Below are 46,607 nucleotides of genomic sequence, written 5' to 3'. Positions count from 1 at the left end.
GTCATGGCAGGCAAGCCAGCGCCCACAGTTTGACTGATGGGGGTCAGGTGAATGTCAGTGGCTGGGCTGGCGTCATGCAGGCAAGCCAGCTCCCACAGTTTGACTGATGGGGGTCAGGTGAATATCAGTGGCTGGGCTGGCGTCATCGCAGGCAAGCCAACTCCCACAGTTTGACTGATGGGGGTAAGGTGAATATCAGTGGCTGGACTGACGTCATCGCAGGCAAGCCAGCTCCCACAGTTTGACTGATGGGGGTCAGGTGAATGTCAGTGGCTGGGCTGGCGTCATGCAGGCAAGCCAGCTCCCACAGTTTGACGGATGGGGGTCAGGTGAATCTCAGTGGCTGGACTGACGTCATCGCAGGCAAGCCAGCTCCCACAGTTTGACCGATGAGGGTCAGGTGAATGTCAGTGGCTGGGCTGGCGTCATGCAGGCAAGTCGGCTCCCCCAGTTGATCGGAGGGCATCGAGCAGTTGGGGGGAACCTGTCGGCGATTCTGGCCTCCTAGTTAGCACCACGGCCGGTGATTCAAACGGCCGTTTCCAGGTTATTGCCCTCGCAAACGACCTAACGCATTTGCGCCCTTGAGCGCCTGCCAGCGCTCGGGTAATGTCACTAGACCCACAGGACAGAGCACGCCCATGACTTCCAAGCTGGAACAACTCAAGCAATTCACCACCGTCGTAGCCGATACCGGCGATTTTTCCACTCTCGCCAAGCTCAAGCCACAAGACGCTACCACCAACCCTTCCCTGCTGCTCAAGGCTGCGTCGATCCCTGGCTATGCCAAGCTGCTGGATGAGTGCGTGCAGGACTGCAACGGCGATGTGGGCCTGGCCAGTGACCGCTTTGCGGTGGCGGTGGGTCAAGAAATTCTCAAAGTAGTGCCGGGCCGTATTTCCACTGAGGTGGATGCGCGTCTGTCATTTGACGAGGCCGCCATTCTCAAGCGTGCGCATCGTCTGATCGACCTGTACGACAAAGCCGGCGTTAGCCGCGATCGCGTGCTGATCAAGATCGCCTCCACCTGGGAAGGCATCCGTGCCGCCGAGAAGCTGGAAAAAGAAGGCATCCAGACCAACCTGACGCTGCTGTTCTCCTTCGCCCAGGCCGTTGCCTGTGCGGAAGCGGGTGTGTTTCTGATTTCGCCGTTCGTGGGCCGTATCTACGACTGGTACAAGAAGGCCAACGGCAACGACTACACCGGTTCCGATGACCCGGGCGTGCAGTCGGTGACGCGCATCTATAACTACTACAAGGCTAACGGCTACAAAACAGTAGTGATGGGTGCGAGCTTCCGTAACCTCAGCCAGATCGAGGAACTGGCCGGTTGTGATCGCCTGACCATCAGCCCGGACCTGTTGGAGAAGCTGGCAGCCGATGAAGGCAAGCTGGAGCGCAAATTGGCGCCAGGCCATGCCGGTGAGGCCCGTGTGCATATGACTGAAGCGCAGTTCCGTTGGGAGTCCAACGAGGACGCGATGGCGACTGAGAAGCTGGCGGAGGGGATTCGTCAGTTTGCTCGGGACCAGGAGAAACTGGAGGCGTTGTTGTCGGCCAAGCTGTAAAGGCAGATAGCGGCAAAAAGGGCGGCACCTGTGAGGGTGTCGCCCTTTTTTGTGCGTCGGTGTCACCGCCGTCCAGTGTGGGAGCTGGCTTGCCTGCGATAGCGGTGGGCCAGCCAACACTTCATCGACTGACACTGCGTAATCGCAGGCAAGCCAGCTCCCACATTGGACTGTGTGTGTTTGGGCAGGGAGGCCGTCAGTGCCGCTCGAGGGCGTTGACGAGGTCGTGGAAGGCTTCGCGGTTGGACTCATTCAAGCCCATCAGGATTTTGTGCGCTTCCAGCACCTTGACCCGCACCACTTCCTCGGACTGGTCCTGGGACGGCAGGTCGGTGAGGCATTCCGGGCACGGGATGGGGCGGTCAACGATGTTGAACACCTGGTCAAAGCCCATGGATTGCAACAGACGGGTGATGTCTTCGTGGGTGGTGACCACGGTCGGCAACAGGCCGACCTTCTGCCGCGACAGAATGGACAATTTGGCCAACAGGCCCAGGGTGGTGCTATCGATGCTGCGCGTTTCGGTCAGGTCGATCACGATCGCCGAGAAGTTCAGCGCAGTGAAGATCCGCTCGATCGTCGCATCCAGGGCCGAACACAAGGTCAGGCGCACTTCACCGACAAACTTCAGGACGAAGGTCCCGTCTTGCTCGGCGAATTGGATTCTTCCGGTACTCATCAAAGATTCCTGCTCAACACCAATAGGGCGATATCATCCGGCATCTCCCCTAGCGTGGCCAATCCAAAAACCTGCCGCAGGCCATCCAGGCTGCCGCCCGCCGACTTGACCTTTTGGGGCAAGGCGGCTTCTTTCTCTTTGAGTGTAGGCTCTGGAAGAAGGTCCAGAATACCGTCGGACATCAGCGTCAGGCTGAAGGTCGGCGGCAGTTCCAGGATGTGGTCTTCGTAGGTGGCTTCGTTAAACAAGCCTACGGGCAGGCCACGCCCTTCCAGGTAGCGCACACTGTCAGGAGTGTACAAAACAGGCATCGGCAGGTGGCCGCCAATGCTGTAGGTCAAAAGACCGGTTTCTTCGTCGATCACGCCGCCGACCATCGTCACGTGCTTGCCCAGCTTGCAGCTGATCAGGCCCCGGTTGATGTGGCCCAGCACCTCGGAGGGGGTGAACTCCGGCAAGGTGCCGTTGCGCTTGGACTCGAACAACAGCCGTGTGGTCATGAACTTCAACAACACGGTAACAAAGGCAGAAGACGCGCCGTGGCCGGAAACGTCGGCCAGGTAGAACGCCACGCGGCGCTCATCGACACGGAAATAGTCGACAAAATCACCCGACAGGTACAACGACGGGATGATCTGGTGGGCAAACTTGAACTCGTCAATCGTCCAGGGGCTGACCGGCAGCATGTTCATCTGCACCTGGCGACCGGCGTTCTGGTCTTCCTGCAGCAGGTTCAGGCTGGCTTCGAGCTCGCGGTTGGCGGTCTCGAGCTTTTCGCGGTAGCGCTGGTTTTCCAGGAGCAGGCGTGCACGGTCGAGGGCGCGGCGCACCGAGTGCTCCAGCACGGCCAGGTCTTCCAGGGGCTTGATCAGGTAATCGGCAGCGCCCAGGCGCAGGGCTTCGACGGCGTCGTTCATGACCCCGGCACCGGACACGACAATCACCGGCGTTTGCGGGGCAAGGTCGGTCACCTGGCGAATCAGCTCCAGGCCGCCCATCTGGGGCATGCGCAGGTCGCAGATCACAAGGTCGGGCTTGTCGCGCTCGAATACCTGGAGACCCTGTTGGCCATTACTGGCCTGCAGGACGCTGAAGCCACTGTCTTCCAAGTAGGCCGCGAGGCTCGCGCGCACTACTTCGTCGTCATCGATAATCAGCAGCGTGGCACTGGTTTTTTGCATGTGGGCAAACGGCGCCAGAATTAGGTTGGCGTAGGCGGCTCGGCAATGGCCGGGCTCACGTACTGGATTCGCTTTCTAGCCTCTCTGCCCTACAAAGCATTGGGATTTGGCCCATGCACAACGGTAAAGCAGAGGTGCCCTTCTAAGGCGCAGACGGTACTCCCATCCGTGAGGGGTTTCAAGCTCATGCCGATGGTCGCCGGGCGTCTTTACACCGCAAATCACCGGGAGTTATAAGAACCCTCACAACCACAACGCAAAGTAAGGATGGATGCTGTGAGCGAACACGAGCGCGACTACGCCGAAAAACGCGATTTCATCCGCATGCGAATAGATGCCGATGTGTCTTTGATCCATGCCGGGCAGGAGATTGCCGGCACCTGCGTGGACCTCTCCAGTTCCGGCATGCAGGTGCAGGCACCTCGCCAGTTCACTGTGGGCGACCTGCTGACCGTGCGCATTGATTCAGAGCACGCCGCGCTCAGGGGTCTTGAGGCGGATACCCAGGTGGTGTGGGCCAAAGCGGTAGGCGATGACCAGCATCTGGGCCTCAAGATTCTGAAAATGCGCTAACGCAACATCCAGCCCCTGCGCAAAGGTGACGCGGTGCGTCACGGGATGCATTCCCACGCGGAGCGTGGGGAACGATCAGCGCGCACAAAAAAGGCGACCTTACAAAGGTCGCCTTTTTCATTTCAAAACGTCACAGCTTAAAAGTCGTCAACGACCTTGCCGTCCTTGACCTTGAACTCGCGGTTCTGCAGGTAAGCGTTACGAATGAAGGTGTACTTGTCGCCGCTGATCAGCTTCTCGCTGTCGAGCAGGCTGGCGCGCACGTCAACGACGTTGAGGCCGAAGGTGCTGTTACGCCAGCCGATATCGTTCATGTAGCGGTACGGTTGGGTGTAGCTGTCGACGTATTTGGACGGCGCATCACGCAAGGTGCTTGGGCCCAGCAACGGGATCATCACGTACGGGCCACTGCCCACGCCCCAGTAGCCGAGGGTCTGGCCGAAGTCTTCGTCGCTGCGCTGCAGCCCCATTTTGGTGCCGACGTCAATAAAGCCCAGTACGCCAAATGTGGTGTTGACCAACAGGCGGGCGGTGTCGACGCCTGCATTGTGCGGCTTGAGTTGCAGCACGTTGTTGGCCAGGTTGCCGACATCACCGATGTTGCGGAAGAAGTTGTGAACGCCGTCCTGCACAAATTGTGGGGTGACGAACTGATAGCCTTGGGCGATTGGCTTGAGGGCATAAGTGTCAACGGTATCGTTGAAGGTGAAGATGGGGCGGTTGACACTTTCCCACGGGTCATCTTCCGAGGCCGCTTGGGCAGCGAAAGGTGCCAACAGGATGGTGGCACACACCGATAGCTGAGCGAAGTACTGGCTCCAGCGCATAGCTTTTGCTCCTTGAATGGTCTGTCATGGGCGCTATGCCCTGAATAAGGCTGTCAGTATATGACGGAAGTGTCGATTTAGGCAGCTACCTAGAATCGTCTTAGGGAAAATGCACAAAATTCCTACAAATACCGACAGTGTCATCCCCTTGTCATGCCGCCCCGATAGCGTGGCAGCTATTTCAGGGACGCTCAGATGCCACACGCCGAGATTGCCGTCGCCGCCGCCCCCTCATTGACCGCCGTGTTATTTGGCCTGAGTGGCTGCCTGGTGGATTTTGGTTCCCTGGCGCGCACCGACTCACCTTGCGCCGACGCCGAGGCCACGCCAGGCGCATTGAAAATCCTGCGCAGTCTCAAAGAACAAGGCGTGCCCTGCGCCTGGCTGGACGAACTGCCTCCCGCCGTGACCGCGCCACTCTGCGCCGGCCTGCCTGGCTGGCTCAAGGCCGCCTCGCCCTCCTCCATTCGCTGGCCTGCGCCCCACGCCTGCTGGCAAGCGCTGATGGAGTTGAACATCGAACGTCTGGAAGGCTGCGTACTGGTCAGCGGCGAGCCGCGTCTGCTGCAATCGGGCCTGAATGCCGGTTTGTGGACCATCGGCCTGGCCTCCTGCGGTTCGCTCTGCGGCCTGTCGCCCCGGCAATGGCAGGCGCTGACCGAGCAGCAACGCGAACACAAGCGCGGCAAGGCCACGGTGGCGCTCTATGGCCTGGGCGTGCACTCGGTGATCGACCATCTCGGCGAACTCGGCACCTGCCTGGCCGACATCCGCCTGCGCCAGCTCAAGGGCGAGAAGCCCTGATCGAGATCATACACAGTTGGCCCCAGTGGATTAATCTACAGGTCAGCCCGTAGACCTTTCGCCGTGCGCCGTGGTCTATGCCAGTGCCTATCGATAAAAGGAAAGAACGTCATGCCTGATCGCGAGAAGTTACAACAGCAGGCCGATATTGTGCGTGAGCAACTGGAGAACCATCCCGAGTTGCCCGCCGAGAAACGTCAAGCATTGGAAGAGTTGATCGCCAAGTTCGAAGTCCAGTTGAAAATGGAACCGGCCACCCAGACGCCCAGCATCGCTGACGATGTGAACCGGGCAGTGGAAGGTTTTGAACTGGACCATCCAGGCATTGCCGGGACGTTGCGCAATATCGTGCTGACCCTTGGCAATATCGGCATCTAACACGAGCCCAAGCCAAACACAAAACCAAATGTGGGAGCTGGCTTGCCGGCGATAGCGGTGTATCAGTCACTTGATGAAGGACTGAAAGATCGCAATCGCAGGCAACCCAGCTCCCACAGTTTTTTGTATGAAGGCTTACTGACGCGCCAGCCGCACGTTCAGGAACTGGGTATTTTCAGTGCTGCGATACGGATTGATATCCAACCCACCCCGACGCACATACCGTGCATACACGGTCAACTTCTCCGGCTTGAGCAAGCGCTGCAAGTCCAGGAAGATCCGCTCCACACACTGTTCATGAAAGTCCGAATGCTGGCGAAAGCTGACGATATATTCCAGCAGGCTGGCGTGATCCAGCGCCGCACCACGGTATTCCACCACTACGCTGCCCCAGTCAGGCTGGCTGGTCACCGGGCAGTTGGATTTGAGCAGGTGGCTGTGCACGCTCTCCTCCACCACGCGCGAATCATCGCAACGCAGCAGTTCCGGGCGTGGGTGTTCGTAGCTGCTGACGTTGATATCCAGGCCGTCAATGCACACGCCCGGCAACGCCATCACGCCTTCTGCCTCGATGTCGGCCAGGCTGCGAATGCGCACGCTCACTGGCTTGCCGGCCGCAGAGCTGAGGTCGGTGCGCAAGGTGGCTTCAAGGCTTTGCGTATCGGCAAACGCGGTCTGGTTCAGCGAGTTGAGGTACAGCTTGAACGACTTGGACTCGATGATGTTCGGCGAGTCGGCCGGAATGCTGAACTCACCGATGGCCACCACCGGCTTGCCCGAGGGCAACAACCAGGACAGTTCGAAGCAGTTCCAGAAGTCCACGCCCTTGTAAGGCAGGGTCTCGGCGCTCAGGCCCAGCTCGGCCCACTTGGCGGCGCGTGGAATCGGAAACAGCAACGAAGGCGTATAGGTGCTGATGTATTCACTGGACTTGCCCAGCGGCGAATGTTCGGCTGCGGGATGCATGGCGGAAACCTGGCTAAATAAACCGCGCCAGTCTACCAGCCTTTGCTCGCCCCCTTAACAAACGCCTCACTCAACGGTCAGTTTGCCGACCATGCCCGCCTGGTAATGCCCGGGCAGGTTGCAGGCGAACTCAAGGCCTGTGGCCTGCTTGAACGTCCAGGTCAGCTCGGCCGTCTTGCCCGGCTCCACCAACACACTGTTGGGATCGTCGTGCTTCATGCCGCCCATGTCGCCGTGGCCCATGGCGCTGTGATCCATCTTGCCCATGCCGGTGGCGGTGAGCATGCCACTGGCTTGCATCTGCAACATCTCTTTCTGGTGGGCGGCATGCATGGCCGCGTTACCCAGGTTGAACTCATGCAGCAGCTGGCCTTTGTTGACCAGCAGAAAGCGCACGGTTTCACCGGCTTTTACGTCCAGGGACTTGGGCTCAAAGGCAATGTCCCGCAGCGTGACTTCAACGGTGCGCGTGGCTTTATCCGCCGGGGCCGGCTGGCCGAACGCGTAGGTGTGAGTCGCATCTGCCAGGGCATTGAAACTCAACGCCAGCAGGCAGCCTGCCAATAACAGAGGTGTACGCAACGCCATCTTTCACTCTCCAAAATAGGTATCCAGCTTGGGCAACACTTTAAGATGGCCTCGCTGCCAGCCAGCTGACTGCTAGATTACAACTTTGTCAGCTTGCGCCCATCCCCTGACGAGCACGGTATAAAGCCCAATGTTTTTTGTAGGAGCGAGCTTGCTCGCGAAGGGCTTAAGCACAACGCGTCAAGCCTGACAGCCCGCGTTACCGTTGGCGTTTTTCGCGAGCAAGCTCGCTCCTACATAGCCCCTATCAAGAGCCCGATATGAAACTGCTGATCGTCGAAGACCAACCCAAAACCGGTCACTACCTACGCCAGGGCCTGGCCGAAGCAGGCTTTACCACCGAACTGGTGGCCGACGGCACCAGTGGCCAGCACTTGGCGCTGACGGGCGACTATGACTTATTGATCCTCGATGTGATGCTGCCCGGCCGCGATGGCTGGCAAATCCTGCAGGCGGTGCGCAGTGCCGGCCTGGACATCCCGGTGCTGTTCCTCACCGCTCGCGATGCCGTAGAAGACCGAGTACATGGTCTGGAGCTGGGCGCCGACGATTACCTGGTCAAGCCCTTCGCCTTTTCCGAACTGCTGGCGCGGGTGCGCACCTTGTTGCGCCGTGGCAGCAGCACGCCGCAGGAGACCACGCTGCAACTGGCCGACCTGAGCCTGGACTTGATCCGCCGCCGCGTCGAGCGCAGCGGCCAGCGCATCGACCTCACCGCCAAGGAGTTCGCCCTGCTGGAGCTGCTGCTACGCCGCCAGGGCGAAGTGCTGCCCAAGACGCTGATCGCCTCCCAGGTGTGGGACATGAATTTCGACAGCGACACCAACATCATCGAAGTCGCCATTCGCCGCCTGCGCCTGAAAGTCGACGACAATTTCCCCAATAAGCTGATCCACACCGTGCGCGGCATGGGTTACGTGCTGGAGGAACGGTTCACGTGATCAAGCGCCTGTCCCTGACCAGCCGCCTGGCGCTGCTGTTTGCCGCCTGCACGGCGATGGTCTCGTTGATCGCCGGAGTGTTGTTCAACCGGGCCAGCGAGGCGCACTTCATGGAGCTGGACCAGCAACAGCTCGAAAGCAAACTGGTGGCCCTGCGCAGCACCTTGCAGGGTGTCGCCTCACCGAAAGACCTCGCCCGGCGAACCCCTCAACTGCGCGCCGAACTCGATCACCAGCCCGACCTCGCCTTGCGCATCACCGGGGCGGGGCAACGTTGGCTGGACGGCGCACCACACCTTCCCTTGCCCCAAGCACCCGGCCTGCACAGCCTGCAATACGCAGGCACCGACTATCGCGTATTCATCGCGCCCTTGACGCCCAGCCAACTGGATTCGCCACAACTGACCCTGATCCTCGACATCACCCACCACCAGCACTTTCTGCAACGCATGCAACGCTTGATCTGGCTGACCGTCGGCCTCTCGGCCCTGGCCACTGCCTTGCTCGGCGCCTGGGCTGCACGCAGTGGCTTGCGACCACTGCGGCGCATGGGCGAAGTGGCTGCCAGCGTCTCCGCCCACTCCCTGACGCAACGCTTACCCCAAGCGCAAATGCCGGTGGAGCTGGCGGAGCTCGCCCAGGCCGTCAACGCCATGCTGGCCCGCCTCGATGATGCGTTCCAGCGCCTGTCCGCCTTCAGCGCAGATATCGCCCACGAACTGCGCACGCCGCTGTCCAACCTGCTGACCCAGACCCAGGTCATCCTCACCCAGCCGCGCCCGCTGGAGGATTACCGCGAGGCGCTGCACAGCAACCTGGAAGAGCTGCAATGGATGGCGCAACTGGTCAACGACATGCTTTACCTGGCCAAAGCTGACCACGGCTTGCTGATGCCCAGCCGAGAAGCTCTGGATTTGGGCGATGAGGTCGACGCACTGTTGGAGTTCTTTACCCTGCTGGCGGAGGACGCACAGGTGACGCTGGTGCGCGAAGGCACCGCCCAGACGATGGGCGATCGCGGTATGTTGCGTCGGGCCTTGTCGAATCTGCTGGATAACGCGCTGCGGTTTACCCCACCGGGCGGTGAAGTGCGGGTGCGGATCGAGAGTGGCGTGACACTGACGGTTGAGAACAGCGGGGAAGGCATTCCTGCGTCGTTACTGCCGAGGCTGTTTGACCGGTTCTACCGAGCCGACCCGTCGAGGCGCGCAGGCAGCAGTGAACATGCGGGGCTGGGGTTGGCGATTACCCAGTCGATTGTACGCGCGCATGGCGGGAGGATTTATTGTGAGTCGCAGGCGGGCTGGACAAGGTTTGTGATCAAGTTGCCCAATGGCGACTGCTGATCGTTCCCACGCTCTGCATGGGAATGCATTCAGGGACGCTCTGCGTCCCAACAGCGGACGCGGAGCGTCCGGTGAGGCGTTCCCACGCAGAGCGTGGGAACGAGCAGGTTACGAATACCTGAGGGCGTGCGCCGGCTCAATCTTCGCCGCCCGATACGCTGGGTAAATCGTCGCCAAGAAGCTCAACACAAACCCCGCCGAGCAAATCAGCAACACATCCCCACCTTGCAGCTCCGAAGGCAGGTTGCTGACAAAGTACACATCCGAGCTGAAGATATGCTGCCCGCTCACCCGCTCCAGCCAGCCCACCAGCTCACTCACGTTCAGCGCCGCAATCACCCCCAGCACGCCGCCGATCAAGGTGCCGACCACGCCAATCACGGTACCCTGCACCATGAAGATCGCCATAATCTGCCGAGGTGTGGCGCCGATGGTACGCAGGATGGCGATGTCCGCGCCCTTGTCGTTCACCACCATGATCAAGGTGGCGATGATGTTGAACGCGGCCACGGCGACGATCATCAGCAGCAGCAGGCCGATCATGGTCTTTTCCATTTTCATCGCGCTGAACAGGCTGCCCTGGGTGTGGGTCCAGTCATCCGCCTTGTAAGCCGCGCCCAGGCTGGCGGCGATATCTGCCGAGACTTTGGGCGCTGCATACAGGTCCTTCACCGCCAGGCGCACGCTTTGCACCTGGTTGGGCTGCCAATGCTGGATTTCAGCGGCATCGGCCATGTGGATCAGGGCCATGGAGCCATCCAGTTCGGCGCCGACCTTGAAGATGCCCACCACATTCAGGCGCTGCATGCGCGGGGTGATACCGCCCGGGGCGCTGCTGAGCTCCGGCACGATCAGGGTCAGCTTGTCGCCCACGTTCAGGCGAAAACGCCGCGCAGTGATATCACCGACCACCACACCGAACTCGCCAGGTTTGAGGTCGTCGAGTTTGCCGCGCACGATGTGCTGGGCCACGATCGACACCTTGCCTTCCTGGGCCGGGTCGACGCCGCTGATCTCGATGGGCTGCATCGCGCCCTTATAGGAAAACATGCCATCCATCTGGGTGAAGGGCACAGCGGCGGTGACTTGCGGATTCTTCATCGCGGCCGCTGCCACCGGCTGCCAATCATCAATCGGCTTTACGCCGACGATGGTGGCGTGGGGCACCATGCCGAGGATGCGTGAGCTCATTTCACGCTGAAAGCCGTTCATCACCGAAAGCACTACGATCATCGCCAGTACGCCCAGGGCGAGGCCGATCATCGAGGTCATCGAGATAAACGAGACAAAACGGTTACGGCGCTTGGCGCGGGTATAGCGCGTGCCGATGAAAATCGATAACGGTCTGAACATTCGCGGGCACCGTTGGAAAAATGAAAAAGCCCGGCCTCAAAAAACCGGGCTTGCAACAGGTCAGATAGCGACCAGATGACCTTCCTGCAAATGCAGTACGCGGTCCATCTGCCGGGCCATGCTCATGTCATGGGTCACCACCAGGAACGCGGTGCGCATCTGGGTGCTCAGCTCCAGCATCAAGTCCTTGATGCCCTGGGCGGTGTGGGAGTCGAGGTTGCCGGTCGGCTCGTCGAGCATCACCAGGCCAGGGTTGTTCACCAGGGCGCGGGCAATCGCCACACGCTGGCGCTCACCACCGGACAGTTCGGCCGGCTTGTGCTCCAGGCGATGGCCGAGGCCCACACGCTCCAGCAAGGCCGTGGCCCGTTGGCGCGCTTCGGGAATCGCGGTCTTGCCGATCAACAGCGGCATGCACACGTTTTCCAGGGCGGTGAATTCCGGCAGCAAGTGATGGAACTGGTACACAAAGCCCAACGAGCGGTTACGCAGTTGGCCACGGGCCTTTTCATTCAAGGCCGAGAGTTCTTCACCGGCCAGCCATACGCTGCCCTGGGACGGCGTATCGAGGCCGCCCAGCAGGTTGAGCAACGTACTCTTGCCGGAACCGGAACTGCCGACGATCGCCACACGCTCGCCAGGGTGCAGTTCAAGCTGCAGGTTGGACAGCACCACCACCGACTCCGGGCCTTCCTCGTAGGATTTGCCCAGGTTGCGGCAGCTCAGGATTGCTTTTTCACTCATGCCCGATTCACTCATAACGTAATGCCTGTGCTGGCTGGGTACGTGCCGCGCGCCAGGCTGGATACAGGGTGGCAAGGAAGCTCAGGACCAACGCAGCGCCGCCCACCATCAGCACGTCCTGGGTTTGCACCTGGGACGGCAAGTAATCGATGAAGTAGACGTCGGCGTTGAGAAACTTGTGGCCGATCACCTTTTCAAGCAGGGCGATGGCGGCGCTGACGTTCAGCGCGGCCAAAATGCCCACCGCCGTGCCGATCAAGGTGCCAACCACGCCGATCACGGTGCCCTGCACCATGAAGATCGCCATGATCTGCCCCGGCGTGGCGCCCAACGTACGCAGGATGGCGATGTCGCCCTTCTTGTCGTTCACCACCATCACCAGCGTGGAGATGATGTTGAAGGCCGCCACGGCGACGATCAGCAACAACAACAGGCCGATCATGGCTTTTTCCATGCGGATGGCCTGGTACAGGTTGCCGTGGGTGCGGGTCCAGTCGCGAGCGTAGTACTCGGTTTCACCCAGGTGCTGGGCAATTTCCCAGGCGCCGCGCGGCGCATCGAACAGGTCGTTGAATTTCAGGCGCAGGCCCTGCACCTGGTCGGGCTGCCAGCGATGCAGGCGGGCCAGGTCGGTGAGATTGGTCAGACCGATGTAACCGTCGATCTCGCCAGCGCCGACGTGGAAGGTGCCCACCACGGTAAAGCGCTTCATGCGCGGGAACATGCCGGCCGGGGTCACGGTGACTTCCGGGGCGACGAAGGTCAGCTTGTCGCCAACCCCCACGCCCAGCTTGGCCGCGGCCTTGTCACCGATGACGATGCCAAAGCTGCCCGGCGACAGCTCGTCGAGCTTACCTTGCAGCATGAACTTGTCGATGATCGAGACGTTGCGCTCCTGGGCCGGGTCGATGCCGTTGAGCAGGATCTTCTGCACTTTGCCGTCATTGGTCAGCAACCCCTGCATCTGGGTAAACGGCGCTACCGCCACCACCTTGGGGTTCTGCTGGACCTTGGCGGCCAGGCTTTGCCAGTCGTTGATGGGCGCATCGCCCTCGATGGTCGCGTGGGGCACCATGCCCAGCACGCGGGTGCGCATCTCATGATCGAAGCCATTCATCACTGACAGCACCACGATCATCACGACCACGCCCAGGGCGAGACCGATCATCGAGGTCAAGGAAATGAACGACACAAAATGATTGCGACGCTTTGCACGGGTATAACGCGTGCCGATAAATACGAAGAGAGGTCTGAACATGTCGGGGCTTGTTCGGAGGAAAAGAAGACGTCCCGGTGGCGGGGTCTGGTCAGCAGCTTTACACTCAGACCATTACCGTTACCTGGGGTTCGCCATGTCGACATCAGATGAAGAAGAGCGCCGCGAATACTACCGTATCGACGACATGATCGCACTTCAAATCAAACCCCTGTCGGGCCCCGACGCGGCGAGCAAGGAAGTGTTGCTGGATGATTCACCTCTGTTCAATCTGCTCAGCGAGCTGCACTTGAGCGAATTCGAAGCCCAGCACCTGCTGCGCCAGATCAGCGAGAAAGACCGTAGCCTGGCGGCCTTCCTCAAAGTGCAGAACAAACGCCTGGATCTGCTCAGCCAGGTCATGGCTCGCGGTTTGCTGAACGAGGTGGGTGCGCCGCAACCGGTGATCCTCTCCGAGGGCGGCATCGACTTCCAGCACCCGACACCGCTGGCCGCCGACACTCACCTGGCGGTCAAGCTTGTGCTGATGCCCCAGGCGCTCGGCCTGTTGCTGCGCGCGCGGGTGACCCATTGCGACCCCAAGGGCGACGGCTTTGATGTGGGCACGGAGTTCGAGTCCATGACCGATGCCCAACGCCAACTGCTGGCGCGCTATATCCTGCAGAAACAGGCCCAGGAACGCCGCCTGGCGCGAGAACAAAGCGAAGACCTCTGAATGCGTATTCACGACGCCAGCCATCCTGGCGAAAAGGAGCAACTGTGACCCTGATTTACGGCCACCGCGGTGCCAAAGGCGAAGCACCGGAAAATACCCTGACCAGTTTTCAGGAATGTCTCAAACACGGCGTACGTCGTTGCGAACTGGACCTGCACCTGTCCATGGACGGCGAGCTGATGGTCATCCACGACCCGACCCTCAAGCGCACCACCGACCGGCGCGGCAAGGTCGTCGAGTACTCGGCGGCTGATTTGGTCAAGATGGACGCGCGCAAAGGCGGCCCAGGCTGGGTAAGCCCCTGCCCGATTCCACGCCTGGAGGAGTTGTTCGAACAGTGCGACTTCGATCACTGGCAACTGGAAGTCAAAAGCGCCTCGCGTACCCGTGCCGCCACCACTGTGCTGGCGATTCGCGAAATGGCTGTGCGCTTTGGCTTGATGGACAAGGTCACGGTCACGTCAAGCTCGCGGGAAGTGCTCAAGGCCGCCGTGGAACTCACCCCGGACCTGTCACGCGGGCTGGTCGCCGAATATGCCTGGCTCGACCCGCTGAAGGTCGCGCAGAACTACGGCTGTGAGTATTTGGCATTGAACTGGACGCTGTGCACCCCCGAGCGGCTGGAAAAAGCCCAGCGCCAGGGCTTGCATGTGTCCGTGTGGACAGTCAACGAACCTGCGCTGATGCGCAGGCTCGCCGACTTCGGCGTAGATAGCCTGATTACAGACTTTCCCGGTTTGGCCACTGCCACCCTCGAGAATTACTGAAATCGGTCTCCCCGGCCGGCTCAGGCCACCGGCCGGAGCCGCTCAAAAAAGCCGGTTGAGGCCGTCGTAGGCCGCGACCCGATAGGCTTCGGCCATGGTCGGGTAGTTGAAGGTGGTGTTGACGAAATACTTGAGGGTATTTTGCTCACCTGGCTGGTTCATGATCGCCTGGCCGATGTGCACGATCTCCGAGGCCTGGTAGCCGAAGCAATGCACGCCGAGTACTTCCAGGGTTTCGCGGTGGAACAGGATTTTCAGCATGCCTTGCGGCTCACCGGCAATCTGCGCACGCGCCATGCTCTTGAAGAACGCCTTGCCCACTTCGTAAGGCACCTTGGCCTTGGTCAGTTCGTGCTCGTTCTTGCCGATCGAGCTGATCTCGGGAATCGTGTAGATCCCGGTCGGCACGTCGTTCACGTAGCGCCAGCTGCCATTGTCGACAATGCTGCCAGCGGCCGAGCGGCCCTGGTCATGGGCGGCACTGGCCAGGCTTGGCCAGCCGATCACGTCACCGGCGCCGTAGATGTTCGGCACGCAGGTGCGGTAGTTCTCATCCACTTCGATCTGGCCACGGCTGTTGACCTTGACCCCGATGTTTTCCATGCCCAGCTTGTCGGTGTTGCCGGTACGGCCGTTGCACCACAGCAAGGCGTCGGCCTTGATCTTCTTGCCGGACTTGAGGTGCAGGATCACCCCATTGTCCAGGCCTTCGACCCGCTCGTACTCTTCGTTGTGGCGCACGGTGATGTTGTTGTTGCTGAAGTGGTAGCTCAACGCCTGGGAGATTTCCGAGTCGAGGAAGCTGAGCAACTGGTCGCGGTTGTCCACCAGTTCTACCAGTACACCCAGGCCACTGAAGATCGAGGCGTATTCACAGCCGATCACGCCGGCGCCGTAGATGATCAGTTTGCGTGGGGTGTGGCCCAGGCTCAGGATGGTGTCGCTATCGTAGATACGCGGGTGGTGAAAATCGATGTCCGCCGGGCGATACGGGCGCGAACCGGTGGCGATGATGATGTGCTTGGCCACCAGCTTCTCGACCACGCCATTGGCGCAGACCACTTCGACGGTTTGCTCGTCGGCGAAGCTGCCGGTGCCGAAAAACAGGTCGACGCGGTTACGGGCGTAGTAGCCAGTGCGCGAAGCGACTTGCTTGGAGATGACTTTTTCGGCGCTTTTCAACACGTCCGGGAACGAGAACCAGCGCGGCTCGCCAATGGCCCGGAACATCGGGTTGGTGTTGAACTGCATGATCTGGCGCACGGAGTGACGCAACGCCTTGGACGGGATGGTACCCAGGTGGGTGCAGTTACCGCCGACCTGGCGACGGCTATCGACCATCGCCACCTTGCGCCCTGCTTTGGCAGCGTTCATCGCCGCACCTTCTCCAGCCGGGCCGGAACCCAGTACCACCACGTCATAGTTGTAGACAGCCATGCGTACTCCTCAGAACAGGCCAGGCGTACGGTTGGACGCCAGGCTAAATCATGCCGCGGCCAGCGGTCATGAAGGACAATTTGGCTCAAGTGTGTGAACCGGGGCACAGTCTATAGAAGGCCGAGCGCCGCGAACATTAACCCTTGGTCGCGTCGTAGGCCAGTGTTGCCATACTACAGGACGCACATCAGCGCCGAATTCAGGATGAGCCATTATGCGACAACTATTTTTCTGTTTGATGCTGATGGTGTCGCTCACGGCGCACGCCAACGACGCACAGCGGCTCAAGCAGGCAAGCTTCCCCGCACAGGTCGAGGGGCTGGCCCTGAAAAACCAGGCGGTGTTCAACTATCTCTGGGCGGAGGTGTATGCCGCCGCGCTGTATGCACCCGCTGACCTGCCGGCAAAGCAGGCCTGGGACCAGCAGAAGGCTGTGCGCCTGGCGCTGTATTACTTTCGCGACATTGACCGCGATGATGTGATCAAGGCGGCCACCGTCACCTTGGAGCGCCAGCAAGCCAATGCCGGGTTGAACCCAGAGATAGCCAAGCTGCACGCGCGCTTTCGGGATATTCGCAGCGGTGATCGCTACGCCCTGGATTTTCGTCCGGGGCGCGGGTTGAATCTGGAGATTAATGGGCAGGTGGTGTTCAGCAGCCCAGACGCAGAATTAGCGAAGGCCTACCTGGGTATCTGGCTGGCGGCCAATGGGCTGTCGGACAGTTTGCGCAACACGCTACTCAAGTGATGGCCGCGTTGACGGCTCCATCGTCATCGCAGGCAAGCCAGCTCCCACAGATAAATGCATTTCAACTGTGGGAGCTGGCTTGCCTGCGATAAGGCCCTCCCAGACACCACAAAACCCACAGGCATAAAAAAGCCCCGAACCAGTCGGGGCTTTTTATTCAGCGCAAAGGCTTAGCGCGGAAACGCAGGCGGGTTGACCCCAGCCATGTCTTCCATCACGCGAACCACCTGGCAGCTGTAGCCGAACTCGTTGTCGTACCACACATACAGCACAACACGGTTGTCCTGGGTGATGGTCGCTTCGGCGTCCACCACACCGGCGTGGCGCGAGCCGACGAAGTCGGTGGAGACCACTTCCTGAGAATTGACGAAGTCGATCTGCTTATGCAGGTCGGAGTGCAGCGCCATGTAGCGCAGGTACTCGTTCATCTCTTCACGGGTGGCGGCTTTCTCAAGGTTGAGGTTGAGAATGGCCATCGACACGTTCGGCGTCGGTACACGGATGGCGTTACCGGTCAGCTTGCCAGCCAGCTCAGGCAGGGCCTTGGCAGCAGCGGTGGCAGCACCGGTCTCGGTGATCACCATGTTCAACGCGGCGCTACGGCCACGGCGATCGCCCTTGTGGAAGTTGTCGATCAGGTTCTGGTCGTTGGTATACGAGTGAACGGTTTCAACGTGGCCGTTAACGATGCCGAACTTGTCATTCACAGCCTTGAGCACCGGCACGATGGCGTTGGTGGTGCAGGAAGCGGCGGACACGATCTTGTCGTCAGCGGTGATTTCAGCGTGGTTGATGCCGTGCACGATGTTCTTGAGCTTGCCTTTGCCAGGCGCGGTCAGCACAACGCGGTCGACACCCGGGCAAGCCAGGTGCTGGCCCAGGCCCTCGGCATCGCGCCATACGCCGGTGTTGTCCACCAACAGGGCGTTCTGAATGCCGTACTGGGTGTAATCCACCTCGGTCGGGTTCTTCGCGTAGATCACCTGGATCAGGTTACCGTTGGCGGTGATGGTGTTGTTTTCTTCGTCAATGGTGATGGTGCCATTGAACGAGCCGTGTACCGAATCGCGACGCAGCAGGCTGGCGCGCTTGGTCAGGTCGTTCTCGGCGCCTTTGCGCACCACGATGGCACGCAGGCGCAGGCCGTCGCCACCACCGGTTTTCTCGATCAGGATGCGCGCCAGCAGGCGGCCGATACGGCCAAAGCCGTACAACACCACGTCGGTGCCTTTGCGGGCGGCAGCGTTTTGCTGGCCAACCACATCGGCCATTTCTTCACGTACGAACTGCTCGGCAGTGCGGCCGGCGCCTTCTTTACGGAATTTGTAGGCCAACTTGCCCAGGTCTACCGAAGCCGCGCCGAGCTTGAGCTCGCTCATGGCTTTGAGCAGTGGGAATGTTTCGTGGACGGAGAGTTCGCTGTCGTCGGCGGAGCGATGGCGCGCAAAGCGGTGGGCTTTGAGAATCGCGATGACAGACTGGTTGATCAGGCTGCGGCCATAGATCGAGCTCACCACATTGTTATTGCGGTACAGCTGGCCGATAAGCGGAATCATCGCTTCTGCGAGTGCTTCACGGTCGATCCATTCACCAAGACACTGGTCGGGCTTCTGAGTCACGGGAACCTTCCACATGTAGGGGCAGAAAAAAGGGGCTACATTATGTCGCCCGACTGAGCGTTGAGCAATGCGCGAAGGGCAACAAAAAGCCCTTGCAAAAAAATACCACCGCGCTACAGCCCAGGAAACACGCGGGTTCCAGAAGGCCACTAGTTTGGCGAGTAGGCCGACTTGTCCGTAACTCTCCTAAACATTCGCGCTTTTTGGCACTACATATTGAGTCAAAACCCGCCATTGTTTGTCTTAGCCACTACATTTCCTGCAAACCGTAATAGGCACAGTCAGCAACTGACAGGCGGCACCTGGGGCCGTTACAATTACTGACTTTGTCGCAACGCTTGGAGCTCAACCTTCCGTGCCCGTTCTGCGTCTACCGCTACTCCCTGCCGCGGCAGGTAAACAGCACTGGGGCAACCTGCCCGGTGCCGCCCTGAGCCTGGCCATTGCCGAGGCTGCCAGCGCAGCCAAGCGCTTTACCCTGCTGCTCACCGCCGACAGCCAAAGTGCCGAACGGTTGGAGCAGGAGCTGAGCTTCTTCGCCCCGGATTTGCCGGTGCTGCATTTTCCCGACTGGGAAACCCTGCCCTACGACCTGTTCTCGCCGCACCAGGACATCATCTCCCAGCGCATCGCCAGCCTGTACCGCTTGCCCGAACTGGCCCACGGCGTGCTGGTGGTGCCGATCACCACCGCCCTGCACCGCCTGGCACCGACCAAGTTCCTGCTCGGCAGCAGCCTGGTGCTGGACGTGGGCCAGAAGCTCGACGTCGAGCAGATGCGCACGCGCCTGGAAGCCAGCGGCTACCGCTGCGTCGACACGGTGTACGAGCACGGTGAGTTCGCGGTGCGCGGCGCCTTGATCGACCTGTTCCCGATGGGCAGCAAGTTGCCGTACCGCATCGACCTGTTCGATGACGAGATCGAGACGCTGCGCACCTTCGACCCGGAGAACCAGCGTTCCATCGACAAGGTCGACTCGATCAAGCTGCTGCCGGCGCGGGAATTCCCGTTGCAAAAAGACGCGGTAACACGCTTCAAGGCGCGCTTTCGTGAGCGCTTCGATGTGGACTTCCGTCGCTGCCCGATCTTCCAGGACTTGAGCAGCGGGATTACACCTGCCGGTATCGAGTACTACCTGCCGTTGTTCTTCGACGAAACCTCCACCCTCTTCGACTACCTGCCGCAGGACACCCAGGTGTTCTCGCTGCCGGGTATCGAACAGGCGGCGGAAAACTTCTGGAACGATGTGCGCAACCGCTACGAAGAACGTCGCGTCGATCCATCCCGGCCTTTATTGCCGCCCGCTGAACTGTTCCTGCCAGTTGAAGACTGCTTCGCGCGCCTGAAAAACTGGCCGCGTGTAGTAGCCAGCCAGCAGGACGTGGACGCCGGCAGTGGCCGCGAGCGTTTCCCGGCGAGCGCGTTGCCCGATTTGGCGATCCAGGCCAAAGCCACGCAACCGCTGGAGGCGCTGTCGAACTTCCTCGGCGACTTCCCGGGCCGCGTGCTGTTTACCGCCGAATCCGCCGGGCGTCGCGAAGTGCTGCTGGAGCTGTTGGAACGCCTGAAGCTGCGGCCGAAAACCGTCGACAGCTGGCCGGATTTTGTCGCCAGCAAAGAGCGCCTGGCAATCACCATCGCGCCGCTGGACGAAGGGCTGCAACTGGATGACCCGGCGCTGGCCTTGATCGCCGAAAGCCCGCTGTTCGGCCAGCGCGTGATGCAGCGCAGGCGCCGGGAAAAACGCGCCGATGCCAACAACGACGCGGTGATCAAGAACCTCACCGAGCTGCGCGAAGGCGCGCCGGTGGTGCATATCGACCACGGTGTAGGCCGCTACCTGGGCTTGCAGACCCTGGAGATCGACAACCAGGCCGCCGAATTCCTCACCATGGAATACGCCGAGGGCGCCAAGCTCTACGTGCCGGTGGCCAACCTGCACCTGATCGCCCGCTACACCGGCAGCGACGACGCCTTGGCGCCGTTGCACCGCCTGGGCTCCGAGACCTGGCAGAAAGCCAAGCGCAAGGCCGCCGAACAGGTGCGCGACGTGGCCGCCGAACTGCTCGACATCTATGCCCGCCGTGCTGCCCGCGAAGGTTATGCCTTCGCCGACCCGAAAGCCGACTACGCCACTTTCAGCGCCGGCTTCGCCTTCGAAGAAACCCCGGACCAGCAAACCACCATCGAAGCGGTGCGCGCCGACATGCTCGCGCCCAAGCCGATGGATCGCCTGGTGTGCGGCGACGTGGGCTTCGGCAAGACCGAAGTGGCCATGCGTGCAGCCTTTATTGCGGTACACGGCGGTCGCCAGGTGGCGATCCTGGTGCCAACCACCCTGCTTGCCCAGCAGCACTACAACAGCTTCCGCGACCGCTTTGCCGACTGGCCGGTGACCGTGGAAGTAATGAGCCGCTTCAAGTCCGCCAAGGAAGTGAATGCCGCCGTCGCCGACCTGGCCGAGGGCAAGATCGACATCGTCATCGGTACTCACAAGCTGCTGTCGGACGATGTGAAGATCAAGAACCTGGGCCTGGTGATCATCGACGAAGAACACCGCTTTGGTGTGCGCCAGAAAGAACAGCTCAAGGCCCTGCGCAGTGAAGTCGATATCCTCACCCTCACCGCCACGCCAATTCCGCGCACGCTGAACATGGCGGTGTCGGGCATGCGCGACCTGTCGATCATCGCCACGCCACCGGCGCGTCGCCTGTCGGTGCGCACCTTCGTGATGGAGCAGAACAAGAGCACGGTCAAGGAAGCCCTGCTGCGCGAACTGCTGCGCGGCGGCCAGGTGTATTACCTGCACAACGATGTGAAAACCATCGAGAAATGCGCCGCCGACCTCGCCGAACTGGTACCTGAGGCCCGTATCGCCATCGGCCACGGGCAGATGCGCGAGCGCGAACTCGAACAGGTGATGAGCGACTTCTACCACAAGCGCTTCAACGTGCTGATCGCCTCGACCATCATTGAGACCGGCATCGACGTGCCGAGCGCCAACACGATCATCATCGAGCGTGCCGACAAGTTCGGCCTGGCGCAGCTGCACCAATTGCGCGGTCGCGTCGGGCGCAGTCACCACCAGGCCTATGCCTACCTGCTCACACCGCCGCGCCAGCAGATCACTTCCGATGCGGAAAAACGCCTGGAAGCGATCGCCAATACCCAGGACCTCGGTGCCGGCTTTGTATTGGCCACCAATGACCTGGAAATCCGGGGTGCCGGTGAATTGCTCGGCGACGGCCAGAGCGGGCAGATCCAGGCGGTGGGTTTCACGCTGTATATGGAGATGCTCGAACGCGCGGTAAAAGCCATCCGCAAAGGCGAACAACCTAACCTCGACCAACCCTTGGGCGGCGGCCCGGAGATCAACCTGCGCTTGCCGGCGTTGATTCCCGAAGACTACCTGCCGGATGTGCATGCACGGTTGATCCTGTACAAGCGCATTGCCTCGGCGGCCGACGAAGAAGGCCTCAAGGACTTGCAGGTAGAGATGATCGACCGTTTCGGCCTGCTGCCTGAACCGACCAAGAACCTGGTGCGCCTGACCCTGCTCAAGTTGCAGGCCGAGCAGTTGGGCATCAAGAAAGTCGACGCAGGGCCGCAAGGCGGGCGTATCGAATTCGAAGCGCAGACGCCGGTCGACCCGTTGGTGCTGATCAAGCTGATCCAGGGCCAGCCCAACCGCTACAAGTTCGAAGGGGCTACGCTGTTCAAGTTCATGGTGCCGATGGAACGCGCCGAAGAACGCTTCAACACTTTGGAGGCGCTGTTTGAACGCCTCATTCCGAAATCCGTTTAAGGACGCCCCCATGCGCGTGTTCCGCATTTTGAGCCTGTTGTTGGTGGTACTCGCACCTTCGGCCTTTGCCGACAGCCTGTATCAGGTGGAAATGATCCTGGTGCGCCAGAATGCAGAGCCGGTGATCAGTAGCCGCGCCGCGCCGGAAAACTGGGATGCCGGAGCGCCGCGCCTGGGTGAGCGGATGAGCCCGCCGCGCCTGGGCAATATCGTCGACAAGCTGCGCGCCGACGCCAACTACACGGTATTGGCCCACAAGGCCTGGGAACAGAACCTTGGCGAGCAAGCGGTGAAGGTGGCGATCACCGACGGCCAGGAGCAATTCGGCCAGTTCCCTATCGAAGGGGTGTTGAGCCTGCAACTGGGGCGCTTTACCGATATCGACGCGGACTTCTGGATCAACCAGTTCGATGGCAACGGCAGCGTGATCGCCAGCGAACACTTGAGCCAGAAAGACGTGCGCACCAAGAACAACCAGCTCAACTACCTGGACGGCGGCCACCTGGCGCTGCTGATCAAGATCACCTCGCTGACCGCCAAGCCACCCAGCGCACCACCGCCCGACCTTCAGGACTGATTGCGCGCCATGCCCCTGACGTCGTCGTTGACCAAACCCCTGGCCCCTTCGTGGGCCAATCGCTTCAAAGAGCAAAGCCTCGAGCGCGGGCGACGCTACGCCCTGGAGAACCGCGTGCGCATCGTCGAGTGCGGCGACAGCACCATCACCGCCAGTTGCGAAGGCTCGGGCGGCAATGTTTACCGCCAGACCATCTCACTGCGCGAATCGGCCAAGGGCCTGCTGATCCTGGTGGACAGCCGCTGCACGTGCCCGGTGCACACCAACTGCAAACACATCGCGGCGGTGCTGCTCAAGGTTCAGGAAACCCTGGCCTACCCGGCAGCGGCCCAGGATGCGCAACTGCTGGAAAAACTCCAGGCCGTGCTCGATAACCGCGTTGTCCTGCCGCAGGTGGTGATGGACGACGTGCAACCGGTGCCACGCCTGTGGCTGGCCAGCGTGGAATTCAGCGCGTTCGAGCCGCGCAACGGCAAGATGCAGCGCTATATCCAGCACCGTGCAGCGTTGTCGTTCAACTACCTGGGCAACTATGTCAGCGGGCAAAAAAATGCTGACATTATTGTGCGCCAGGAGACGCAGAGCCTGCGGATCAAGCGCCATCCCGAGCAAGAACAGGCCTATCGCGAACACCTGCGCCTGCTTGGCTTCAAGATCGCCACGCGCCAGAGCAAGGCCCTGCCGGAAAGCGCCGGCGAGCTCTTCGAAATGGTCAATGACAGTGCCTGGCTGAACTTCACCCTCAATGTGTCGCCCACTTTGCGTGCCGAGGGCTGGGAGCTGCAGATCGATGAAGACTTCGGCTTTGACCTCAGCCCCGTCGATGACTGGTATGCCACGGTCGATGAAGGGCCGGAACGCGATTGGTTTGACCTGGAGCTGGGCATCATCGTTAACGGCGAACGCTTGAGCCTGCTGCCGATCCTGCTGAACCTGATGCGCTCCCACACCGAGATCCTCAACCCGGAGAAACTGGCGCGGCGCCGCGATGAAGAGCTGATCCTAGTGAACATCCCCGGCCTGCCCAACGGCCACGGCCCGCTGCAAGTGGCGCTGCCCTACGGCCGCTTGAAGCCGGTGCTGGCGACCCTCGGCGAGTTTTACCTGCAGGAAGCCGGCACCACCGCGCTGCGCCTGGCCAAGGCCGACGCCATACGCCTCAACCCGCTGGAAGACCTGCCACTGCAATGGGAAGGCGGCGAGAAGATCCGCAACTTCGCCCAGCGCCTGCGTGATATCAAGGATTTCACCTGCGTGGCGCCCGAAGGCCTGAATGCGACCTTGCGCCCCTACCAGTTGGAAGGTCTGAGCTGGATGCAGTCGCTGCGCCAACTCGAGGTGGGCGGGATACTCGCGGATGACATGGGCCTGGGCAAAACCTTGCAGACCCTGGCGCACATCCTCACCGAAAAAAACGCAGGGCGCCTTGATCGGCCGTGCATGGTCGTGATGCCTACCAGCCTGATCCCGAACTGGCTGGATGAAGCCGCGCACTTCACCCCGCAGTTGAGAGTGCAGGCACTTTATGGCGCGGGGCGTAAGAAACATTTCGCCAACCTGAATGACTACGACCTGCTGCTGACCACCTACGCCCTGCTGCCCAAGGACATTGAACAGCTCGCCGCCCTGCCCTTGCACGTCTTGATCCTGGATGAAGCGCAGTACATCAAGAACCCGTCCAGCAAGGCGGCCCAGGCCGCACGCGAGCTGAATGCCCGCCAGCGCCTGTGCCTGAGCGGCACGCCTTTGGAAAACCACTTGGGCGAACTGTGGTCGCTGTTCCACTTCCTGCTGCCGGGCTGGCTGGGCGACGTGAAGAGCTTCAACCGTGATTACCGCGTGCCGATTGAAAAACGTGCCAGCGAGGTGCGATTGCAGCACCTCAACGGTCGGATCAAACCCTTCCTGCTACGCCGCACCAAGGAACAAGTGGCAACCGAACTGCCACCCAAGACCGAAATCATCCACTGGGTCGACCTCAACGAGGCCCAGCGCGACGTGTACGAAACCATGCGCCTGGCCATGGATAAAAAGGTCCGCGACGAGATCACCCGCAAGGGCGTGGCCCGCAGCCAGATCATCATCCTCGAAGCCCTGCTCAAACTGCGCCAGGTGTGCTGCGACTTGCGCCTGGTCAACGACGCCAACCTGCCCGCCCGCGGTAGCAGCTCGGGCAAGCTCGACAGCCTGATGGACATGCTCGACGAGCTGTTTGCCGAAGGCCGCCGGATCCTGCTGTTCTCACAGTTCACCTCGATGCTGAGCCTGATCGAGGCCGAACTGAAAAAGCGCGGCATTGCCTACACCCTGCTGACCGGCCAGACCCGGGATCGACGTACACCGGTGAAGGATTTCCAGAGCGGTAAGTTGCAGATCTTTTTAATCAGCCTGAAGGCCGGCGGCGTCGGCTTGAACCTGACCGAAGCCGACACGGTTATCCACTATGACCCCTGGTGGAACCCGGCCACGGAAAACCAGGCCACCGACCGTGCATACCGCATCGGGCAGGAAAAGCCGGTGTTCGTGTACAAGATGATTGCCCGGGGCACGGTGGAGGAGAAAATCCAGCATTTGCAGAAGGAGAAGTCCGATCTGGCTGCGGGCGTGCTGGATGGGCGAACGACGGGGGATTGGCAGTTGGGCAATGACGAGATTGAAGCGTTGTTTGCGCCGTTGCCCAATAAGCAAGAGAAGCGCTGACTGTTAGGCCGCCTTCGCGAGCAAGCCAGCTCCCACACCTGAATGTATTCACAAATCAAAATGTGGGAGCTGGCTTGCCTGCGATGGCCGCGCTTCGGTTTTCAGTCGATCAACTGCGCATCACGCAACGCAGTAAGCGCTGTCAGCCAACGCGGATCCTGTTTGTAATCAGTCGACGCAACCGCCTGCCCACGCATACGCGCAATCCGCGCCGATGGCGTGACCTTCATCCGCTGTGCTGCACTGAGCGCCAGCTCGGCCGCCGCACGGTCATTGCACACCAAGCCCATGTCACAACCAGCGGTCAGCGCCGCTTCGATCCGACTGGCCGCATCGCCGACCACATGGGCGCCGGCCATGGACAGGTCATCGCTGAAGATCACCCCGTCAAACTGCAACTCACCGCGCAGGATGTCCTGCAACCAGCGACGCGAAAAACCAGCAGGCTGGGCATCGACCTGCGGGTAGATGACGTGCGCCGGCATCACGGCGGCTAATTGCTTGCTCAGGCGTGCGAAAGGCACCAGGTCGTTGGCGCGAATCTGCTCCAGGCTGCGCTCGTCATTGGGAATGGCGACGTGGGAATCGGCCTCGGCCCAACCATGGCCAGGGAAGTGCTTGCCGGTGGCGGCCATGCCGGCGCTGTTCATGCCACGGATAAAGGCACCCGCGAGCACGGCAGCGCGCTCGGGGTCGCCTTCGAAAGCACGGGTACCGACCACGGCGCTGCGTTGGTAGTCGAGGTCCAGCACGGGGGCAAAACTCAGGTCCAGGCCCACCGCCAGCACCTCGGTGGCCATGATCCAGCCGCACTGCTCAGCCAGGTATTCAGCGTTGGGGTTATCCGCCAGCGCACGCATGGCCGGCAGGCGCACGAAGCCTTGGCGCAGACGCTGTACGCGGCCGCCTTCCTGATCCACAGCCAGCAGCAGGTCCGGGCGCACTGCGCGAATGGCTGCGCTCAATTCGCGAACCTGACGCGGGTGCTCGATATTGCGCGCAAAAATGATCAGGCCGCCCACTTCCGGTTGGCGCAACAGATGACGATCCTCGGCCGTGAGCCAGGTACCGGCGACGTCGACCATCAAAGAACCTTGCAGGGCAGCAGTCATAAACCTTCCTTAAATAACGCACACAACCCGTGGTCCCTACCAGGCAGGGCAAGGACGACGGGTTGTGAATAAATAGCTGAAATCGGCATGGCGGCTAGCTTAGCGGATGCAAGCGACCGCGCCCACCCGCAGCGATCAAACCTTGGCGGCGACCGGTACGGTTTTACTGCGCGGGCGCAACTGGGCGGTGGCCATGGCCGGGTCGGTGACGCCGGTTTCGGCGCGCATGCCAGCGGCAAGGAACGGCACCATCAGGCGCATGACTTGCTCGATGGACGTGTTCACACCGAAATCGGTCTCGGCAATTGCCCGCAACGCCTTGATACCCGACATGCTGAAAGCTGCGGCACCGAGCATGAAATGCACACGCCAGAACAGTTCGATAGGCGGAATACGCGGCGCCGCTTCGTTGACCAGCAGCATATAGCGGCGGAACACCTTGCCGTACATGTCTTCCAGATAACGGCGCAAGTGGCCCTGGCTCTGGCTGAACGCCAGGCCAAGCAGGCGCATGAAGATCGATAAATCGTTGCCGCTACGGGGCTGCACGACCAACGCTTGCTCCACGAGGATTTCCAGCAGCTCTTCCAGGCTGGGCTTGTGATCGGCCTTGGCCTGGCGGCGTTCCAGCTCACGGTCGAGGCTTGCGCAGAACGGGCCCAGAAAGCGTGAGAACACCGCCTGGATCAGAGCCTTTTTCGAGCCGAAGTGGTAATTCACGGCGGCCAGGTTGACCCCAGCCTTGCTGGTGATCAGACGCAATGAAGTTTCAGCAAATCCTTTTTCCGCGAACAATTGCTCGGCAGCATCGAGAATGCGTTCAACGGTTTCCGACTGGGCCATGGCTACTCCGCCTGACAAACACTTGTTTGAAACATACGTTTCAGAGTGTGTCTTGTCAAGCCTGCGGGTCCGCTTTGCGGCTGGTCGGTCATCTGTTTCACCGCTATTTAATCATATCCTCGCAGCTCTGTAGGCAGCGCCGCTTCTGCTCTGTAGGACGGCTGACGGATGACCGTCCAGCGGAGCCGCCAAAAAGGATGATTGCCAAGCGCAGTTCACTGTATATAATCCCAGTCACTGTATAAAAAGACAGAGCGATCAACATGCTAAAACTGACGCCACGCCAAGCTGAGATTCTGGCTTTTATCAAGCGCTGCCTTGATGACAATGGTTACCCGCCTACCCGTGCGGAGATTGCCCTGGAATTGGGGTTCAAGTCCCCGAACGCCGCCGAGGAACACCTCAAGGCACTCGCTCGCAAAGGTGCGATCGAGATGACCCCCGGTGCTTCGCGGGGTATTCGCATCCCTGGCTTCGAAGCCAAGGCAGACGAGTCGACATTGCCGATCATCGGTCGCGTCGCCGCAGGTGCGCCGATCCTGGCGCAGCAGCACGTCGAGGAATCCTGCAACATCAACCCGACCTTCTTCCATCCGCGTGCCGACTACCTGTTGCGTGTGCACGGCATGAGCATGAAGGACGTGGGCATCTTCGACGGCGACCTGCTGGCCGTGCATACCACCCGCGAAGCCCGCAATGGCCAGATCGTCGTTGCCCGTATCGGCGACGAGGTCACGGTCAAACGCTTCAAGCGCGAAGGCAGCAAGGTCTGGCTCCTGGCCGAAAACCCTGAGTTTGCCCCGATCGAAGTCAACCTGAAAGACCAGGACCTGGTGATCGAAGGCTTGAGTGTCGGCGTCATTCGCCGTTAAAGGAGGCATCATGCAGCTCGTGCACACCCCACAACACACACAACTGTCGCTGTTCGAGGCCTTCATGGCCCAGCCCCTTGCGCCAATCCTCAAGGAAACGGTCGAAGCCCCCTGGGGCGGCGAACCTGAGGCGTTCAGTGAATTGTCGTTGCGCGGTGCGGCTGAGAGCTGCCTGAACCTGCTGGCACCTATCCTGCGCGAATTGAGCGAAGATCAGGACGCCCGCTGGCTGACATTGATCGCCCCGCCCGCCAGCCTCACCCAGGCCTGGCTGCGGGACGCCGGGCTCAACCGCGAGCGCATCCTGTTGCTGCAACCACGCGGCGCACAAAGCGCCCAGCAACTAACCTGCGAAGCCTTGCGCCTGGGCCGTAGCCATACGGTGGTGAGCTGGTTGAACCCACTGAATGCCAGCGCCAAGCAGCAACTTATCAGCGCTGCGCGCACGGGTGATGCACAGAGTTTGAATATTCGATTGGGGTAATGATGGGCGCGCCACAGAAGCAGCCTTCACGAAGGACTCAGTGAAGAACGCGCGGCCCTTCTTCTTTCTCCGGCTCGCCTTCGGCAAGGCGACCTGCCATCTGCACACCCACGCTCAACATGGCTTTAGCCACTTCGACGTGCTGGCCTTGCAGGAAGACTTTGGCGTCTTCGGAGAAATCCAGAATAACCAGAGAACCCTCGTCCTCCGCCCGGCGCAGTTCGATTCGGCCGTCAGGCAGTTCAACAATTTCCAGAAAGGACGTTGGCATAAAAGTCTGTTCTCCACGAAAGGCCTGGATTATATCAGTCATCCACCCAGCCTCGCAGGGGATATGGACAGGTTTGTTGACGGCTTGATGAATGGTGCCCTAGGGAACACGCTTCTCTGTGTGGGAGCTGGCTTGCCTGCGATGGCGGTGGGTCAGTTATCACAGGGCTTTTCTGACTCGCCTCTATCGCAGCATGGGCATCACAGAACTTTGCAAGCTGTAGCAGCCAACGGTAACCACGATGCGAAGCGAGCCGGTCCTGATCTTGATCTGCTTGTGATCTTGATCTGCTTGTGATCTTGATCTGGCTTTTGATCTTAGGCGCCCCGTTAAACCACGCTGGCCGAGCCTAGGCGAGGTGCCGAGTGGTGGGGCAAGAGCGCTTTGGTTACTTTCGCGCTTTTCGAAAGTGACCCGCCGGCGGAACCCTAAGTGGCCGTTACCGCAGGAATGGATATGTACTCGGTATAACAGGGTCGCCTGTCAGGCCGCCATCGCAGGCAAGCCAGCTCCCACATTTGGATCCTAGGGCGTCAGGTAGATAAGCGTCGGCCGTCCGGCCGTCGCGGGAGCAAGCTCCATCGCCACAGGTTCAGCGTCGCTGCGCAGCCAGCCCCCTCATTTACTCCTTCAACACTCGTTGAGCCCTTCACGAAAGCGCAGCGCCATCTTCTTCAACTCCTGGCGCCAGCCTTCCAACTCTTCGCGGCTCAAAGGCTTGGGCTCATCCTGTTCCAAGGCCACGGCGACGATCAGCGGCTGGGTGACATCCCCCTTGGGCACATGGGGAATACGCGGCGGCTGAAACATATCCGCATGTGCTTTGAGCAGCCGCGCCACCCAACTGTCGGGGCTCTGGGCCATTTCCACCAGTTCGGCCAACTCGGGGATCGCCATGGCGTCCAGCACTTCACGATTCATGATCATTTCTGCACGCGGCGCACCGGCCTGGGGTAGGCGGTAGAACCCGGCGATTTCATGGCACAGCCCCAGCAAGGCACCGTACAGGTGGAACAACGCCGCTTCGCGCCCCGCCTGTACCAGCGCGATGGCGTTCATCTCTTTCCCTTCCTCGGCACGGCCAAGGGCCTCCAGGGATAAACCCGCGAAGTAAATTTTCTGATTGGTACGGGTATAGAGTTCGTTGGCCATGACGGCAATCTCCACAACGAATAGGCGTGATGCTGACTGCGTAGGAGCGAGCTTGCTGTGGCGAGGGAGCTTGCTCCCGCTCGACTGCGTAGCAGTCGCCAGCTATTGGGGGCGCTTCGCACCCCAGCGCAAGCAAGCTTGCTCGCCACAACAAACTCAATCCTACAGTAAGCAAAAGCCGTCTATACAGACGGCTTTTGGCGTTAACAGACTAGCGGATCAAGCGCCCTGGCGCTTGTCCTCGACCTTCCACTTGCCGCCGTCGTAGAACGCTTTCCAGCCAGTAGGCTTGCCGTCCACTTCGGTCTGCACGTACTGCTCCTTGGTCTTGCGGCTGTAGCGGATCACGGCTGGACGACCATCCGGGTCCTTCTTCGGCGCTTCACACAGGAAGTGGTACTTCGGATCGATCTCGTCCTTGTGCGGCACGATCTCCATCACCAGTGGCGCACGGGTCTCGCGGTTTTTCGGGAACTGGCTCGCAGCCAGGAAAAGCCCCGAAGCGCCGTCACGCAGAATGTAGGTGTCGTTGACCTTCTCGCACTTGAGCTCGGGCATTTTCACCGGGTCCATCTTCGGCGGCGCCGCGTCACCGCTTTTCAGCAGTTTGCGGGTGTTCTTGCAGGTTGGGTTGGTGCACCCGAAGAACTTGCCGAAACGGCCAGTCTTGAGCTGCATCTCGCTGCCGCACTTGTCGCATTCCAGGCTCGGGCCTTCATAGCCCTTGATGCGATAGGTGCCCTCTTCGATCTCGTAGCCGTTGCAATCAGGGTTGTTACCACAGATGTGCAGCTTGTGCTTCTCGTCCAGCAGGTAGGCGTCCATCGCCGTGCTGCAGATCGGGCAGCGATGCTTGCCACGCAGCACCAGCGACTCGGACTCACCCTCGTCGTCAGCCGCGATTTCATCGCCCGGTACCAGGTTGACGGTCGCCTTGCAGCGCTCTTTGGGCGGCAGGCTGTAGCCCGAGCAACCGAGGAACACGCCGGTGGAGGCGGTACGAATCTGCATCGGTCGACCGCAGGTAGTGCACGGAATATCCGTCATCACCGGCTGGTTGGCGCGCATCCCGTTCTCGGGGTTCTCAGCCACTTCGAGCTTTTTCTTGAAGTCGCCGTAGAACTCGTCCAGCACGTTTTTCCAGTCGCGTTCGCCCTGGGCCACGTCATCGAGGTTCTCTTCCATGCCGGCAGTGAAGCCGTAGTCCATCAGGTTGGAGAAGCTCTCCGACAGACGCTCGGTCACGATGTCACCCATCTTTTCCGAATAGAAACGACGGTTGTGCAGCGCAACGTAGCCACGGTCCTGGATGGTGGAGATGATCGCCGCGTAGGTCGACGGACGACCGATACCGCGCTTCTCCATCTCTTTCACCAGGCTGGCTTCGGAATAACGCGCCGGCGGCTTGGTGAAATGCTGGGACGGGTCGAGCTTGATCAGCTTCAGCGTGTCGCCCTGGGCCATGTCCGGCAGCACATCATCATCGCCAGGCTTGGCGATCTGCGGCATCACACGGGTGTAACCGTCGAACTTGAGGATACGGCCCTTGGCCCGCAACTCGAAATCGCCCGCGCCCACGCTGACGGTAGTAGACAGGTATTGCGCCGGCAGCATCTGGCAAGCCAGGAACTGGCGCCAGATCAGCTCGTAGAGGCGCTCAGCGTCGCGCTCCATGCCGCTCAGCTTGGCAGGCGTGGTGTTGGCGTCAGAAGGACGAATCGCTTCGTGAGCCTCTTGTGCGCCTTCCTTGCTGCTGTAGACGTTCGGCTTCTCCGGCAGGTAGGTCTTGCCGAATTCGCTTTCAATATAGGTACGCGCCATCGCCACCGCGTCTTGCGACAGGTTGGTGGAGTCCGTACGCATATAGGTGATGTAGCCAGCCTCATACAGACGCTGGGCCATCATCATGGTCTTCTTCACCCCGAAGCCCAGGCGGTTGCTCGCGGCCTGTTGCAGGGTGGAGGTGATGAACGGCGCCGACGGCTTGCTGCTGGTCGGTTTGTCTTCACGCTTGACGATGCTGTAGCTGGAAGCCTTGAGCTTCTCCAGCGCGGCCATGGCCTGGGCTTCGTTCAGCGGTTTGAAGGCCTCGCCTTTCTCACGGGCCACTTCAAAGCGCACATTGGCGCCCTTGGCAGTGCCGAGGTCGGCGTGGACTTCCCAGTATTCTTCAGGGATGAACGCACGGATCTCGCGCTCACGTTCCACCACCAGCTTCACCGCAACCGATTGCACACGGCCGGCGGACAGGCCACGAGCGATCTTCGCCCACAGCAGTGGCGAGACCATGTAGCCGACGACGCGGTCGAGGAAGCGACGGGCCTGCTGGGCGTTGACACGGTCGATGTCCAGCTCGCCCGGCTTGGAGAAGGCTTCCTGAATGGCTTTCTTGGTGATTTCGTTGAACACCACGCGCTTGTAGCGGCTGTCATCACCGCCAATGGCTTCGCGCAGGTGCCAGGCAATGGCTTCCCCTTCGCGGTCCAAGTCCGTCGCGAGATAGATGGTGTCAGCATCTTTGGCGAGCCGGCGCAGCTCTTCGATGACCTTTTCCTTGCCCGGAAGGATTTCGTACTTGGCCTTCCAGCCATGGTCCGGGTCCACACCCATGCGCGAAACCAGTTGCTTGCGCGCTTTTTCTTTAGGCGTGAGTACCGGACCTTCGCCCGCGGCGGCCTTGCCGCGCTTGGCGGCAGGCTCCTTGCTGGCGCTAGCCGAACCGCTGGTGGGCAGGTCTCGGATATGGCCGATACTCGACTTCACCACGTACTCGTTGCCTAAGTACTTGTTGATGGTCTTGGCCTTAGCCGGGGATTCCACAATGACCAGCGATTTGCCCATGGATCGGAAAATTCCTGAATTCGAGAAGTGAAAGGCAGTTGGCGCCTGACGCGGCAACGCTATATATAGTGGCAACCGGATGAGGTCAAGCGCAGCATTCTGCGCGACCTGCCGTTATTGCCCTGTAAAAAGACTGGGTTCGGCCGTGACCAAAGCAAAGCGCGGGACCTGCTCGCCGTCAACTTCGACGGTCTCCAGGAACATGTTCAAAGGGCGCACCCAAAAGCCGTATTCGCCATACAGCGCTTGGTAAAACACCACTTCTTCTTCGGTTTCAGAGTGGCGCGCCACGCTGAAAACACGGTACTGCGGCCCCTTGTAATGCTGGTAGAGCCCTGGTTCGACTTTCATGCTCTGGCCCTCATGCAAAATTTGTTGAAAAAAAATATTTAAAAGTTCCAAAAAACAAAAACCGGGGCACTGGGCCCCGGCTTCCGTCAACCGAACGTTTAGACGCGTTCGAAGACGGTAGAGATGCCTTGGCCGAGACCAATGCACATGGTTGCAACCCCAAGGTTGCCGCCATTTTGCTTCATCACGTTAAGCAAAGTGCCAGAGATACGCGCACCGGAGCAACCGAATGGGTGGCCCAGGGCAATCGCACCGCCGTGCAGGTTAACCTTCTCGTTCATCTTGTCGAGTACTTTCAAATCTTTCAGCACTGGCAGGGCCTGTGCGGCGAAAGCTTCGTTGAGCTCGAAGAAGTCGATATCGGAGATGGAAAGGCCTGCGCGCTTCAAGGCTTTTTGTGTGGCCGGTACTGGACCATAGCCCATGATCGCCGGATCCACACCCGCCACTGCCATCGAACGAATCACCGCCAGCGGCTGGATACCCAGGTCCTGGGCACGCTGTGCCGACATCACGATCATGCACGAAGCACCATCGGTGATTTGCGAGGAAGTACCGGCTGTCACGGTGCCGCCCTTTGGATTGAAGGCTGGCTTGAGGGCCGCCAGGCTTTCCAGGGTAGTGTCCGGACGAATGGTTTCGTCGTAGTCGAACAGTTTCAGGAAGCCATTCTCGTCGTAGCCGTTCATCGGGATGATTTCATCCTTGAACTTGCCTTCCACAGTCGCCTTGTGGGCGAGTTGGTGGGAGCGCAGGCCGAAGGCGTCCTGGGCTTCACGGGTGATGCCGTGCATTTTGCCGAGCATTTCCGCGGTAAGGCCCATCATGCCCGAGGCTTTCGCCGCGTAGAGGGACATGTGCGGGTTAGGATCGACGCCGTGCATCATGCTGACGTGGCCCATGTGCTCCACGCCGCCGACCACGAATACATCGCCGTTGCCGGTCATGATCGCTTGCGCAGCGGTGTGCAGCGCGCTCATCGACGAACCACACAGACGGCTGACGGTCTGGCCGGCCGCGGTGTGCGGGATCTGGGTCATCAACGACGCCATGCGCGCGATGTTCCAGCCCTGCTCCAGGGTCTGGTTGACGCAGCCCCAGATCACGTCCTCGACTTCGTTCGGGTCGACCTTGGTGTTGCGCTCCAGCACTTTGCTGATCAGGTGCGCCGACATGTCTTCGGCGCGGGTGTTGCGGTGCATGCCGCCCTTGGAGCGGCCCATCGGCGTACGACCGAAGTCGACGATCACGACGTCTCTTGGATTCAAGCTCATAAATATTCTCGCTCTAGTCGTCTGGGCACTTAACCGAAGAAGCTCTGGCCATTCTTGGCCATTTCACGCAGCTTCGCGGTCGGGTGGTACAGCGGGCCCAGATCAGCGTACTGATCAGCCAGGGCAACGAACTGGGCCACACCGATGGAGTCGATGTAACGCAGCGCACCACCACGGAACGGAGGGAAACCAATGCCGTACACCAGGCCCATATCGGCTTCGGCGGCGGTTTCGACGATGCCGTCTTCCAGGCAACGCACGGTTTCCAGGCACAGGGCGATCATCATCCAGTTGATGATGTCCTCGTCGGACACCTCACGCTGTTCGTAGCTGACCGGAGCGAGTACTTCGTGCACCGACGGGTCGGCCACTTTCTTCTGCTTGCCCTTCTTGTCGGTCTCGTAGGCGTAGAAGCCCTTGCCGTTCTTCTGGCCCAGGCGCTTGGCTTCGTAGAGTGCATCGACAGCCGAACGACGGTCGTCTTTCATGCGGTCCGGGAAGCCTTCAGCCATGACGTCGCGACCGTGGTGGCCGGTGTCGATGCCGACCACGTCCATCAGGTACGCCGGGCCCATGGGCCAGCCAAATTTTTCCATGACCTTGTCGATGCGCACAAAATCCACACCGGCGCTGACCAGCTTGGCGAAACCGCCAAAGTACGGGAACAGCACGCGGTTGACCAAAAAGCCCGGGCAATCGTTGACGACGATCGGGTTCTTGCCCATTTTCTTGGCGTAGGCAACGGTGGTGGCAACGGCCAGCTCGCTGGACTTCTCGCCACGGATCACTTCTACCAGCGGCATCATGTGCACCGGGTTGAAGAAGTGCATGCCGACGAAGTTTTCCGGACGCTTGAGGGCCTTGGCCAGCAGCGAGATGGAAATGGTCGAGGTGTTGGAGGCCAGGATGGTGTCATCCTTGACCTGGGCTTCCACTTCAGCCAGTACGGCTTGCTTGACCTTCGGGTTCTCGACAACCGCTTCGACCACCAGGTCGACGTGGCCGAAATCGCCGTAGGACAGCGTAGGACGAATGCCGTTGAGCACTTCAGCCATTTTTGCAGCGGTCATGCGACCTTTATCAACGCGGCCCACCAGCAGCTTGGCGGCTTCGGCCAGGCCCTGCTCGATACCGTGTTCGTTGATGTCTTTCATCAGGATCGGCGTGCCTTTGGACGCCGACTGATAGGCGATACCGCCGCCCATGATACCGGCGCCGAGTACGGCGGCCTGTTTCACGTCCTTGGCGATTTCGTCGTAGGCCTTGGCCTTTTTCTTCAGTTCCTGATCGTTCAGGAACAGGCCGATCAGGCTCTGGGCCGCCGAGGTTTTCGCCAGTTTGACGAAGCCTGCCGCTTCCACTTCCAGGGCTTTGTCGCGACCGAAGTTCGCGGCCTTCTGGATGGTCTTGATCGCTTCCACCGGCGCCGGGTAGTTCGGGCCGGCCTGGCCGGCCACAAAACCTTTGGCGGTTTCGAACGACATCATCTGTTCGATGGCGTTGAGCTTGAGTTTTTCCAGCTTCGGCTGACGCTTGGCCTTGTAGTCAAATTCGCCGCTGATGGCGCCCTTGATCAGGTTCAGCGCGGCTTCGGCCAATTTGTCCGGGGCAACCACAGCGTCGACAGCACCGACTTTCAGTGCATCTTCAGCTTTGTTTTCCTTGCCGGCGGCGATCCACTCGATCGCGTTGTCGGCACCGATCAGGCGCGGCAGGCGCACGGTACCGCCAAAGCCTGGGTAGATGCCCAGCTTGACTTCCGGCAGGCCGATCTTGGCCGTCGCAGACATGACGCGGAAGTCTGCCGCCAGGCACATTTCCAGGCCGCCGCCCAACGCAATGCCATTGATGGCAGCAACGGTCGGCACGTTGAGGTCTTCGAAATCGCTGAAGATCTTGTTGGCTTCGAGGTTGCCAGCCACCAGCTCGGCATCGGGCAGCTTGAAGTTGTCGACGAATTCGGTGATGTCAGCGCCGACGATAAACACGTCCTTGCCGCTGGAGACGATCACGCCCTTGACCGAAGCATCTGCTTTGATGGTGTCTACGGCCTGACGCAGTTCGTTCAGGGTTAGACGGTTGAACTTGTTGACGGACTCACCCTTGAGGTCGAATTTGAGTTCGACGATGCCACTTTCAAGAGCCTTAACCGTGATGGCTTTACCTTCGTAAATCATCAACTGATCTCCACGATATGGAAGCTGAACAGTACACACTGGACGCTGGTCTCTGGTTTGACATTGACAGTTGAATCAATGATCACGCCAATCCGCCAGGCACACCCGCCAGTGCGATAGTCGGGTTTTGTATGAGTCGTCTGACAGGCAAACGCTCAATTCATACGCCCGTTTGATTTGGGTACGCCACCTTCATCCAATTCCGAGCAATTGTCAATCGCTCCAAAGGCTAGGAAAAACGCGACTTTCCGGTCATTTCAGAACCCGACCCACAGGCTGGCCACCCGCCAATATTCAAATATTCACAGGATCAATAATAGAAAAGGTGCGGGAAAAAGCTGTACAGAACGCAATACACGGCTAGGCTAGCGGCAACCTACAGATTTACCGGCCTGCCTGGCCAGCTCCAGCCCGATGATGATGTCGGGCTTTTTATTGGCCGGCTTTTCTGTAGGAGCGAGCTTGCTCGCGAAAACCTGGAGAGCGCCGCGTATAGCCTGATTATCCGCGTTATCGTTGGCGATTTTCGCGAGCAAGCTCGCTCCTACAACGTGTGGGTCAGGCCAGGGCCTTGAGCAGCGCATCGATGTCTTTCAGCACACTTGCTTCGCCCTTTTCGCCCCAATACAGGGCAATCATTTGTTTGTCGGCCTCGACCTTGTAGACGTTTGCCGGCAGCGTTGCAAAATGCGGCAACAACTTCTCATCCACACAGGGTTCACGCCACTGATTGACCCACAACCCCGGCTCCAGCTGCCAGTAGCTCCAGGTTGCGGGCGTGTTGCCGCGCCGCGGTCGGCAGTACTGCGCACAGGGGCTCGGCGGCTCCTGTTTGAGCCAGTGCGGCCACTCCTGGGGCGCCAACTGCATGGCCAGCCCGATGCGGCGGGCCTCCATGCGCAGGGCCATGCGCCCACTCTGCTGGCGCGAAGGGCGCAGCCATACCAGGGGGCTTAAAACCACCGCAAGGATTGACACCACTATCCAGACCGTCATATGTGTACTCCCGAATTTCTAGATGAGCGGATTTGATCTGCGGCAACCCCATCCGCTTGAAAGCAGCCATACTGAACTTATTGCAGCCCCCTGGAGGAACGCCTCATGCCCTACGAACATATTCTGGTCGCTGTCGACCTGACCGAAGAGTGCGATCCAGTGATCAAGCGCGCACAGGAATCCGCGATTGCCAATGGCGCCAAACTGTCGTTGGTACACATCGTCGAGCCCATGGCTATGGCCTTTGGTGGTGACGTGCCAATGGACCTTTCCCAACTGCAGCAGCAACAGTTCGACCAGGCCAAGGAGCGCCTTGACCGCTTGATTCTCAAGTATCCCAAGGTCAGCAAGGAAAATTCCCATCTTACCTACGGCCAACCGCGCCAGGAAATCCACCACTTGGCCAAAGAACAGGGTTGTGACCTGATCGTAGTGGGTAGTCATGGGCGACACGGTTTGGCACTGCTGCTGGGCTCGACCGCCAATGATGTATTGCACGGCGCACCGTGCGATGTACTGGCCGTCAAACTGGTAAAGAGTTCGTAAGACCGATGAAGGTCTAATGTGGGAGCTGGCTTGCCTGCGATAGCGGTGTATCAGCCACCCGATGCATCAACTGACAGACTGCTATCGCAGGCAAGCCAGCTCCCACAGTTGAATCGCATTTCATATTAAAAAGCCCGGCGCTCATAGAAGAGCGCCGGGCTTTTTTATTGCGGGTCGATCAGTCAGCCATCCAGCTCGGCCCAACGCTCAACCAACGCTTCCAGCTCCTGGTTCAGCGTCTCCAGAGAGGCGATGACCTTGGCGGTTTCTGCCGCAGGGCGCAAGTAGAAGCCGGCGTCAGCCATTTCCGCTTCGACCGCAGCGATCTGCTGTTCCTTGGCATCGATATCGCCTGGCAAGGCTTCCAGTTCACGCTGCAACTTGTAGCTGAGCTTTTTCTTGGCAGGCGCACCTTCAGCAGCCGGTGCAGGCGTTTCGGCAGCGACCGGAGCCACCACCGCCGTGTTCAGGTCGGCCTTGCCCGACTTGCTCTCGGTCACGCCCAGCAGGCGCGGCGAGCCGCCCTGACGCAGCCAGTCCTGATAACCGCCCACGTATTCGCGCACCTTGCCTTCGCCTTCGAAAACCAGGGTGCTGGTGACCACGTTGTCGAGGAATTCCCGGTCGTGGCTGACCATCAGCACGGTGCCGTTGAAGGTCAGCAAGACCTCTTCCAACAGTTCCAGGGTTTCCACGTCGAGGTCGTTGGTCGGTTCGTCGAGCACCAGCAGGTTGGCCGGCTTGCTGAACAGCTTGGCCAGCAGCAGGCGCGCGCGCTCACCACCAGACAGAGCCTTGACCGGCGTGCGCGCACGTTGCGGGCTGAACAGGAAGTCGCCCAAGTAGCTGAGTACGTGGCGGCTCTGGCCGTCGATGTCGATAAAGTCGCGACCTTCGGCGACGTTGTCGATCACGGTCTTTTCCAGGTCCAACTGGTGGCGCAACTGGTCAAAGTAGGCCACGTCGATGCGAGTGCCCTCTTCTACCTTGCCGCTGGTCGGTTGCAGACCGCTGAGCATCAGCTTGAGCAAGGTGGTCTTGCCGGTACCGTTGGCGCCCAGCAGGCCGATACGATCGCCACGCTGCAGGACCATGGAGAAGTCCTTGATCAGGAACGGGCCGTCCGGGTGATGGAAGCTGACGTTCTCCAGCACCATCACTTGCTTGCCCGACTTGTCGGCAGTATCGAGCTGGATATTGGCCTTGCCGGTACGCTCGCGGCGCTCACTGCGCTCGACGCGCAAGGCCTTCAAGGCACGCACGCGGCCTTCGTTACGGGTGCGACGGGCCTTGATGCCCTGGCGGATCCAGACTTCTTCCTGGGCCAGCTTCTTGTCGAACAGCGCGTTGGCGGTTTCTTCGGCCGCCAGGGCGGCTTCCTTGTGCACCAGGAAGCTGGCGTAGTCGCCGTTCCAGTCGATCAGGCCGCCACGGTCCAGCTCGAGGATGCGCGTAGCCAGGCTCTGCAGGAATGCACGGTCGTGCGTGATAAACAGCACGGCGCCCTGGAAGTCCTTGATGGCCTCTTCAAGCCAGGCGATGGCGCCGATGTCCAGGTGGTTGGTCGGTTCGTCGAGCAGCAGCAGGTCCGGCTCGGACACCAGCGCCTGGGCCAGCAGCACGCGACGACGCCAGCCACCGGACAATTCGGCGAGGGTCTTGTCGGCCGGCAGTTGCAGACGGCTCAGGGTGCTGTCCACCAGTTGCTGCAAGCGCCAGCCATCACGGGCTTCGAGGTCTTGCTGGACGTGCATCAGTTTGTCCAGGTCTTCTTCGGTGACGCAGTTCTGTGCCAGGTGATGGTATTGCGCGAGCAACTCGCCTACGCCGTCCAGGCCTTCGGCTACCACGTCGAACACTGTCCGTCCGTCGGCCACCGGCAATTCTTGCGGCAATTCGCCGATCTTGAGGCCCGGGGCACGCCAGACAGAGCCGTCATCGGGCTTCTGGTCGCCTTTTACCAGCTTCATCATGCTGGACTTGCCGGTGCCGTTGCGGCCGATGATGCACACCCGCTCACCACGGGCGATCTGCCAGGACACCTTGTCCAACAACGGCATGGCGCCGAAAGCAAGGGACACATCGCTGAATTTGAGCAGGGTCATACGCTTCTCCAAAAACTGGGCGCGCATTCTACCTGAGTTGAAGGTGGGATGCGGTCGGGATTTTCTGTATAGACACGTTCTGTAGGACATTTCCGGCGAACTTGAACGAACCAGCCGGCAAAGCTTTCGCGGGCCGCTGGCAAAAGGCTAAGCTAGGGGCAATCAGTGTCGGCGGTGCCGGTGCTAGTCGTGATTTCTCTGCACGGACGTCTCATGCGCAGTCGCCTTTTCAACTTTTTGTCTTGTCTGCTCCTTTCCGCCACTGCCGTTCAATCCGCCCAGGCGGTGGATCTCACCACTCAACGCCAGTATTACGATCAAGCCAAACGCGCCCTGGCCAAGGGCGACACCGGCCCTTACATGCAATACAGCCAGGCCCTGGCCGACTACCCGCTCACGCCCTATCTGGCCTATGACGAACTGACCGCGCGCCTGAAAACCGCAAGTAACGAGGAAATCGAACAATTCCTCGCCAAACACGGCGACCTGCCCCAGGCCAACTGGATGAAACTGCGTTGGCTGCGCTGGCTGGCCGAACGCGGCGATTGGCAGACTTTTGAAAAGTACTACGACACCAAGCTCAATTTCGTCGAGCTGGACTGCCTGCATGGCCAATACCAGCTCAGCCACAACCTGAAGGCCGAAGGCTACAAGACCGCCGAAAAACTGTGGATGACCGGCAAATCCCAGCCAGCCGCCTGTGACGTCACGTTTGGCCAATGGGCCGCTGCCGGCCAACTCACCGAGCAGAAGATCTGGGACCGCGCCAAGCTCGCCGCCGAAGCGCGTAATTACGCGCTGGCCAACAGCCTGGTGAAAACCCTGCCGACCCTTGGCGCCCAGGGCCGCCTGATGGTGGATGTGGCACAGAAGCCAGACATGCTCAGCGACCCGTCACGCTTCCAGCCGGCCACCGAGGCCATGTCTGACGCCGTGGGCCTGGGCCTGCGTCGCCTGGCGCGCCAGGATCCGGACAAAGCCATGTCGCTGCTCGATGGCTACGCCAGCAGCATGCACTTCTCCCGTGACGAAAAGGTGTCGATTGCCCGCGAGATCGGCTTGACCCTGGCCAAGCGCTTCGACCCGCGTGCGCTGGAGGTCATGACCAAGTACGACCCCGAGTTGCGCGACAATACGGTTTCCGAGTGGCGCCTGCGCCTGCTGTTGCGCCTTGCGCGTTGGGAAGACGCCTACCAGTTGACCCGCAAACTCCCACAGGACCTGGCCACCACCAACCGTTGGCGCTACTGGCAGGCACGCAGCCTGGAGCTGGCCGAGCCAAAGAACCCGCAAGCCTTGGTCCTGTACAAAAACGTGGCCAAGGAGCGGGACTTCTACGGTTTCCTCGCCGCTGACCGCTCCAAATCTCCTTACCAGTTGAACAACAAGCCGCTGGTGATGAGCCAGGCGCTGGTCAACAAGGTGCGCAATACTCCTGGGGTGCGGCGTGCCCTGGAATTCTACGCCCGTGGCCAGATCGTCGACGGTCGCCGTGAGTGGTACCACGTCAGCCGTCATTTCAACCGTGACGAGATGGTCGCCCAGGCCAAGTTGGCCTACGACATGAAGTGGTACTTTCCGGCCATCCGCACCATCAGCCAGGCGCAGTACTGGGACGACCTGGACATCCGCTTCCCGATGGCCCACCGCGACACCCTGGTGCGCGAAGCCAAGGTACGCGGCCTGCACTCCAGCTGGATCTTTGCCATCACCCGCCAGGAAAGCGCGTTCATGGACGATGCCCGCTCCGGCGTCGGCGCCAGCGGCCTGATGCAACTGATGCCCGGCACCGCCAAGGAAACCGCACGCAAGTTCAGCATCCCCCTGGCCTCCCCGGCCCAGGTGCTGGACCCGGATAAAAACATCCAGCTCGGCGCTGCTTACCTGAGCCAGGTGCACAGCCAGTTCAACGGCAACCGCGTGCTCGCCTCCGCTGCCTACAACGCCGGCCCAGGCCGCGTGCGCCAATGGCTGCGCGGCGCAGACCACCTCAGTTTCGACGTATGGGTGGAAAGCATCCCCTTCGACGAAACCCGCCAGTATGTGCAGAACGTGCTGTCTTATTCGGTGATCTACGGGCAGAAGCTCAACTCACCACAGCCGTTGGTGGATTGGCATGAGCGGTACTTCGACGACCAGTAATAGTTTGTAGGAGCGAGCTTGCTCGCGAAGAACGTCAACGATAACGCGTGCTTCCTGGATAAACTCGGCGCCTGTGAGTTTTTCGCGAGCAAGCTCGCTCCTACAGAGGTTTCATTGCCCGCATCGAAAGATGCGGGCATTTTTTATGGGCGCTGATTCACCTGTTCATCTCCATCACTGAACTGCAACGCCGCCAACCGCGCATACAGCGGATTGCTCGCAATCAACTGCTGATGCGTGCCCACCGCCACCAGCTTGCCCTGGTCCATCACCGCAATGCGGTCGGCATTCTTCACCGTGGCCAAACGGTGGGCGATCACCAGCGTGGTGCGCCCCTCCATCAGCTGCGGCAGCGCTTGCTGGATAAGGTGTTCACTCTGGGCGTCGAGGGCGCTGGTGGCTTCGTCCAGCAGCAGGATCGGCGCGTCGACCAGCAAGGCGCGCGCGATGGCCAGGCGTTGGCGCTGACCGCCGGAGAGGCCTTGGCCACTTTCGCCGAGGTGGGTTTGGTAGCCGTCGGGCATTTGCAGGATGAAGTCGTGGGCGTGGGCAATACGCGCGGCGGCTTCCACCTGGGCGGTGGTGGCGGACGGGTTGCCGTAGCGGATGTTGTCCTCGACGCTGCCGAAGAACAACGCCGGGCTCTGGGACACCAGAGCGAAGTGGCGCCGCAGGTCCAGGGGGTCTAGCTCGGTCAGCGGCTGGCCTTCGAGCAGGATTCGGCCTTGCTGGGGGTCGTAGAAGCGCAGCAGCAGATCGAAAATCGTCGACTTGCCCGCACCGGACGGCCCTACCAACGCCAGGGTTTCGCCCGGGTTGATGGTCAGGTTCAAGCCGTCGATGGCGTAGCTGTCCGGTCGCGAAGGATAGGAAAAGCGTAGGTCCTGCAGCTCCATGCGGCCACTGACCCGTTCCGGCAAACGTACGCCGCCAGTGGCCGGCGCCTGGATCTCGTTGCCTGACTGCAACAGCTCACCGATACGCTCGGCTGCCCCGGCGGCACGCTGCAACTCGCCAAGCACTTCGCTAAGGGTGCCGACGGCGCTGCCGACAATCAGGCTATAGAACACGAACGCCGCCAGCTCACCGCCGGAAATGCGTCCGCTGATCACGTCCATGCCGCCCACCCACAGCATCACGCCTACCGCGCCGAGCACCAGCATGATCACCAGGGTGATCAGCCAGGAACGCTGCAAGATGCGTTTACGTGCCGTGACAAAGGCGTCCTCGACGGTGACGGCAAAGCGTTGTTCGTCCTGCACCTGATGGTTATAGGCCTGCACGGTCTTGATCTGGCCCAGCGTCTCGGCGACATAGCTGCCGACGTCCGCGATACGGTCCTGGCTCAAACGCGACAGGCTGCGCACACGGCGCCCGAAGATCAGAATCGGCGCCAGCACCAGCGGCAACGCCACCACCACGATGCTGGTGAGCTTGGGGTTAGTGATAAACAGCAACACGATGCCGCCGATCACCATCAGGGCGTTGCGCAAAAACAGCGACAGTGATGAGCCGATCACCGATTGCAGTAAGGTGGTGTCGGTGGTCAGCCGCGACTGGATTTCCGAGCTGCGGTTGTTCTCGTAGAAGCCGGGGTGCAGGTAGATCAGGTGGTTGAACACCTGCCGACGAATATCGGCCACCACCCGCTCGCCAATCCACGACACCAGGTAAAACCGCGTGAAGGTGCCCACGGCAAGGCCGAGCACCAGCAGCATGAACAGGCCTATAGACTGGTTGAGCAGATGCGGCGACTGGGTCATGAAGCCCTGGTCCACCAACAGGCGTATGCCCTGCCCCATGGACAAGGTGATGCCAGCGGTGACGATCAGCGCCAACAGTGCGCCAAGCGCCTGCCAGCGGTAGGGCGCGATAAAGCGGCTGGCCAGGCGAATCGCACGGCGTTGACGGATTGAGAACATGGAAGGATCACCAATGGAGAGTCTATACATCAACATTGGGGGAACTTGCACAAATAACAATGAGTCAGGTTAATTATGCCCACCGATGCAGGCCGCTAGAGGCTATCGGTCTAAGACTCATCTGGAAATATGTACCGGTTTCTGGTGGACTGGGTGTTCGAACCGACGAGCGTGTAAGGAGTTGTAACAGCGCGTTCATGTGGGGGAATTAAAGTAGGTACACAACCTGATGAGGAGACAGGCCATGACCTTGCAAAATAGCAGCGACGCCAAGATTGAAGTGATCCGCCAGCCGCAGCAGCTGCCTTGCTCGTATATCGATGCCAAGGGCCGGGAAGTGCAGATTACCGAAGAAATGATCCAGCAAGCCTGCAGCGAGCTGGAACAGCGACTGGTCAAGCCTGCCCAGCAAGGCTGAAGCGCCCACGCTCTTTCAAACCCGGCCCAAGTGGCCGGGTTTTTTGTGCCCCCTGTAGGAGCGAGCTTGCTCGCGAAAAACCTGAGGGCGCCGCGTTAAATCAGAAACGCTGCGCTATCGTTGACGTTTTTCGCGAGCAAGCTCGCTCCTACAGTTATAGGTGTTCGGCACCCAGAGCAGTCACGATCTGTGACAGCACCGCCGACTCCCCCTTGATGCGCACCTTCAAGCCATCGATCTCGCGACGCTCCGGATAGTGCTTGCGCAGCAGGTCGAAGGCTTGGCGCTGTTCCTGCACGGTGCCCACCAGGCTGCGGCGGAAATCCGCGTCGTCACGGCGTGGGTCGTACACACTGCGGCACAAGGTCGCCAGCGCCCAGGCCGGGTCAGTCTCAGGATGCAGGTGCATCTCGGCCAGCCAGGGGGCCGGTAGCAAATCACTTAAGTGAATACTCGGTTCCTGGCCCAGGTGCGCGCACAGCGCCTGGTAAATCTGCGCGGTGCCGCGCTGCTTGCCATCGAGGCTGTAGCCGGCAATATGCGGCGTGGCCAGCACGCACAGGTCAGCCAGGTCGACGTCCACCTCGGGCTCGCCTTCCCACACGTCCAGCACCGCTTGCAGGTCTTCGCGCGCCAGCAACACCTCGCGCAGCGCGGCGTTATCCACCACCGCACCCCGGCTGGCGTTGATCAGCCAGGTGCCCGGCTTGAGCTGTGCCAGGCGCTGGCGATCAAACAGGTGCCAGGTCGAACCGTTGCCGGACTTGATCAGCGGCGTATGCAAGCTGATCACGTCACATTGCTCGATGATCTGCTGCAGGCTGACGTAATCACTGCCCTCGGTAATCTGGCGCGGCGGATCGCACACCAACACATTCCAACCCAGGCCCTGGAGCACCTTGACCAAGCGCCCGCCGACTTCACCCGCGCCGACGATGCCGTAGGTACGCTGCTTGAGGTCAGCGCCTTCGATTTCAGCCAGGGTCTGCAAGCTGCCAAGCACGTAGTCCACCACCCCACGCGCATTGCAGCCGGGCGCGCTGGACCACTGGATACCCGCTTGCCTGAAGTAGTCGAGGTCCAGGTGGTCGGTGCCGATGGTGCAGGTGCCGACAAAGCGCACGTTACTGCCCTCAAGCAAGGCACGGTTGACGTTGGTCACCGAGCGCACCAGCAGTACATCGGCCTGCTCGACGGTGGCGCGGTCGATGGAACGGCCGGGCACGCGGCGAATCTCGCCAAACCCTTCGAAGAATGCATCGAGCAGCGGGATATTTTCGTCGGCAACAATCAGCATGGCAGGCTCCTTTGGCGGATTGGCAGTGTACAGAAGATCCTGTGTAGGAGCTGGCTTGCCTGCGATTGCATCGACCCGGTTTGCCTGATGGACCGAGGTGCCCGCATCGCAGGCAAGCCAGCTCCCACAGGGGTCAGCGCTGGCCTGGGCGCATCGCTTACAAATCCCTAACACAGGTTTTTTCCTGACCGCTGCGTCAACGCGTAGAATCCGCCGTCCTTGCGACTGCCTTTCTATTGGACACCTGTACGTGAACACTGCCACCGCTACCC

At 60.5% G+C, this 46,607-nt stretch carries 40 protein-coding genes; 17 read left to right on the top strand and 23 right to left on the bottom strand.

The window, feature by feature from the left end:
- Positions 1-641: 641 nt before the first annotated feature.
- A complete protein-coding gene (gene tal, locus GIW79_RS22245; protein WP_003189693.1) occupies positions 642-1,568 on the top strand; it encodes a transaldolase in 927 nt (308 codons plus the stop codon).
- Positions 1,569-1,764: 196 nt separating this feature from the next.
- Here tal and rssC read toward each other — a convergent pair whose 3' ends face one another.
- Positions 1,765-2,247 carry an anti-sigma factor antagonist RssC gene (gene rssC, locus GIW79_RS22240; protein ID WP_003172602.1) on the bottom strand — a complete coding sequence of 161 codons (483 nt, stop codon included), beginning with the start codon at positions 2,245-2,247 and terminating at the stop codon, positions 1,765-1,767.
- Positions 2,247-3,428, bottom strand: coding sequence for a two-component system response regulator RssB (gene rssB / locus GIW79_RS22235; protein ID WP_014717527.1), 1,182 nt, complete (start codon positions 3,426-3,428; stop codon positions 2,247-2,249). Before rssB ends, rssC begins: the two co-directional genes overlap by 1 nt.
- A 276-nt stretch (positions 3,429-3,704) precedes the next feature.
- Between rssB and GIW79_RS22230 the strand changes: the two genes are divergently transcribed.
- A complete protein-coding gene (locus tag GIW79_RS22230) occupies positions 3,705-4,001 on the top strand; it encodes a PilZ domain-containing protein (RefSeq protein WP_072446768.1) in 297 nt (98 codons plus the stop codon).
- A 137-nt stretch (positions 4,002-4,138) separates the two neighbouring features.
- On the opposite strand, the gene GIW79_RS22225 is transcribed toward GIW79_RS22230, so the two are convergent.
- Complete coding sequence (locus GIW79_RS22225) at positions 4,139-4,828, bottom strand: MlaA family lipoprotein (protein ID WP_003189688.1); 690 nt, start codon at positions 4,826-4,828, stop codon at positions 4,139-4,141.
- A 195-nt stretch (positions 4,829-5,023) separates the two neighbouring features.
- Here GIW79_RS22225 and GIW79_RS22220 point away from each other — a divergent pair, with 195 nt between their 5' ends.
- Positions 5,024-5,632, top strand: a complete 609-nt coding sequence (locus GIW79_RS22220) for a hypothetical protein (RefSeq protein ID WP_034126658.1) — start codon at positions 5,024-5,026, stop codon at positions 5,630-5,632.
- Positions 5,633-5,743: 111 nt separating this feature from the next.
- Positions 5,744-6,010 (top strand): DUF4404 family protein, encoded by a 267-nt coding sequence (locus GIW79_RS22215; RefSeq protein WP_057975699.1) that lies wholly within the window; start codon positions 5,744-5,746, stop codon positions 6,008-6,010.
- A 135-nt stretch (positions 6,011-6,145) separates the two neighbouring features.
- On the opposite strand, the gene queF is transcribed toward GIW79_RS22215, so the two are convergent.
- Together queF and copI are read right to left on the bottom strand one after the other, a co-directional pair.
- Positions 6,146-6,976 carry an NADPH-dependent 7-cyano-7-deazaguanine reductase QueF gene (gene queF / locus GIW79_RS22210; RefSeq protein ID WP_034126657.1) on the bottom strand — a complete coding sequence of 277 codons (831 nt, stop codon included), beginning with the start codon at positions 6,974-6,976 and terminating at the stop codon, positions 6,146-6,148.
- A gap of 66 nt (positions 6,977-7,042) precedes the next feature.
- On the bottom strand, positions 7,043-7,564 hold the full coding sequence (gene copI, locus GIW79_RS22205) for a copper-resistant cuproprotein CopI (protein WP_236454390.1): 522 nt from the start codon (positions 7,562-7,564) through the stop codon (positions 7,043-7,045).
- Positions 7,565-7,824: 260 nt separating this feature from the next.
- On the opposite strand from copI, the gene GIW79_RS22200 reads away from it, so the two are divergent.
- A complete protein-coding gene (locus GIW79_RS22200) occupies positions 7,825-8,505 on the top strand; it encodes a heavy metal response regulator transcription factor (RefSeq protein WP_020302902.1) in 681 nt (226 codons plus the stop codon).
- Complete coding sequence (locus GIW79_RS22195) at positions 8,502-9,851, top strand: heavy metal sensor histidine kinase (protein ID WP_236454387.1); 1,350 nt, start codon at positions 8,502-8,504, stop codon at positions 9,849-9,851. Before GIW79_RS22200 ends, GIW79_RS22195 begins: the two co-directional genes overlap by 4 nt.
- 108 nt (positions 9,852-9,959) lie before the next feature.
- On the opposite strand, the gene GIW79_RS22190 is transcribed toward GIW79_RS22195, so the two are convergent.
- Genes GIW79_RS22190 through GIW79_RS22180 form a run of 3 tightly spaced genes read right to left on the bottom strand, consistent with a single transcriptional unit; the run spans position 9,960 to position 13,206 of the window.
- A complete protein-coding gene (locus GIW79_RS22190) occupies positions 9,960-11,204 on the bottom strand; it encodes a lipoprotein-releasing ABC transporter permease subunit (RefSeq protein ID WP_072446771.1) in 1,245 nt (414 codons plus the stop codon).
- Positions 11,205-11,264: 60 nt separating this feature from the next.
- Entirely contained in the window at positions 11,265-11,948 is a 684-nt protein-coding gene (lolD, locus tag GIW79_RS22185; protein ID WP_019818240.1) for a lipoprotein-releasing ABC transporter ATP-binding protein LolD, read from the bottom strand.
- A 7-nt stretch (positions 11,949-11,955) separates the two neighbouring features.
- The gene (locus GIW79_RS22180) at positions 11,956-13,206 is read right to left on the bottom strand and encodes a lipoprotein-releasing ABC transporter permease subunit (protein WP_034126653.1); all 1,251 of its coding nucleotides are present in this window, start codon (positions 13,204-13,206) and stop codon (positions 11,956-11,958) included.
- Positions 13,207-13,300: 94 nt separating this feature from the next.
- Here GIW79_RS22180 and GIW79_RS22175 point away from each other — a divergent pair, with 94 nt between their 5' ends.
- Positions 13,301-13,879, top strand: a complete 579-nt coding sequence (locus tag GIW79_RS22175; RefSeq protein WP_236454385.1) for a PilZ domain-containing protein — start codon at positions 13,301-13,303, stop codon at positions 13,877-13,879.
- Positions 13,880-13,923: 44 nt separating this feature from the next.
- Entirely contained in the window at positions 13,924-14,646 is a 723-nt protein-coding gene (locus tag GIW79_RS22170) for a glycerophosphodiester phosphodiesterase (RefSeq protein ID WP_014717518.1), read from the top strand.
- A gap of 42 nt (positions 14,647-14,688) precedes the next feature.
- Here the strand turns inward: GIW79_RS22170 and sthA are convergent, their stop codons facing one another.
- The gene (sthA, locus tag GIW79_RS22165; RefSeq protein WP_003189670.1) at positions 14,689-16,083 is read right to left on the bottom strand and encodes a Si-specific NAD(P)(+) transhydrogenase; all 1,395 of its coding nucleotides are present in this window, start codon (positions 16,081-16,083) and stop codon (positions 14,689-14,691) included.
- Positions 16,084-16,297: 214 nt separating this feature from the next.
- Here sthA and GIW79_RS22160 point away from each other — a divergent pair, with 214 nt between their 5' ends.
- Positions 16,298-16,831 carry a chalcone isomerase family protein gene (locus tag GIW79_RS22160; RefSeq protein WP_072446775.1) on the top strand — a complete coding sequence of 178 codons (534 nt, stop codon included), beginning with the start codon at positions 16,298-16,300 and terminating at the stop codon, positions 16,829-16,831.
- 170 nt (positions 16,832-17,001) lie between these two features.
- Here GIW79_RS22160 and GIW79_RS22155 read toward each other — a convergent pair whose 3' ends face one another.
- Positions 17,002-18,465, bottom strand: coding sequence for a glyceraldehyde-3-phosphate dehydrogenase (locus GIW79_RS22155; RefSeq protein ID WP_032873405.1), 1,464 nt, complete (start codon positions 18,463-18,465; stop codon positions 17,002-17,004).
- Positions 18,466-18,805: 340 nt separating this feature from the next.
- Here GIW79_RS22155 and mfd point away from each other — a divergent pair, with 340 nt between their 5' ends.
- Genes mfd through GIW79_RS22140 form a run of 3 tightly spaced genes read left to right on the top strand, consistent with a single transcriptional unit; the run spans position 18,806 to position 25,532 of the window.
- Entirely contained in the window at positions 18,806-22,255 is a 3,450-nt protein-coding gene (mfd, locus tag GIW79_RS22150) for a transcription-repair coupling factor (protein ID WP_057975694.1), read from the top strand.
- Between the two features lie 10 nt (positions 22,256-22,265).
- Positions 22,266-22,832 (top strand): CsiV family protein, encoded by a 567-nt coding sequence (locus tag GIW79_RS22145; protein ID WP_072446777.1) that lies wholly within the window; start codon positions 22,266-22,268, stop codon positions 22,830-22,832.
- 9 nt (positions 22,833-22,841) lie between these two features.
- Positions 22,842-25,532 (top strand): DEAD/DEAH box helicase, encoded by a 2,691-nt coding sequence (locus tag GIW79_RS22140; RefSeq protein WP_236454382.1) that lies wholly within the window; start codon positions 22,842-22,844, stop codon positions 25,530-25,532.
- A 101-nt stretch (positions 25,533-25,633) separates the two neighbouring features.
- Here GIW79_RS22140 and nagZ read toward each other — a convergent pair whose 3' ends face one another.
- Both nagZ and GIW79_RS22130 read right to left on the bottom strand, forming a co-directional pair.
- The gene (gene nagZ / locus GIW79_RS22135; protein ID WP_019818244.1) at positions 25,634-26,644 is read right to left on the bottom strand and encodes a beta-N-acetylhexosaminidase; all 1,011 of its coding nucleotides are present in this window, start codon (positions 26,642-26,644) and stop codon (positions 25,634-25,636) included.
- Positions 26,645-26,779: 135 nt separating this feature from the next.
- Positions 26,780-27,487, bottom strand: coding sequence for a TetR/AcrR family transcriptional regulator (locus tag GIW79_RS22130; protein WP_034126647.1), 708 nt, complete (start codon positions 27,485-27,487; stop codon positions 26,780-26,782).
- 263 nt (positions 27,488-27,750) lie between these two features.
- Between GIW79_RS22130 and lexA the strand changes: the two genes are divergently transcribed.
- Both lexA and sulA read left to right on the top strand, forming a co-directional pair.
- Positions 27,751-28,359, top strand: a complete 609-nt coding sequence (lexA, locus tag GIW79_RS22125; RefSeq protein ID WP_003172575.1) for a transcriptional repressor LexA — start codon at positions 27,751-27,753, stop codon at positions 28,357-28,359.
- A 10-nt stretch (positions 28,360-28,369) separates the two neighbouring features.
- Complete coding sequence (gene sulA, locus GIW79_RS22120) at positions 28,370-28,843, top strand: SOS-induced cell division inhibitor SulA (protein ID WP_005786162.1); 474 nt, start codon at positions 28,370-28,372, stop codon at positions 28,841-28,843.
- A 37-nt stretch (positions 28,844-28,880) separates the two neighbouring features.
- Here the strand turns inward: sulA and GIW79_RS22115 are convergent, their stop codons facing one another.
- From GIW79_RS22115 to GIW79_RS22080, 8 genes are all read right to left on the bottom strand, one after another.
- Positions 28,881-29,114 (bottom strand): hypothetical protein, encoded by a 234-nt coding sequence (locus tag GIW79_RS22115; RefSeq protein ID WP_003189656.1) that lies wholly within the window; start codon positions 29,112-29,114, stop codon positions 28,881-28,883.
- 630 nt (positions 29,115-29,744) lie between these two features.
- Positions 29,745-30,266: a DUF6586 family protein gene (locus GIW79_RS22110; protein ID WP_054898792.1), complete on the bottom strand. Its 522-nt coding sequence runs from the start codon at positions 30,264-30,266 to the stop codon at positions 29,745-29,747.
- Positions 30,267-30,485: 219 nt separating this feature from the next.
- On the bottom strand, positions 30,486-33,107 hold the full coding sequence (gene topA / locus GIW79_RS22105) for a type I DNA topoisomerase (protein WP_003189652.1): 2,622 nt from the start codon (positions 33,105-33,107) through the stop codon (positions 30,486-30,488).
- Between the two features lie 114 nt (positions 33,108-33,221).
- Positions 33,222-33,458 (bottom strand): DUF1653 domain-containing protein, encoded by a 237-nt coding sequence (locus tag GIW79_RS22100; RefSeq protein WP_125969687.1) that lies wholly within the window; start codon positions 33,456-33,458, stop codon positions 33,222-33,224.
- Between the two features lie 98 nt (positions 33,459-33,556).
- Positions 33,557-34,732, bottom strand: a complete 1,176-nt coding sequence (fadA, locus tag GIW79_RS22095) for an acetyl-CoA C-acyltransferase FadA (RefSeq protein ID WP_003189650.1) — start codon at positions 34,730-34,732, stop codon at positions 33,557-33,559.
- A 29-nt stretch (positions 34,733-34,761) separates the two neighbouring features.
- Positions 34,762-36,909 (bottom strand): fatty acid oxidation complex subunit alpha FadB, encoded by a 2,148-nt coding sequence (gene fadB / locus GIW79_RS22090; protein WP_236454379.1) that lies wholly within the window; start codon positions 36,907-36,909, stop codon positions 34,762-34,764.
- Positions 36,910-37,274: 365 nt separating this feature from the next.
- Positions 37,275-37,445: a hypothetical protein gene (locus GIW79_RS22085; RefSeq protein ID WP_196492034.1), complete on the bottom strand. Its 171-nt coding sequence runs from the start codon at positions 37,443-37,445 to the stop codon at positions 37,275-37,277.
- A 22-nt stretch (positions 37,446-37,467) separates the two neighbouring features.
- Positions 37,468-37,905 (bottom strand): hypothetical protein, encoded by a 438-nt coding sequence (locus GIW79_RS22080; RefSeq protein WP_054898793.1) that lies wholly within the window; start codon positions 37,903-37,905, stop codon positions 37,468-37,470.
- A 105-nt stretch (positions 37,906-38,010) separates the two neighbouring features.
- Between GIW79_RS22080 and GIW79_RS22075 the strand changes: the two genes are divergently transcribed.
- Positions 38,011-38,451 carry a universal stress protein gene (locus GIW79_RS22075; protein ID WP_034126643.1) on the top strand — a complete coding sequence of 147 codons (441 nt, stop codon included), beginning with the start codon at positions 38,011-38,013 and terminating at the stop codon, positions 38,449-38,451.
- Between the two features lie 182 nt (positions 38,452-38,633).
- On the opposite strand, the gene GIW79_RS22070 is transcribed toward GIW79_RS22075, so the two are convergent.
- Complete coding sequence (locus GIW79_RS22070; RefSeq protein WP_054898794.1) at positions 38,634-40,556, bottom strand: ATP-binding cassette domain-containing protein; 1,923 nt, start codon at positions 40,554-40,556, stop codon at positions 38,634-38,636.
- Between the two features lie 213 nt (positions 40,557-40,769).
- On the opposite strand from GIW79_RS22070, the gene GIW79_RS22065 reads away from it, so the two are divergent.
- On the top strand, positions 40,770-42,698 hold the full coding sequence (locus tag GIW79_RS22065) for a transglycosylase SLT domain-containing protein (RefSeq protein ID WP_034126641.1): 1,929 nt from the start codon (positions 40,770-40,772) through the stop codon (positions 42,696-42,698).
- 143 nt (positions 42,699-42,841) lie between these two features.
- Here GIW79_RS22065 and GIW79_RS22060 read toward each other — a convergent pair whose 3' ends face one another.
- Entirely contained in the window at positions 42,842-44,650 is a 1,809-nt protein-coding gene (locus tag GIW79_RS22060; protein ID WP_236454393.1) for an ABC transporter ATP-binding protein/permease, read from the bottom strand.
- A 214-nt stretch (positions 44,651-44,864) separates the two neighbouring features.
- Here GIW79_RS22060 and GIW79_RS22055 point away from each other — a divergent pair, with 214 nt between their 5' ends.
- Complete coding sequence (locus GIW79_RS22055) at positions 44,865-45,038, top strand: PA1571 family protein (protein ID WP_014717504.1); 174 nt, start codon at positions 44,865-44,867, stop codon at positions 45,036-45,038.
- A gap of 154 nt (positions 45,039-45,192) precedes the next feature.
- Here the strand turns inward: GIW79_RS22055 and pdxB are convergent, their stop codons facing one another.
- Positions 45,193-46,335: a 4-phosphoerythronate dehydrogenase PdxB gene (gene pdxB / locus GIW79_RS22050; protein WP_236454376.1), complete on the bottom strand. Its 1,143-nt coding sequence runs from the start codon at positions 46,333-46,335 to the stop codon at positions 45,193-45,195.
- Positions 46,336-46,607 lie beyond the last annotated feature (272 nt).

The sequence above is a fragment of the Pseudomonas sp. PA-7-1E genome, assembly GCF_021605325.1.
Taxonomy (GTDB): domain Bacteria; phylum Pseudomonadota; class Gammaproteobacteria; order Pseudomonadales; family Pseudomonadaceae; genus Aquipseudomonas; species Aquipseudomonas fluorescens_BV.
Note: the sequence above shows the minus strand (reverse complement) of the source record. Positions and strands in the feature narration are given on the sequence as shown.

What these genes read in the sequence shown, in the direction of transcription:
- tal (WP_003189693.1), top strand. Translation starts at nt 642, where the DNA reads ATGACTTCCAAGCTGGAACAACTCAAGCAATTCACCACCGTCGTAGCC.
- rssC (WP_003172602.1), bottom strand. Translation starts at nt 2,247, where the DNA reads ATGAGTACCGGAAGAATCCAATTCGCCGAGCAAGACGGGACCTTCGTC.
- rssB (WP_014717527.1), bottom strand. Translation starts at nt 3,428, where the DNA reads ATGCAAAAAACCAGTGCCACGCTGCTGATTATCGATGACGACGAAGTA.
- GIW79_RS22225 (WP_003189688.1), bottom strand. Translation starts at nt 4,828, where the DNA reads ATGCGCTGGAGCCAGTACTTCGCTCAGCTATCGGTGTGTGCCACCATC.
- GIW79_RS22220 (WP_034126658.1), top strand. Translation starts at nt 5,024, where the DNA reads ATGCCACACGCCGAGATTGCCGTCGCCGCCGCCCCCTCATTGACCGCC.
- GIW79_RS22215 (WP_057975699.1), top strand. Translation starts at nt 5,744, where the DNA reads ATGCCTGATCGCGAGAAGTTACAACAGCAGGCCGATATTGTGCGTGAG.
- queF (WP_034126657.1), bottom strand. Translation starts at nt 6,976, where the DNA reads ATGCATCCCGCAGCCGAACATTCGCCGCTGGGCAAGTCCAGTGAATAC.
- copI (WP_236454390.1), bottom strand. Translation starts at nt 7,564, where the DNA reads ATGGCGTTGCGTACACCTCTGTTATTGGCAGGCTGCCTGCTGGCGTTG.
- GIW79_RS22200 (WP_020302902.1), top strand. Translation starts at nt 7,825, where the DNA reads ATGAAACTGCTGATCGTCGAAGACCAACCCAAAACCGGTCACTACCTA.
- GIW79_RS22190 (WP_072446771.1), bottom strand. Translation starts at nt 11,204, where the DNA reads ATGTTCAGACCGTTATCGATTTTCATCGGCACGCGCTATACCCGCGCC.
- lolD (WP_019818240.1), bottom strand. Translation starts at nt 11,948, where the DNA reads ATGAGTGAAAAAGCAATCCTGAGCTGCCGCAACCTGGGCAAATCCTAC.
- GIW79_RS22180 (WP_034126653.1), bottom strand. Translation starts at nt 13,206, where the DNA reads ATGTTCAGACCTCTCTTCGTATTTATCGGCACGCGTTATACCCGTGCA.
- GIW79_RS22175 (WP_236454385.1), top strand. Translation starts at nt 13,301, where the DNA reads ATGTCGACATCAGATGAAGAAGAGCGCCGCGAATACTACCGTATCGAC.
- sthA (WP_003189670.1), bottom strand. Translation starts at nt 16,083, where the DNA reads ATGGCTGTCTACAACTATGACGTGGTGGTACTGGGTTCCGGCCCGGCT.
- GIW79_RS22160 (WP_072446775.1), top strand. Translation starts at nt 16,298, where the DNA reads ATGCGACAACTATTTTTCTGTTTGATGCTGATGGTGTCGCTCACGGCG.
- GIW79_RS22155 (WP_032873405.1), bottom strand. Translation starts at nt 18,465, where the DNA reads ATGTGGAAGGTTCCCGTGACTCAGAAGCCCGACCAGTGTCTTGGTGAA.
- GIW79_RS22145 (WP_072446777.1), top strand. Translation starts at nt 22,266, where the DNA reads ATGCGCGTGTTCCGCATTTTGAGCCTGTTGTTGGTGGTACTCGCACCT.
- GIW79_RS22140 (WP_236454382.1), top strand. Translation starts at nt 22,842, where the DNA reads ATGCCCCTGACGTCGTCGTTGACCAAACCCCTGGCCCCTTCGTGGGCC.
- nagZ (WP_019818244.1), bottom strand. Translation starts at nt 26,644, where the DNA reads ATGACTGCTGCCCTGCAAGGTTCTTTGATGGTCGACGTCGCCGGTACC.
- GIW79_RS22130 (WP_034126647.1), bottom strand. Translation starts at nt 27,487, where the DNA reads ATGGCCCAGTCGGAAACCGTTGAACGCATTCTCGATGCTGCCGAGCAA.
- lexA (WP_003172575.1), top strand. Translation starts at nt 27,751, where the DNA reads ATGCTAAAACTGACGCCACGCCAAGCTGAGATTCTGGCTTTTATCAAG.
- sulA (WP_005786162.1), top strand. Translation starts at nt 28,370, where the DNA reads ATGCAGCTCGTGCACACCCCACAACACACACAACTGTCGCTGTTCGAG.
- GIW79_RS22115 (WP_003189656.1), bottom strand. Translation starts at nt 29,114, where the DNA reads ATGCCAACGTCCTTTCTGGAAATTGTTGAACTGCCTGACGGCCGAATC.
- GIW79_RS22110 (WP_054898792.1), bottom strand. Translation starts at nt 30,266, where the DNA reads ATGGCCAACGAACTCTATACCCGTACCAATCAGAAAATTTACTTCGCG.
- topA (WP_003189652.1), bottom strand. Translation starts at nt 33,107, where the DNA reads ATGGGCAAATCGCTGGTCATTGTGGAATCCCCGGCTAAGGCCAAGACC.
- GIW79_RS22100 (WP_125969687.1), bottom strand. Translation starts at nt 33,458, where the DNA reads ATGAAAGTCGAACCAGGGCTCTACCAGCATTACAAGGGGCCGCAGTAC.
- fadA (WP_003189650.1), bottom strand. Translation starts at nt 34,732, where the DNA reads ATGAGCTTGAATCCAAGAGACGTCGTGATCGTCGACTTCGGTCGTACG.
- fadB (WP_236454379.1), bottom strand. Translation starts at nt 36,909, where the DNA reads ATGATTTACGAAGGTAAAGCCATCACGGTTAAGGCTCTTGAAAGTGGC.
- GIW79_RS22080 (WP_054898793.1), bottom strand. Translation starts at nt 37,905, where the DNA reads ATGACGGTCTGGATAGTGGTGTCAATCCTTGCGGTGGTTTTAAGCCCC.
- GIW79_RS22075 (WP_034126643.1), top strand. Translation starts at nt 38,011, where the DNA reads ATGCCCTACGAACATATTCTGGTCGCTGTCGACCTGACCGAAGAGTGC.
- GIW79_RS22070 (WP_054898794.1), bottom strand. Translation starts at nt 40,556, where the DNA reads ATGACCCTGCTCAAATTCAGCGATGTGTCCCTTGCTTTCGGCGCCATG.
- GIW79_RS22065 (WP_034126641.1), top strand. Translation starts at nt 40,770, where the DNA reads ATGCGCAGTCGCCTTTTCAACTTTTTGTCTTGTCTGCTCCTTTCCGCC.
- GIW79_RS22060 (WP_236454393.1), bottom strand. Translation starts at nt 44,650, where the DNA reads ATGTATAGACTCTCCATTGGTGATCCTTCCATGTTCTCAATCCGTCAA.
- GIW79_RS22055 (WP_014717504.1), top strand. Translation starts at nt 44,865, where the DNA reads ATGACCTTGCAAAATAGCAGCGACGCCAAGATTGAAGTGATCCGCCAG.
- pdxB (WP_236454376.1), bottom strand. Translation starts at nt 46,335, where the DNA reads ATGCTGATTGTTGCCGACGAAAATATCCCGCTGCTCGATGCATTCTTC.